This is a genomic window from Ruminococcus sp. zg-924 (genome assembly GCF_024433635.1).
In the GTDB taxonomy this organism is placed as follows: Bacteria; Bacillota; Clostridia; order Oscillospirales; family Acutalibacteraceae; genus UBA7067.
Window position 1 is genome coordinate 1 of record NZ_WNJZ01000019.1, and the last position, 44795, is coordinate 44795.

The window sequence follows — 44795 nt, forward strand, 5'->3', positions numbered from 1 at the left end:
TTACAATAGACTTGAACAATCTTATTGTATATCGATTGGTGATTTTTTTGTATAACTTTTTATGCACACCCGCATAGCGGGTGGTTGTTTGTTCAACGCACGGCGTTGAACTGGGTAAACCCATTAACACAGGGGTCAACACACAGGTTGACCCCTACGGCATTTTATCATAAATTCAGCAAAACAAAGCCATTAAAGATTCATCATTCAATAGAGATAATGAAATAGTACACAGGCTGGCCGCCGTTTACAAGCGTTACGTCAACGCCGCTGAATTTATTCTGCACCATATCAAAGCACCTTTCAGCCTGCTCTTGCGTTATGTCTGCGCCGTAAATCAGCGTAATAAAGCTTGTGTCCTTGTCAGCCATATTCTTTATCAAGCGGTAAGCCGCCTTAACGGGGTCCTCCCTGTCGGTAATGCAAAGCTTGCCGTTGTCAAGCGAGATAATCTCGCCCTCCTTAATTTTTGTGCTGCCAAACTCGCTGTTTCGTGCCGCAAATGTAACCTGACCTGTTGAAACACTTGAAGCGGCGTCAAGCATAAGCTGACGGTTGCTGTCTGTGTTCAATTCGGGGTCGTATGAGAGCATTGCGGAAATTCCCTGCGGAATTGTCCTTGTCGGCAACACTATAATCTTTCTGTCGGAAACAAGCGGTACAACCTGCTGTGCCGCCATAATAATATTCTTGTTGTTAGGCAGAACAAAAATCGTCTTTGCACCGGTAGCCATTACAGCCTCGTAAATCTGGTCGGTGCTTGGATTCATAGACTGACCCCCGCTTACAACCTGGGCACAGCCAAGGTCACGGAAAAGCTCTGCAATGCCGTCGCCTGCGGCAACTGCAACAAAGCCGACCTCTTCTTCAGGCTCGGCAGGAGCCAACGGAGCGTTTTGTGACACAGCACTTTTCTCAGCCGCCCTTACGTTCTTGTTCTGCTCCTTCATATTCTCAACCTTAACGGTTAAAAGTGAACCAAAGTCAAGTCCTGCCTGCAAAGCATTGCCGGGCTGTTCAGTGTGAACGTGAACCTTGATAATCTCCTCGTCGTCAACCACAACAACGCAATCGCCTATTGTTTCAAGATAGGCACGAAGCTCAAACGGCTCCTTTTTACACTTTTGACAACGGCCAACAATAAACTCTGTGCAGTAGGTGAAGTTGATTTCAGCGTCAAACTGAGCCGCCGCCTTCTTAAAGAAAATGTCGTCTTTAATATTCTCTGCAAGCGTCAAATCGTTTTCAACCGGAATAATAGTGCCGTCACGCAAAACAGAGAGGATACCCTCCATAATCATACACAAGCCCATTCCGCCTGCGTCTACAACGCCTGCCTTTTTCAAAACGGGCAAAAGCTCAGGGGTTCTGCCCAGCGACTTTATAGCGCCGTCATACATAACCTGCCAAGCGTCAAGCACAGTACATTCAGTGTTGCTGTCAACATAAGCCTTGCCTGCTTCAAAGGCTTCTCTTGCTACCGTAAGAATTGTTCCCTCTGTTGGTGTGGTAACTGCGCTGTAAGCGGCTTCAACCCCGTTGCCAAATGCGCTTACAACCTCCTTTGCGCCTGCTGTTTCAGCGTAATCAGGCAAACCCTTTGAAAAGCCCCTGAACAAAAGCGAGGTAATAACGCCGGAATTTCCTCTTGCACCTCTCAGCATTGCCGAGGCTGTCTTTTTAGCAACAGCCGAAACGCTGTCGCAATCAAGCTTTTCAAGCTCCGCCACAGCGGCGTTGATTGTCATAGACATATTAGTTCCTGTGTCGCCGTCCGGCACAGGGAATATATTGAGGTCGTCAACCCTTGCTTTATTTGATGTGATATTGTTTGCGCCGGAGATAACGGCGTTTTTCAAGATTGTACCGTTCATAGAAATCGTCCTTTCCGGTAAGCGTGATTATGCCCTGCCAAAATGTCGGTGCGTCGGGCAATTTTTAATCTGCGCTTACTCCTGCGGTTAATTTACGTCATATATAATTATTATAGCACAATCACCAAGTATATTTCAACCGTAACTTGCCCAAAGGGGAAATTTCATATTGCAAAGCAAATATTCCACCTGCGGTAAGGCAGATTTTGCTTTGATGCAAGCAAAATTTCACTGCAAGGTCATTTATTTGACAATAAAGCTTCGGAAAACGGTGCAGGCTCATCTTAGCTCTATACGCTCAACTGCGGTTGTTTTCTTTGTTTTTTCGTCAACGGTGAATATAACACAGTCAAGCTTGCTTTCACCATCTGCCCAATCAAACCGCTGGGGCAGCTTATCCTTAAGCTTTGCTATAATAATTTCCGGCTTTACGCCGAGAACAGAATTGTACGTGCCTGTCATTCCCACGTCGGTAATATAGCCTGTGCCACTCGGTAGAATCTGCTCGTCTGCTGTTTGAACGTGTGTGTGTGTACCAAAAATACAGCTCACCCTGCCGTCAAGATAATAGCCCATTGCCTTCTTTTCACCTGTGGCTTCGGCGTGAAAATCTACAACTATAATGTCAGCATACTCCTGCTGAGCCTTTTTAATCAAACGGTCAGCCGTTTTAAAAGGACACTCAAGCGGCTCCATATATGACACGCCCATAATATTTATAACTGCCACCCTTGTTCTGCCCAAATCTATAACAGTCATTCCTCTGCCCGGAGTGGTGGAATCAGGAAAATTTGCCGGACGGATAATGAACTCATTTTCATCGTAATAATCATACATTTCCTTGCGGCGAAAAGCGTGATTACCTGTTGTGATAACGTCAACGCCGCTTGTGAAGATGTGCTCGGCTCCTGACGGAGTTATGCCGTTTCCGTTTGCGCTGTTTTCGCCGTTTGCAATTACAACGTCAATTCCCTTAACTCGCTTAAGACCCGGCAGCTTTTCACGCAGAAAATCGCAGCCGTTCAGCCCTACAATGTCGCCGATAGCAAGTATATTCATATAGTCATCTCCTAAAACACATAAGGGGTTTCCCGAAAGAAACCCCTGTGTATTATAGTCTGTTAAATTTTAAAGATTATAATTAGTCCTTAATCTTTTTGCGAGCGATTACAACTACGCCTGCAGCTGCAAGGAGGATGAACATAAGCATTGCAACGCTTGTGCTGTCGCCTGTTGCAACCTTACCTGTTGAACTGCTGCCATTGTTGCTGCCGTTGTTGCCGCCGTTGTTGCCTGTTGTCGGCTTGTCAGTCGGCTTGTCTGTTGCCTTGTCTGTGCCGGATTCAGACTCAGTTTCTGTCTCAGACTCTGACTCAGTTTCTGTCTCAGACTCTGACTCAGTTTCTGTCTCAGTCTCAGTCTCTGTTTCTGTCTCAGTCTCAGTTTCTGTCTCAGTCTCAGTTTCTGTCTCAGTCTCAGTTTCTGTCTCAGTTTCTGTCTCAGTTTCTGTTTCTGTCTCAGTCTCTGTTTCTGTCTCTGTCTCTGTCTCAGTCTCTGTTTCTGTTTCTGTTTCTGTCTCTGTTTCTGTTTCTGTCTCTGTTTCTGTCTCTGTTTCTGTCTCTGTCTCAGTCTCGATTGTTGCCTCTACGTCTGCGCCCCACTCGCCTGTTACTTCATCATACCAGATTGTAACTGTTGAGTTGTCTTCCTCAACATAAACAACAGGGTTGTTGCCCATGCCGTCCGGAACCCACTTAGCGCCGTCTACTGTAATCTTGTATTCATAGCCGTTGATTGCTTCTGCTGCAACGCCTGTGTATACCTTCTCATAACGAGCTGTTTCCTCGTTGTATGTCATGATGTTGTTGTCATCTGTTGCATTCCAGCTTGAACCGCAAAGGTCCTCATTACCTGCAACTCTGTAAATGTGGTTTGTAATTTCAAATGCTGAGTTACTCTCCCACTTAACTTCGCCTGTTGCAGCGTTGAATGTTACCTTAACGTCATCCTGTGCGCTGATTGCACCGCTTACGTTGCCGTCTGCCGGATATGAAACACCATCTGACCAGTCAGGAAGTGTAGCTGATGTTACCTTGAACTCAAATGAGAACGGAGCAGTCTCAGATGCGCCTTCGCCAACCTGTGAGAATGTAATCTCATAAAGACCTGTCTCAGGGTTGAGTGTCATCTTGTTAACCTCTGCGCCCGGTACCCAATGCTCGCCGTTGCAAAGCTCCTGAACACCTGCAACATACCAGTCTGTGTCAACCGGAGTTGTCTCAGTCTCAGTCTCAGTCTCAGTCTCTGTCTCTGTTTCAGTTTCTGTTTCTGTCTCAGTTTCTGTTTCTGTCTCAGTCTCTGTTTCTGTTTCTGTCTCAGGGTCTGTCTCAGGGTCTGTTACGATTGTGCCGCCGTTAACCTTAACGTCAGCAGTCAAAACTGTTGTAGCTCTGAGGTCTCCCTCGTTAGCGTCATAGATTTCCATAATCTCTGAAACAATTGTAGCGTCGCCATCTGCAACAGCATCAAAAGTTAACTTTATAAGAACCTTTGCCTCAGAGAAATCATTGAATTCCTGAACGTTCATGTTGCTTGCCCAAAGCTCGTTAGGTGTATTTGGTGTGAAGTTGATAAGTGTGCTGCCTACTGTGAGGTTCGGCATAAGAGCTGACATCTTAGCGTTGAGAGTTTCTTCTGTCGGCTTAAGAAGCGGGCCGTAGTTTACACTGAACTGTACGCCTTCGTTAAGGGTTGGCTGCTGCATATAGAGTGTTAACTCAACCGTGTCGCCGGTTTTAACTGCAACTGTTTCAGTTGCGGTTGGGTTAGTTACGTCTGCTGCAGAAACGCCCATGCAACACATTGATACAACAAGCATCAATGACAGCACAATAGCAATGACTTTGCTGTGTTTCTTGAACATTGTTAAAAATCCTCCTCGTGATTTAAAAAAATTATACTTCTATCAAAGTTTGTCTGTGTGGTTGACCGATAAACTTTGACTTTGTAGCAAAATTATACATCATCGTAACTTTTTTTTCAATAGAATATTGAATAATCGTAAAAGTTTGTTACTTATATATATACTGAATATACGCAAATTAGCGTTTATGCACATAACTTTCGTTACATTGCTGTAATCTTTTTACCTGTTTTTGTCAATTAAATGTTACATTTTTGTCATCAATGTTCTTTTTTCTGCGCTTGACAAAAATAAACACAATAACACCCGCCGCAACAGCCAAAACCGCTGCGCAAACTATAACCCAAACAAACGGAAATTCACCGCCCGACTGTTCATATTGCGTGGAAGCAGCCTGCTCAATTTCATCAAGGCTTTTCGGCTTTACAACCTCGCTGTCCGGCTGACTTCCCTTTTTTATAGAAACCTTGGTTTTGTAGTCGGTCACTTCTTCAACGTCCATATTGTAAAGCTCTCTGACGGAAAAGGTTACGTTGGTTGCGTCTTTGGCACTGTCAAGAACTTTGAATTCGGCTGAAATAACCGTGCCGCCGTTTGAAAAGTCAAAGCCGTTTGCCGCATCAATTGCATTTAATCTGATTTCCCCCTGAATTTTTGGGTTCATCACAGCGTTTTTGAATACCGGCAGACTTATTTTGTCGCTGTTCAAACTGAGATCTTCGGGATTATAGTAGATTGAAATATCAATTCCGGAAAGCTTTTCCTTAACGTCGCTGATATCCAGCGTATAGGTGAACACATCGCCCACAGAAAGCTCAACGTCATTTACGGTACATTTCTTTCCCTCGGCGGCACTTGCCGACTGACAAAGCGACAAGGCGCACATCAAAGTGGCACAGCTTAGCATAACAGAAAGAAATGATTTTGAAACAGACTTAATTTTCAACGTAAACTCCTCCGAAAGAACAGAATATATAATATCATTTTTAGATTATATATCAAAAAGAATTAAAATTCAATTAAGAGTTTGTTAATTTTGTCGAGATTCATCATTTCAATCAAACCGCTCCGTCTGAAAGCGGCACTCACCTTTCTTTAATCGCCCCATACAGCTGTACCGTGCAATCCCTTATATTCTCTTTTATGCCGCTTGTAGCCTCAAGCTTATTGTCATTAGTATAGAGTATAACCTCAACATCACTGTTGCCGCTTAGATACTTTGAGATAACCTCTCTGCCGCCGACATAAAACGCTGTTGACAGTGCGTCGGCAACAGCGCCGTCCTCGCAGATAACAGTAACCGACTTAAACTCGCTTTCGGCAGGTCTGCCTGTTTTGGGGTCGATAATATGGTGGTACCTTTTGCCGTTTTCCTCAAAATATCTCTCGTAGCCTCCTGATGTCACAACGGCACACTCCCCTATGCTGATTTTGCACAGAGCATCTCCGCCGTCAGGGTTTTTGAGCGCAACAGTCCACCTTGAGCCGTCCGGCTTTAGTCCCACAGTCTGCACATTTCCGCCAATTGACAGCAAAGCCGACTGCACAGAACTTTTCTTAAGCAAATCTCTGCACATTTTTCCTGCATAGCCCTTGCCGATACCGCCAAGGTCAAGCTCTACCCCCTTTGGCGCTGTAAGTGAACAGCCGTCAATGCTCACGCTTGCAAAGCCGACCTTTTCAAGCGCACCGTTTATCTCGCTGTCAGCAGGCACTCTAAAGCTGTCGCCCGTAAAGCCCCACAGACGCAAAACAGGATAAATTGTAGGGTCAAAACAGCCTTGGGTGTCGCTGTAAACCGTCTGTGCTGTTTTAAGCACATTTGCAGTATCCTCGCTGACCGTTACGGTATTGCCGTTTGATGCGTTTATTTTTGAAATATCGCTTTGCTCCCTTGTTACAGACAAAATCGACTCCAGCCGGTTAAGCTCAGAGCTTACAAGGGCAGTTTCGTCCCCGCCGTAAAATGTGAGATCAACCACAGTGTTCATAGCGTAAAGCTGAGCCTTTACCTCGCCGCCGTTACAGCCTGTTAGAATTAAAATAAAGAATATTAACAAAAGCATAAAGCTTGCTTTAGCTTTCGTTGATTTCAGCTTATGCAATAAGCGTCCGGTTGGTGTTGCTTTTGATTTGATTTTGTATTTCATAAAAGCTCCTGCAAAATGATATTTTAAAAAAAGCAGAGCGCCTGCCCTGCCTGCGGAATCTGTTGACAAAATTACGGACATAATATATAATCCCCAATCCTTTGGGAGTGCCAACCGATTAAACTACCCTGTAATCAACAATATTATACAGGGTTTTGTGTTGTCGGTCAAGAAAGCCGTGCGCCTGACTGCGTTATTTGCTCAATTGCCGCTTGGGGTGCACAAAACCGTTCAAACACGAAAAAATGTTGCAAAATTGTCGGATATGGTTTAAACTACTTTATAAACCATAACAAAGGACTTGATATTATGAAAACCTGCGACTACTGCGCAAAACAGATAGACTACCACCACCAATACTGCTGTGACGAATGTGAAAAGGAAGCTCAGCTTTACTACACAAGGCAAAAGCGTTCTGAGCGTCCTGTTTCTATTGTTAATGTTATAGCGTTCTTCGGCGCAATTATCGGCGGCTTTTGCGCCGCAATATTTGACCCTCAAAAGGGTACGGCATTTTGCGCTGTTATGCTGACACTGCTCGGAATAACATATCTTATTTTCCCGTATGCGCCCGACGGTATTGTTAAAAAGCACAAGATACTCAAATCAATAAAGCTTATCCGCAGTATTGCTATTGGATTTTTAGCAATGGCGGCGGTTTTGTTTGTGCTGGCAATTTTTGTTTTCTGATTTTCAGATAAATTCTGTCTGTCCTGAATAATTCTCCTCCCTGCGGCGATAATAAGGTTAAATTCAAAATTTTGGGAGGAAGTTTTATGCTCGATAAGCTTTGCCTTATTCTGCTGATTATCGGCGGACTCAACTGGGGCGCAATCGGAATTTTCCAATTTGACCTTGTTGCGTGGATATGCGGCGGTCAAAGCGGAATAATAAGCCGAATTATTTACACAGCCGTTGCATTGGCGGCAATATGGTGTATATCTTTGCTGTTCCGTGACACAGAAGCGGCAGACAGCGGCGTAACCCACAGCAGAGTGCAGTAACAAAAAAGGGTGCGGTTCAGTGTGAGCCGCACTCTTTTTGCATATATTTATAAAAACATACCAATCAAAGCATCTTTACAAGGCGGTTGTTAACTGCCTCAAGAAAATCCTGTGTATTGAGCTTTTTCTTGTTTTCAAGGGTTGAAAGCAGGTAAAGGTCGCCTGTCATATCGCCCTCTTCAATTGTCTTAATTGTAGCCTTCTCAAGCTTATCGGCAAAGTCGCAAAGCTGTGGCGTATTGTCAAGCTCGCCTCTCTTGCGCAGTGCGCCTGTCCAAGCAAACAAAGTTGCAACGCTGTTTGTTGAGGTTTCCTCGCCCTTTAAGTGCTTGTAATAGTGCCTTTGCACTGTGCCGTGAGCCGCCTCGTACTCGTAAACGCCGTCAGGTGAAACAAGCACGCTTGTCATCATTGCAAGGCTTCCGAAAGCTGTTGCAACCATATCCGACATAACGTCGCCGTCATAGTTTTTGCAAGCCCAAATGTAACCGCCCTGTGAACGAACAACTCTTGCTACTGCGTCGTCAATGAGTGTATAGAAATACTCAATGCCTGCGTCTTCAAACTTCTCTTTGTACTCGCTTTCAAAAATCTCATTGAATATATCCTTAAAGCGGTGGTCATATTTCTTGCTGATTGTGTCCTTTGTGGCAAACCACACAGTCTGCTTTGTGTCAAGAGCATAGTTAAAGCAAGAGCGAGCAAAGCTGGCAATTGAACGGTCGATATTGTGCAGACCCTGAATAATTCCGTCTGTTTCAAAATCGTGTATGAGTGTTCTCTCCTGCGTTCCGTCCGGCTTTGTAACGCAAAGCTCAGCCTTACAGCCGCCCTTAACCACCATCTCTGTGTTCTTGTAAACATCGCCGTATGCGTGACGTGCAATGCAGATAGGCTTTGTCCATGTCGGAATAAACGGAGTGATGCCCTTAACAAGAATAGGGGTTCTGAAAACAGTACCGTCAAGAATAGCACGAATTGTGCCGTTTGGCGACTTCCACATCTCCTTAAGGTTGTACTCTGTCATTCTGTCGGCATTTGGTGTAATAGTGGCGCACTTAACGGCAACGCCGTATTTTTTTGTTGCCTCGGCACTGTCAAAGGTAACTTGGTCGTTTGTTTCGTTTCTGTGTTCAAGTCCAAGGTCATAATACTCGGTCTTGAGGTCAACATAAGGACAGATTAAAATGTCCTTTATCATCTTCCAGATGATTCTTGTCATCTCATCTCCGTCCATCTCAACGAGGGGAGTTTTCATTTGAATTTTATCTGCCATGGTAATCACTCCTTACGAATTTGCCTTTGTGTAGTTCAGCAAGCCGCCCTCAAGGATAATCTCCTTTGTTCTGTCGGTAAGCTCACATTTGGCAACAATCTGCTTGCCTGTTGTTTTGTTTGTAATAACAATGTCCTTGCCCGCCTTGACAGCCTCTTTAACGTCAGGCATTGAAAGAACGTCGCCCTGTGAAACAGCGTCGTAGTCGGCTTCGTTTTCAAAGGTGAGCGGAAGAATACCGGCGTTGATAAGGTTTGAACGGTGGATTCTTGCAAAGCTCTTAACAAGAACAGCCTTAACGCCAAGGTAAAGCGGAGCCAAAGCCGCATGCTCTCTTGACGAGCCTTGACCGTAGTTAGAGCCGCCCACAATAATGCTCTTTCCAAGCTCCTTAGCTCTTGCGGGGAAGTCCTTGTCGCAAACTGTAAAGCAGTGGTTTGAAATAGCGGGAATATTTGAACGCAACGGCAGAATCTTTGCGCCTGCCGGCATAATGTGGTCTGTTGTAATGTTGTCGCCAACCTTAAGCGCACAAGCCGCCTCAATGCTGTCTGCAAGCGGCTGAGTTGTCGGGAACGGCTTTATGTTTGGCCCTCTTAATACCTCAACGCTGTCCATCTCCTCAACAGGGGCAGGTGCGGCAACCATATTGTCATTAATCAGGAACTGCTCAGGCATTATTATTTCAACCTGCTCACCAAGAGTTGTCGGGTCGCAGAAAACGCCTGCCAAAGCCGACGCCGCCGCAGTTTCGGGAGATACAAGGTAAATCTGACCGTCTGCTGTGCCGGAGCGGCCCTCAAAGTTTCTGTTAAAGGTACGCAGTGAAATGCCCTTTGAATTAGGCGACTGACCCATACCAATGCACGGACCGCAGGCACATTCAAGGATTCTTGCGCCTGCTGCAATCAAGTCGCCCAAAGCGCCGTTGAGCGCAAGCATATTGTAAACCTGCTTTGAACCCGGAGCTATTGCAAGGCTTACGTTCTCGGCAATGGTTTTGCCCTTTAAGATAGACGCTACAATCATTAAATCTCTGTATGATGAGTTTGTGCAGGAACCAATGCAAATCTGGTCAACGGTCTTACCTGCAAGCTCGGAAATGCTCTTAATATTGTCCGGACTGTGCGGACAAGCCGCCATAGGAACAAGAGAAGACAGGTCAATGTCGATAACCTCGTCATATACTGCGTCCTCGTCGCTCTTTTGCTCGCTCCAGTCCTCTTCTCTGCCCTGAGCCTTGAGGAAAGCCTTTGTAATCTCGTCTGACGGGAAGATTGAGGTTGTTGCGCCAAGCTCTGCACCCATATTTGTAATAGTTGCACGCTCAGGAACGCTGAGGGTTTTAACGCCCTCGCCGCCGTACTCAATAATCTTGCCTACGCCGCCCTTAACGGACATAATCTTCAGCACCTCAAGAATAATATCCTTAGCGGATACCCAAGGGCGAAGCTTGCCTGTGAGGTTGATTCTTACCATTTTCGGCATAGAAATATAGTATGCGCCGCCGCCCATAGCAACAGCAACGTCAAGTCCGCCTGCACCCATTGCAAGCATACCAATGCCGCCGCCTGTTGGCGTGTGGCTGTCTGAACCGATAAGGGTTTTGCCCGGCTTGCCAAAACGCTCAAGGTGAACCTGGTGGCAGATGCCGTTTCCCGGGCGAGAAAAATATATGCCGTGCTTTTTTGCAACCGACTGAATAAATCTGTGGTCGTCGGCATTTTCAAAGCCTGTCTGAAGTGTGTTGTGGTCAATGTATGCAACGCTTTTTTCCGTCTTAACTCTCGGAACGCCCATAGCCTCAAATTCAAGATAAGCCATAGTTCCCGTTGCGTCCTGTGTGAGTGTCTGGTCAATTTTCAGTCCAACATCTGTGCCAACGGTCATATCGCCGCTTAGCAGATGAGCCTTAATAATTTTTTGTGCCAAAGTCAAGCCCAAAAAAATCTCCTCCTTACAACAGGTCAGACGCCTGTATATTTTGCCTTTATTATAGCCTATCAGCGCATAAAAGTCAACATAATGCAATATCATAATTTAACCTTGTCAAAATACCGTCAATTATCAGGTTTAATATTAGAAATAAGCTGAAATATTGCAGGATTTAAATAAGAATATTGCAATATTTTCTCTGTGCATCACAAAAAAGCCGCCCGACTTTCATCGGACGGTTATGTATTATCTTAAGCTTTGCCGCCTCGCCGTAAGCCGCACGCTCCTCAACCTTGCGCAGCTTTTTGTTACTACTTAAACTCATCAAACGCTTCTATCTGTTCAATGCTGTACGACGGCTTTCTCTGCCCGTATTCCTGCTTTCGTGACGGAGGAACTGCCCCGTTGTCATAATTTCCCCGCATAATTTTGTCAAGGTTGCACTTTTTAACTGCCCAAACAAGACTGCACAGCCATCTGCCGCTTCTGCCAGACAGAAAATCAGATTTCTCTATGCGGTCAAAAAGCTCTTTAAAATTAACTCCTCTGTTATACGCCTTGATTATATTGCTTCTTGCAGCGTCGGTAAGAGTGCTGTTAAGCTGTGGGCTTGTCTGCTCAAAAAGGCGCACAACGTCCTCGACAATTTGGCTGCAAGAGCGATATTGTGTGCTTTCCTCTTCTTTACTTTTCTTTTCTGTACTGTTCTTTACTTTACTTTGCGGATTTATGTCAACATTTTTCGACTTAATGTTATCATTTTTCCTGAAAATGTATACATTATCCGGCAGCTCTGATTTTGACAGCAAAAGATAACGCCCGTCTGCCGCAACCTCTTTGCGGCGTGACGCAGCGTCAAAATATCTGCGCTGAATTCCGTGTGACGTTAAAATTCTTCGGCGCATATACATATCTCTGTCAAAAATGCTTCTCTTAACAGCGGCGGCTACAACAGCAGAAATAAAGCCACGATTTTCGCCAATCTTATGCGAAAACAACAGCTCAATTTCCGGCAACCATTCGCAATAATAGCCCTGCTCGCCGTATATTTTCTGAAAAAGCTTAATGACTACTGCAAAGCCCTTAAGCCCAAACTCTGCCTCAATAAGTGCAAATTTATCGTCCAATGCAACATCAAGGGGAAAATAGTCGATACCGTCCTTCTGAAACCTCGCCATTTATTACCCCCTTTGTTGAACGCTTAATTCAACAAAAATATATATTCCTTAACGAATATTCTTTAATAAAAAAATGCACAGCGGCGACAAACACAGTTTTAATTATTCATCATTCATTTGTGATTACTCCGTAATTGCCATAAACGCCGCCATACCGCCTCTTTTGCCTGCGGTTGCTCTGTGCGACCACAAAAGCTCGCTGTTACAGCGTGTGCATACATCGCTCACCGTTATATTCTCCCTTAGCACTCCTGCCGACACAAGAATCTGTCTGTTTGTTTCAAGCAAGTCAATCATATACTTGCCGTTCTCCTTTGGGAAAATAAAACGGTCACGCTGTAAACCCTCTAAATCCTTGAAGTGCTTACAGCAGTCCTCGTCAACCTCATAACAGCACTTCGATATAGCCGGTCCTATTGCGCATTTTACATTGCACGGCTCACAGCCGTATTTTTCCGCCATAGTCTTTATAACCTCTGCGCCGATTCTTCCAACAGTACCTCTCCAGCCTGCGTGAGCAAGGGCGATTACTTTTTTCTTTGTATCAACAAAGAAAAGCGGCGTACAGTCGGCGTAGTAGGTTACAAGCGTTACGCCACGCTCGTTTGTCACAAGTGCGTCAACGCTGTGCATATCCCTGGGCTTGTAAATGCCAACGCCGCAGTCCTTTTTTGTAACACAGCGCACAAATGTTTTGTGGTCCTGCGCCGAGGCAACAAGGCTTTCATACTCAAAGCCTGCGCTTTTGCAGATTCGGCGGTAGTTTTCCTGCACGTTTTCGTCACAATCTCCTCTGCCAAAGCTTAAATTCATCGACTCAAATTCGCCCTTGCTCACACCGCCAAGCCTTGTTGAAAATGCGTGATTGACAAAGGGTATCTTCTCAAGAGCCTTATATGTGAGGTAAGCCGCACCGTCAGCGGCGTTTAAATTCATAACCGAGCTTTCAAATTTCAAAACTATCACTCCAATTTTATTTTTCGCTTTACATTATAAAATGAAAAATGATATAATACAAGCGGATATTTGTTTAAGGACTGATTATATGTTTAAAAAGCTGTTCGGAAACAGCATTGCGCCCGATTGCTCATACTGCGACAACTGCATTGACGGCGGCAACAGTGTGCTGATTTGCTCTAAAAAAAGGGAAATAGTTGACGGCAAATGCAAAGCTTTCAAGTATAACCCACTGCGCAGGGTGCCAAAGGCTGTGCCTCTTCTGCCTAAATTTGACCCCAAGGATTTTGAGCTTTAATTTAAATCAAGGTACACACTGCGGGCTTTCAGCGTGCTGATTGCCCGTTTTATGGTTTTCGATATGTTCGACTCGCTAACCCCAAAGCACTCGCCAAGCTCTCGCATTGTTTTTCCGTCAAAATAGTAGCCTGCAAGATACCGTTTCTGCTTGTCTGTAAGCTCCTGCTCAAACGCCTTTTTTAAAAAGCTTTTCATAATGCTGATTTTGCTTGAGTTGTCGCCGCCGCTGTTGTACTGACGAATGCTTGCAATGTTCAGCATAAAGTCGTCAAGCGTCAATCTTTTCGGCATAGTCACAACCTCCTCTGCTCTGTAAAAGCTTTGCTGTATGCACACAATCAAGATACATTGAGTACAAAACCGCAATCCTCTGTTTAAGCGCAAGCACACCGTTTGCGTCAACTTTAGAAGCTTTGATAAGCCGCTTTTTCAAGGCGCTTATTTTTTCCTGAAGCTTTGCCGCTTCCTCCCAATATTCATTTGCCCATTCAAAATAATTCATTATCATTCCTCCGATTGCCCTGCGCACGCTTTTTTCCGCAGAGCCGTTTCATATTAAGTACATACGCCGAACATTACGAACATATGTTCTATTTATATTATAGATGTGAATTTCATTCATTTCAATAGGCACAATGAATTTTTTAGGTTAAATTAGCAATATTCTGACTTGGTGTTCTATTTTAGAAACAGCGGCAAAAAAATTAACAATTTATGGTCTTGCATTTTTTCTGCAACGTGGTATTATCTAACTAATCAAAAGCAAAATTTAAATATAAAACCATACGGAGGTAAATATGAAAAAGCTAATTCTTTCACTGCTTATTGCCGCAATGGCAGTAACGGCGCTTACAGCCTGCTCAAGCAGCACACAAAGTGCCGGCGAGGGCAGCGCTGCCGAATCAGGCGGAAACGAAACAGAAGAATACGTTGAACCGCAGTACAACCAAACAGACAGCCAGCCCGACGAGGACACTGCAAACGAAAATGAAAATGAAACCGAGGATATCACCGATGAGGAAACAACCGACAGCGAAACCGAAGCAGAGCCTGCCGAGATAAACGAAGCCTTTGTCGGCTCTTGGTCGCCTTATGCCGCCTATGACGAATCTGGCGAAAAGGTATCGCTCAAGTCGATTTTCGGTGACAGCTTCAGCTTTGGCGGCACAATCACCTTTAACAGTGACGGCAGCTTTGAATCTAACCTGACAAATGAAGAAGGCAAGCAAAGCGGAAGCTTCACAACAGATGACGCCACACTGAGTCTTGTCTACTCAGACGGGCAAGAGGTAACTATGACCTTAACCGGCTACCCAAACAGTCCAACGCTTGAACAGCAGACAGAATCAGACGGAGTAAAGTGTACTGTTTATTACACGACATAATACAGCACAGTGAGCAAAAAGCGAATATTTCACCTGCCTGCGGCAACATCACGTTTCCGCAGGCAAATTTTATTGCTGTGTACTCATTAAACAAAGCAAAAAATCAGAGTATACCGAGTGCAAAAAAGGGGCAGTTTTCACTGCCCCTAACTCATTTTATATTAAGCTTATACTCAAGACCCCTGAACCGAGCTTTCAAATACGAACAAGGCAAGGTTCTTGCGCTGTTGATACCAGTCTGTTACAACTACAATTGACTGTCGGTCGTCTGTCCAGCCATACTCGAACAACTCGTCCTCAGGAACACGGTACTCCGCAAAGTCATACTTTAAATAAGTCATCGAGTTTGCAACCAACGCTGTAATCTCGTCCTTCTTGAGGTTTGTTGTAATCATAGGGCCAATCTTTGACACAATCTGAACAATCTGCCCTAAGTCAGCCTCTCTGAACTCATCAAGAATGGTTTCAAGAAGCTTTCTCTGTCTTGAGGTTCTCTCAAAATCGTTGCCGGGAATTACAACCTCAGGGTGTTCTTCGTCCTCGTAGCCTCTGTCACGTGCATACCACAAAGCCTGTCTGCCGTTTAAGTGGGTCACACCGGCAACCTCCGGAAGCTCGTGTCTTTCCTCTGTCTGTCCGTTCAGGTAGCTCTGCCAGTTAATGTATGCTATCTCCTCCGACGTAAGCTCAATGTCAACTCCGCCGAGAATATCAATAATATCCTTAAACGCATTGAAGTCAACAACAGCGTAGCGGTCTATCTTTATGCCAAAGTTTGTTTCAATGGTCTGAATTGACAGCGATGGTCCGCCAAGAGTATATGCGGCGTTGAGCTTGTCCTGACCGTGACCCGGAATAACAACGTACAAGTCCCTTAAGAATGACGTCATCTTAAGCTTTTTGTGGCGATTGTCAATGCTGAGCATAATCATTGTGTCGCTTCTGCCGTGTTCATCGCCGGAATACGGGTGATCCTCACCAAAAAGCATAATATTAAGAATCTGAGGGTCGTTTAAAAGCTCGTTGCTCGCAAGGTTTGTGTTCATTGACCCCGACGAAGTCACATTGCTTGCGTTATCGGTGCTTGTGTTTTCAACGTACTTGTAGTTTACCGAGGACAAAACATTGTAAAGATAAATAAGACCAACGCCGACCACCGCTGCGGCAAGACAGCCGACAAGTGCGATAATCTTTTTTGCGCCAAACGCTCTTTTAACGCCCTTAACTTTACTGCTTTTCTTCATATTATGCCCACCTTTTATTGAACGGTTTTCGTTAAATTAATATTATATTTGCTGAATATTCTATATGCGCTGCAGCCCGTATTCGCCAAAATTTATAAAATGCTTTGCGCTTACAATGAAATAATTTATTCTTCATTCTTCATTGCCGCACATCGGCGTATAGCCGCCACTTATTATACAACTACTATCATATTTTGTCAAAGAATTTATATTATTACAATCTCCACTCGAACACCGTCTTAAACGGGGTGTTCAGGTCGGTTGCAAACACCCTGTGTATGTCCTCAATTGACTTTACTGGCTCATCCTCGTGAATAATTGTGCCAAGTCTGCGGCGGATTCTCTGCGTTTTCATAAGCTGAGCCGCCTCTAAAAACTCCGCTCTGCCGCTGCGGCTGCTGCCGACAAGCGTAAGACCCTTTTCCAAAATATTCCTTGTGTCTATTGAAACATAGTTTTCGCTCACACCCAAAAGCCCTATCGTTCCCTGAGGTTTAATATGAGCAATAATGTCCCTTATTGCGTCATAACAGCCCTCGCCGCCAGCACACTCAAATGCGTGGTCAATGCAAAGTCCGGCAGGAACGGTATATGTAAGGTATGTTTCGGAAACAAACGAAAAGCGTGAAAGCTTTCTGGCATTTCTGCCGACAACAACAATTCTGCTTTTCGGCATTTTCGCCTTAACGGCGCAGGCTATCATAAAAGCCATACTTCCGTCGCCCCATATGCCTATTGTGTCACGGTGCTTATGAGCCGCCAAATCAAGCCGCTTTACAGCGTGAAGCGCAACGCTGAACAGCTCGCACATTGTGGCTGTCTGGTACGGAATGTCGGGTACAGCAACAAGCTGACGAGGGTGCATTGCAACAAACTCGCACATAAAGCCGTCATATCCGCTTGACAAAAACTTAGAACCATTACGGTAGTTTTCGTAAATGCCCTCGCACTCAGGTCCGGGAACATTCGGAATAAGCACAACACGGTCGCCTTGCTTAAATGTGCCGCTTTTGTCCTGCAAAACCTCGCCGCAGCACTCGTGAATAAGCGCCATAGGCAGCTTTTTTGACAGGGTTTTCAGGTCACGGTTGCCAAGGTAATACCGCTGATCTGCCTGACAAATAGACATATATTTGGGTCTGACAAGCACCTTGCCGTCAATATTAGTATCCTCATATTTAACCGATATGAACTGAGGGTTCACAAGCTGATATATATAGTTAATCACTTTCTTTTTCTCCTCCCACAAGCACCTGAGCAATCTTGTAGTCAGTAACCGTGGTGATTTTCATATTGGAAATTTCGCCGTCAACAAGCTTTACGGGGGTACCCCTCATAACGCAAATTTTGCAGGCGTCTGTTAAAATAGCCTTTTCGCTCGGCTTTAGCTTTGCATAATGCTCTTTTAAAAGCTTAATGTTAAAGCTCTGCGGGGTCTGCCCCTGATACATAATTTTTCTGTCGGGTATTTCAGAAACATCAACACCGTCGTGAGATTTTACAATGGTGTCCGTCGCAGGAACAACAGTGTCGCAGGCGCCAAAGTTGATGGCGGCGTTTATGTTGTCCTCAAGAACTCTGAGAGTAACAAAGGGTCTTACAGCGTCGTGAGTAACAATAATATCGTCGTCCTCAATTTTGCCAAAGTCCTTTTCAATCTCGTCAATAATGTTGAAGATAGTGTCGTTTCTGTTCTCGCCGCCGGGAGCAAGCCTTACACGCTCATCTTCAAGCTCATATTTTTCAAGCAAGTCTGCCATATGCGCCATCCAGCTTGGATGAATACCAAGGTAAACTGCGTCAAAGCGACTGCACGTCAGCATTTTTTCGAGGGTGTGGATTATGATTGGCTTTTTGTCAAGCGGCAAAAACTGCTTTGGCATAGAAGTAATGTGCATTCTTGTGCCGCTTCCGCCTGCTAATATTGCACCGTAAATCATATTTATTATACCTCCGTTTTTTTAATTTAGTTTTATTATTATATGAACCTATTATTAAAAACAAATAGTGTAAATTGATTAAATACAAACACAACAAGGTTTAAACCTGTCTTATGCTCAGCAACACGGCGTATCCAAATCCAGCATATATAAATCGTGGTGCGGAACTTGCTCGCTTTCGGGCGGCAATTTCATATAATCGCCAAACGCCATTTTCAGGTATGTATCGTACCCTACGGGTATCGGCATCATTTCACCCTCAAACTCCTTAAGCACTGCGCTTTCAAAAATCTGCTTGGGGTATTCAAGCGACATATACTTCGGGCCTGCACAAAGCTCTGTAATACTTTCGCAGTCCTTTATTTTATATTTCGACATTTTTCTCTCGGCAAGCCGCCAAATTTTTCTTCTCAGCTTGTCCCCTCGGAATATTCCCAGCAGCACCCTGCTTCCAAACGCTATTATACCGCCGTGCTTTTCGGGAACAACCTGTGCCAAAAACAGCGCATAAATCATAGCCCAAAGCTTCTGTGCTTTTCTTTTAAAGCCTTTTGGACAGCCGTCAAGCGGAAAAACGTCCATTACAAGCCCGTGCGGAACGTCAATATCAACCTGATTCAGCTTAACGCAGGTGGAATTTGTGTCTACTATTGTTGTAAAAATATTTCCTGTGAAAACCTCGTCATCTGTTTTAAGGCAGAGAAAGCGTGGGTTTTTCGAGTATTTTTTCCACAGCTTTGGCAGTCGCTCATAGTCGCTCCTCGGCATAAAAACGTCAATATCATCGTCCCAAGGAATAAAGCCGCCGTTTCTGAGTGCGCCTATACAGCACCCGCCGCAAAAGTAAAACATAAGCTTATGCTCGTCGCAGAACTCCTTAAAATATTTGAGCGTGTCAAGCTCCTTAAGCTGTAATCTCCTGATTGTTGCGCTGTCAAGCTTAACGGGCTGAACGCTTTTGTCAGTATTTTCCATAATGTACACCCTCTAAAAACCAAATTACTCAACACTCAATCCGGTTTCCTGCTTTCCAATTTCTTTTTAACTCTCTCAATTCCACGCTTGGACTTTCTCTTTGCGTCATATCGCCAAAACGGCATTTTCAAAAGTCCCAAAACACTTCCGACCCCGTAGGACAGATGAAGAATCGGAAAAATCAGCGGCAAAAGCAGAAAGTGCGGATATTTTGTTTCAGAGAAAAATGCGCCGACCGTTATCAGCAAATCGAACAGAGCATATACGCACAAAAGCGCAATTAACGGCATAGAAAAGCCGAGCAAAGCTATTATGCCCAACACTAAAATTGCAAGCAAAAGGCAAAGCGGCGCAAAATGAAAGATTGAAATGCACTTTGGGCAAACACCAAGAGTAAGCGCCACCCAAAAGCCGTTGCCAAACTTCTGCTTTATCATTTTGCTAAGACTGCTGCGTATATATTGGTAGGATTTTATCCTTGGGTCACAGCAAATTTTATACCCCGCCTGCCTTATGCGGTAGTGCATTTCATTGTCCTCTGTTCTGCCAAGCTGTTCGTTAAAGCCGCCGACATTGGCAAAAACCTCTGTGCGGTACGCCGCATGAAAAAGCGTGTCAACATATCTGCGTTCATCGCTTTCACGGCGGTAGCTTGCAAATGAGCTGCCAAACATTGAATCCTCCGCCGCAAGCAAAGTCATCTGCCAAGGCGTTTCACTTTCCGCCTTAGTCGGTCTTGCACCGCCGCACACATACTCGCCGCCCTCTATTACAGAGGCGTTCTGAGCCAGAAAGTCGGACGGAATAGTGCTGTGAGCGTCAAGGCGGATTATTACATCACCCGTTGTGTGGGTTATTGCCGTGTTCCAAGCAGCCGCCTGAAGCCTTTTGCGGCAGTTGACCACAACAACGCTGTGATACTGAGTGTTTTGCTCGGCAAAGCTCTCCATCAGCCTTCGTGTGCTGTCGGTAGAACGGCTGTTCACAAGCACAACCTGAGTTTGCGATTTAGGAAAGGTCTGCGCCTTTATATCTTCAAAAAGTCGGGCAAGTGCGCCCTCCTCGTTGTATGCAATTATACAAAGTGAAATTATCATAACAATTTCTCCGAGATATGTCTGTGGTGAAGTGCAGGTTTTTTAAAGCAAAATGACCGCCGCAATTACCGCCACAATTATTTATTATTCATTGCCGCACGTCGGCACACAGCCACTTTGCGCTGTCTGCAAACGATACCATCATATACGGCACTGTGAAAAGCGCAGGCAGGATAAAGAATGTAAGTACAATCCAAGGCATAAACGATACAAGAAGCGAGAAATACTTTTTCTTATTGCCCTTCATCAGCTTAACCGACAGCGCAACCGCATTTTTAGCCTGTTCTTCACTGCCGTCAGCCGTAACAAACAGATACTGCGCCAAAAAGTATTTTACACTCAGCGCAATAAAAGCAGCAATTCCAAGCGACATAAAAAGCACACCTATAAATGTAAAAGCCCAAGAAAACGAGGAAAACAGCTCAAGCTTCTGCAAGCATGCAACAAGCACACCGGGCAAAAACGCAATAACCAACCATAAAAGCTTGCGCAGAACAAGGCTTAAATTAAACCGCAGTGCGCAGGCATACCTGCCTTTTTCAAAGAAGAAAAACAAATCACGGCAGCTTACCTTCTTGCCGTTTGCGGCATTTGCCGCCATTTTGAAAAAGCCCGACAAAAGCGGCAGTGAAAGGGCGAATATAATAAGTATAGCCAATAATAATGCGCCGTAAACAGCAACGATTATCGGCTCGTTTATGTGATTTGAAATCTCCGCAGGCGACGCACTGTCCAAATCAAAGAAAACCACAACGGTTTCAAGTGCGTTTGCAATAGACAAGGGTATAAGCAAAACGAATAACGCCGCCGCAAAACACGCATAGCCGCCCTGCAAATATCCTCTCGCCTGCTTTTTAATAATAGAATTTGCCGTCATATCATCACCAATTTCAAGTAGGAATATTGTATTAATCAAGATTCAGCATATCATACATTGCCTGCAAGCAAATCTGAGCGTGCAGGAAAAATTTTTCCTCGTTAAGCGACTCGTCACGCTCGTGCATATTGCTGTAATCGTCCGGAAAAACAGGGCCAAACGCAACGCCCTTGCCGCCAAGCTCTCTTGCGTATGTGCCGCCGCCTGTTGAATAAAGCTTCGGCTCCTCTCCCATTACAGCCTTGTACGCACCCTTAAGCAGAGTAATCTGCTGTGACTCGTCGGTCAGGTGAAGCGGCTTGTGGTGACACAAAATTTTCACACTCAAGCCTTCCTTTTCAGCCGCCTTGCGTATTCTGTAAAAAATAGCCGAGCTATCCATTGTAACTGGGTAGCGAATGTCAATAGTCGCATTAGCCGAATTTTCAAGCACCGTAACCGTGCTAAGGCAAAGAGTAAGCGAGCCTGACGCACTGTCACGCATTTTAATGCCCAGCGAGTTTCCGTTTGTTTCGGTACTTACCGAGGAATCGAGAAAGCCAATAAGCTTTCCCAAACCACGATAGCCGAAGTTTGAGGTCAAAAGGTCTATAAGCTGTGCCGCCGCATTAACTCCCTTTTGCGGCTCGCAAGCGTGAGAAGCCTTGCCGGTTGCAATTATCATCATACCGTCAATCGTGTATTTAAACTCAAAGTCAACGTCCGTTTTAGCGTCTGCAAAGCGGTAAAGCTGATGCTCGTCAGACTCGGAGCAGTCAAGCAGAACATAAGCCTTGTCAGGCACAGCGTTTACAGCGTTTCCTGCACGAAACTCATTTAAAAATGTTCCGTCATTGTCGGGCGCAGAAATTTCAATCTGCATTATTCCCTTTTCGCTTGTGCAAATGCCGTAATCACAGTCCGGTGTAAAGCTTATGTCGGGCATAGGCTGAGCGCTAAAATACGCCTTAACGTCCTCCATTCCAACCTCTTCCCTTGTGCCGAAAATTGCCCTTAGGGTATTCTTTCCGACTATGCCCTCGTCCTTAAGCGCCTTTAAGCAGTACAGCGACACAATCGCCGCACCCTTATCGTCTGCAACGCCTCTGCCGTATAACCTGCCGTCACGTCTTGCAAGCTCAAACGCACTGCTGCTCCAGCCTGAGCCAGCCGGAACAACGTCAAGGTGAGTAAGCACACCGCACAGCTTTCCGCCGCTGCCGTACTGCACGTGACCCGCAATGTCATCAACATTTTCGGTTTCAAGCCCCATCTCCTGCGCCCTTTGCAGAACAAAATCAAGCGCACGCTTACATTCATCGGTAGATTGCGACGCCACCGATTCAATCGCCACAAGCTGTTTTAAATCGTTTAATATATCTTCCCTGTATTTGAGTATCTTTTCACCAAATGCCATAATCTTCATCTCCGGTTTAATATATTGAAAATGTTATTTGTTAAATAAAAATCTGTTTTATCCTGCTTAATGTTTGATATACGCTGTAAGTGTCAGATTAATGAATGTACGTTCCTTTTTTTCATTATTCATTTTACAACAAAGCTTCTTCTTGTCGGCTTTTTCTCCCACTTACCTCTGCCGAGCAGCATATACACTGCAAATGCCAAAACCGCCGCACCGCTTATAATCAAGCCAAGCTGCAAACCCGGAGTTTTGTAGGTAAACTCAATCTCGTTTACCTGCCCTGCTTTTACCCTTACAGCCATAAAGCCGACGCTTACCTTCTCAACGTCCACACTTTCGCCGTTTACGGTTGCGCTCCAGCCCTTTTCAAACGGCACAGAGAAGAACATCAGTTTATCGCTCTTTTCAGCCGTCAAATCGGCTGTTGCATTAAAGCCGCTGTTTGTATACTCAAAGCTTGTGCAGGTAAGCGACTGTCTTTCCTTGCAGTCGCCAAAATATTCTGCCCCTGTATAGCGGAAGCTTTCGCCGTCTGTCAAGGCTTTTCCTATAATGTCCGAGTATTTCACAATCTGCTCGTCGCTTAGCACCATTGCCTTTAAAAGCGCCAAATGCCTTTTGCTCTGTGCAATCTTATCAAAGTTCGTTTCGGAAATATATTCATCAAACGTAAATCCCATTGGGATATAATATTTATTCTCATAAACCGAGTATCCGTTCATTCTGCCGTAGTATTCATATCCCGGCATCTTCATTTTGCCGTCGGAATCCTCAAACGAGTTGCTGTCGTCAACATAGTCAAACAGCCAGTGAACCGACAAAAAGCTGCGCAGTCCGTAAACCGTAGTGTCCGGTCGGGAGCCTACGTCCCTTGTAACGCCCACCTTCGGATAAAACTCCATAACAGAGCCCGGCACAATGCTGTGGAATGCCTGAATTGTCGGAATTTGGTAAAACATCGGCACATTGTCCATACACTCATAAAAGTCCGACCTTGCAACGTCTGTGTCGGGCAGGTTTATTTCGTCCTGCTTATTAATTACGTGCGGTATAATATAACTGTGCGTATTATAGCTATGTGCCTTGCCAAGCGTAAGAAGGTACAGCGAGCTTGCAACGCTGACAACACAAACACAGGCGTAGCACACTTTTATAAACTTATTTCTGTCCTTCTTCCATATCTGCAAGATAACAAAGAGTATTGCAATGCAGATAAGTGATATTGCAACATACGCCCAGAACCTGTCAGGATATTCCATAAGTCCGTATTTTGTAACGTCCTGCTTTGTTTCGCTGTCACGCTCGGTATACGGCATAAAGCCGATTCCGACAGCTACTGCAAGCGTTATTACGGTTGACCATATCAGCGACCTCTTCCAGTTTATCTGAGTGCTGTCCAGAGCCTTTACGGTTGCAAGCACCATTATCAGCGTGAGCATATAGAACCAGCGGGCATAGTAAACTGCGTTAAACATTTGAAAAGCGCTGTTTAAAATAGGCACAAATGCAAACACAAGCAAAAGCACAATAAGCTTTTTTATCCAGCTTGTGTACTTCTTCGACTGCAAAAATGCGATAGTACCCGTCATACCAAACAGCGGCAGGTACAGCGAAATACTCGCCCACTTTGAACCCGAACCCGGCGTAAAGTTCGGACGAGCCGGAATATCCGGCAGAAAGAACATACTTGTAAATATATGCATATATCTTTGCACAGGCGAATACAGCAGAGCGTCCCAGCCTGCCGGTGCGTTTGAAACTCTCGGATTCTGCGTAACCGCCAGCACAGTAGGCACAAGCAAAACTGCCGTTGCCGCAAAGCCGATAACAACCTCAACTGCAAGGCGTACAAACACACGCAAATTAACCTTAAAGCCGCCTGTAATAACACGCAAGAACCAGTAAATTACAACAAAAACAACCTGACCTACAAAAAAGTAATAATTGAACAGACAGGCGCAAAACACAGCAAGTGCAACTATTCCTCGGCGGTTTGTTTCCATATACTCGTCAATAGCGGCAAGCAGAAACGGGAAAACAAGGATAGCCTCGTGGAAATGGTTAAAGAAAATATTATATATTGAAAACCCCGAAAACGCATATAGTATGCCGCCGATAACGGCATAGTGCTTGTTTCTTACATATCTGCGCAAATAAAGATAAGCGCCAAGGGAGGCAAGACTCATTTTCAGCATAAGAAGCGGAGCCATCATATACGGCACAGCCTCGCTTGGGAACAGCAGAGTAAGCCAGAAGAACGGACTGCCTAAATTATAAAACGTGTATGAGCCGATAATGTTAGCGCCCAAATCGGTGGTATTGCTCCAGCCGATATTACCGCTGAGGATAGAATCGTGAATCATCTGATAAAACGGAATCTGCTGTACGTTGAAGTCACCGTAATACAGAAACAAGCCGTAGTCATACACAAGGAACGGCAAAAACATAAAAAGCGCCATAGCCAACGGCATAAAAAACGCAAGAAGCTTAAACTTTCTGTCTTGTATGCGATACTGCGGTAATCTTGAAGCTTTCAAAATTCTGCCTCCTATAAATGAATTTTTGCCTACGGCAAAGTATAATCTGCCTTATATCAGGTGGAATATTTGTTTTGTAAATATAAAATCTGTCTTTTGGTCAATTTAACGTCGGGCTTTGCCCACGCCGCAATATTGCCGCCCGACGGCACAAGTCGGCATTATATAAATAACATTATACCACACAAAATCGTTTAATGCACTATTTTGAGAACATTTAACAAATAATTAATTGTTGAAAACCACCCTTCTTTTGGTGTAAAATGATATAATACGGATAAACAATGAATAAACACGGAGGAAAATATGAAAAACAACACCTTTTATGCTATGCTTTCACGAATGAAATACATAAACCGCTGGGGACTAATGAACTCGACCCGACAGGAAAACCTGAGCGAGCACAGCCTTGAAACGGCAATAATCGCCCACGCTCTTGCATTAATAGGCAACAAGCGGCTTGGAAAACACATTGACGCAGACCGAGTTGCGGTTATGGCAATATTCCACGATTGCAGTGAAATAATAACAGGCGATATGCCTACCCCCATAAAATACTACAACGCACAGATAAAGCTGGCATACAAGGAAATTGAGTCTGCCGCCGCAGACAAGCTGCTTAGCCGTCTGCCTGAGGATTTAAGGCAGGAGTATGAGCCTTTATTTGACGAGCAGGAAAATCAGCTTTTGCACCGCTATGTTAAGGCGGCAGACAAGCTGTCGGCTTTAATCAAGTGCATTGAGGAGCTGAAAATGGGCAACGAGGAATTCAAAACCGCCAAGCAGTCGATAACAAAAAGCATTGAAGCAATTGGTCTTGATGAAATAAAAATCTTTATGGAAGAGTTCCTTCCGGCTTATTCGCTGACCCTTGACGAACAGTAAGCTATCCGTCAATGCAATATACACAACAAAAACAACCGTCCAACTGCCCCAAGTTGAACGGTTATTTTTAACTTATAATCTTTTTCTAAAGTCGGGCTTATATAAATTATTCCCGCAAATTCATCAAAACATTTCAAAGCAGAGCATACCTCTGCTTTTTTTATTGCCAAAATGTGTTTATCCCGCTTTAATCACGCTTTAATCACGCTTTTTTCTCAGCATACTTCCTGCGGGAATGTTACAGCTTGTTACGGCTTTTAACCTCTGCATCGGGTGCGGTGCGCTGTCAACGCTTTCGCCGTATTCGTTGTACATTTTCTCAATCACAACGTCAAACGGTATTCCGCCGGGCGGCAAAACGTCGAGCGTGTCGCCTGTAAAAAAGCGGTTGCGCTGAATAATTTGTGCGTCTGTGCCGTTTGAGCTGTCGCAGGTTGCAACAAAGTCATAGTGGCGGATATATCCGCCGTTTTCGGTGTTCTGCCCAGGCTGACCGCCAAGATAAAAGCCCTGCGAATACTCACGGTGGCTTATTTTTTCAAGCTCCTGTCTTATACGCTGATGAACCCTGTAATCATCCTTACAGCCGCCGCTGTAAAAGCCGTCGACTGCATGGCGGTATGCGTTTGTAACAACAGCCGCATAATACGCAGATTTTGCTCTGCCCTCTATCTTAAGGCTTGAAACACCTGCCTTGTAAAGCTGAGGAATGTAGTCGATAAGGCACATATCCTTGGAATTATACAGGTATGTTCCGCCGTCTTTTTCCTCAACAGGAAAATACTGCCCCTGCCTGTTTTCCTCATAAAGATGATATTTCCAGCGGCACGGCTGGGCGCAGTCGCCCCGATTAGCGTCTCTGCCGGTCATATAAGCAGAGATAAGGCACCTGCCTGAGAACGAAACGCACATTGCGCCGTGAACAAAAACCTCAATTTCAAGCTCGCTTGGTATATGTGCTCTGATGTCGGCAATCTCGTCAAACGACATTTCCCTTGCAAGCACAACTCGGCTTGCGCCTAAATTATAAAATGCGTTTGCGGCGGCATAGTTTACTATTCCCGCCTGAGTTGAAATATGGCACTCAACAGCAGGAGCATATTTCTTTGCAAGCTCCAGCACTCCCAAATCGGCAATTATAAATGCGTCAACGCCAATGTGCTGACAAGCGCTGAGGAAATCGGGCAAACGTGCAAGCTCGCTGTTTCTTGGCAGAGTGTTGCAGGTAACATATATTTTACTTCCTCTTGTATGAGCATATTCAACCGCCCTTGCAAGCTCGTCTGCGTCAAAATTTTTCGATGCAGTTCTCATACCGAATTCGTGTCCGGCAAGGAAAACAGCGTCTGCGCCGAAGTCAACTGCCTTCATAAGACATTCCATATCTCCGGCAGGCGACAAGACCTCCATTTTGTTGTTATCCATTATATCCGCCCCTACTGTGTATCGTCAGCATCTCTGAGCCCTGCCTTAATTTCATTCTCAATTTGCTGGCTGTAAGTAACTGCATAGTAAGCAACAGCCGCCTCTGTGTCTGTTGCCGGCTTATGGCAGAAGAAGTAATATTCAGTCGAGTTCGGGTTGAGTGCAGCGGCAATTGCCTTTTCGCCGGGGTTGCATACAGGTCCCGGCGGCAGACCCGTAATCTCGTAGGTATCGTAGGAGCTTTTAAAGCTGTCCTTTATATCGTCGGGAACATCGTCCTTAGACAGATACGGGTAGAAAACCGTAACGTCAGACTTAAGCCTGTTCACATCGTAGTCGCCGTAAGGAGTCATACCGCCTGACGAATCTGTTGAAAGACGGTTATAGAATACTGAAGCAATGTTATACATATCGTGCTCGTCAGCCGCCTCAGCCTGAACAAGTGAAGCCACATTGATAACCTGGTCAATTGACATTCCCTTAAGCTCGGCGTACTGGGCAATAGTCATTTCCTCGCTGTAACCCGAATAACGCTTTGTTTCAACATAAATCTTCTTATTGAAGTTGTCGAGGAACTTCTCAACAACGTTGTCTACACTGTCATTTATAAAGAATGTGTAGGTATCGGGGAACAAATAACCCTCAAGCTTGTAATAACGCTCGTCGCTGTTTTGAATTGCGCCGATAAACTCGTAATCCTCATCAAATTTATCGCTTGAGCAAGCCTCCAAAAACTTCTCCATTGAGCATACGCCGTTTTCCTCCAACAGCTTTGCAATCTGGCGGGCGTTAAGACCCTCTGTAAAGCGAACAGAAATTGTTTTCTTCGGGCCTGAGTTATATATAAGGAAATTTAATATAGCCTCATAGTCCATATTAGTTTCCATCTGGTAGCTGCCCTCAAGGAACGGCTCGCCCGCTTTTGTAATGGAAGCGTACAGCTTGAAGAACAGCGGCTCCTTGATGACTCCGCTTTCAACAAGAATATCAGCTACCTCATCAAGCGTTGCATTTGCAGGAATGTCAACGCTCGCTGTCTGAATCGCTTGCGACGCCGCAGCAGAGCCTGCCGAGCCTTCTGCGTCTGTACTAACGGTTGTCGGGCCTGCTCCTCGGCTTATTCCGAGCATATCGTTAGTTCCTCTTATAAAGAACATACCCAAAAGCACAGCGACAAACACAACCATAACAAGCCAAACAAGCTTAAACATACAGCCGTTTCGCTTCGCCTTTTTCTTGCAGCGTTTTTTAACGCTCTTTTTGTACGCCTTAAGGCTTTCCTTGTCGGCAAGGTCCATATTTTTCTTTATCTGCTCGTCGCTGTAACTGCTTATAACAGCCTCGTCCGCTTCAAGCTCTTCATTTTCCCTTTTAGCCGTTGCAAGGGCGTCAAGCTCCTCCGGAGTAAGCTGCGACTCGTCAGACATTCCAAGCTTTGCCTGTGCCCTGCCTGCAAGACGCTCAATCTCCTGTGTTTGGCTTTCACGGTGCTCCTTCGGCGTGAAATTCTTTATAGCCGCATTCTGCTCGGCATAGGTTTCAAGCCTTGGCTCCTTTTCCTTTTTCACACTGTCAAGGTCAGGCTCAACATACACAGGCGCCTCAAAGCGATTTTTCTTTTTCCCCTGTAATTTCGCAGCATCGGCTTTGCTCGGCTTCTCGCTTTCAGACTTTTTTACCTTACGCTTTATATCGCCCAAAAGCTCGTCCACGCTCTCCTCCCTAACTTTTGAGGGTGGAGCGTCGTTAAAGCCGTAGTTGTCAATGTGCAGCTTAAAGCTCTGAACCTTCTTTTTTCTCGCCTCGGCAACAAGCTCCTCCGAGGTCAGCTCATTACCCTTATTTTCATCACTCATATAAACCTCCTGCCGCTGCGTTAAAATACGCAGCGTTAATCAGTATTATAAACAGCCTTATCTGTTATTATCATATCAACCCTGCGGTCGGTGGTGTACCGAGGCAGGCACTCAGTTAAAAATTCATCGGCGCACAAGCCGACTGTAACCCCGCCAAAGCGTGGCAGAAATCGGTCGTAATAGCCCTTGCCGTAACCCAAACGAAAGCCCGAATAATCAAACAGCAAGGCAGGAACAAGGCAAATGCCGCTTAAATCCTCAGCGGCGGCAAGGCCCTCTATCGGTTCTTTAATGCCATATGCTCCCGTTAATAAATCCTCTGCCGAATTTATGTAGTAAAAGTCAAGCTTATTTTCGCTTACGCATTTCGGAACTGCAACCGCCTTATTTTCACTCAGTGCGTGATTAATTATGCACTGAGTATCCACCTCGCTGCCCATTGAAACATAAGCAAAAATCTGCTTTGCGCTCTTGTATTGCGGCAGTGAGATAAGTCGCTCAAAAATTTTAGCGTCAATCTCTGCCTTTTCAAAAGCTGAAACAGCGCTGCGCCTTTGGCGGTGCAGCCGCCTTAGCCTTGACTTTTCTTCCTTAATATTGTTTATCTGCATTGCAGAGCTTCACGCACCTTGCGGCTTTTCTCCTCGCCTGCCAAAAGTGCGGCAACGGCAAGACCAAACTCAATAGCCGCACCTGCTCCCTTGCCTGTAACAATTTTGCCGTCAGTCACAGCAAGCTTGTCTTGGCAGACAACTGCACCCGTAAGCTCCTGTTCAAAGCCGGGAAAGCAGGTTGCTTTTTTGCCCTTAAGCACGCCCATATGACCTAAAATTGACGGTGCGGCACATATAGCGCAAACAGGCAAATCGTTGTCTACACAGTATTCAACGCACGCCTTTACAATTGGCGACTTTTCAAGGTTCAGCGTACCGGGCATACCGCCGGGCAGCACAACCGCCTCAAGTCCGTCTGTTGTAACCTGCGAATCTGCAATATCAGGCACAACCGTAATTTGGTGCGAGCCTGTTATACTGTCGCCGCCGACACCGACTGTCTTAACATCAACGCCACAGCGACGGAGTATGTCAACCGGAGCGAGAGCCTCGGTTTCTTCAAAGCCGTCTGCAAGAAAAACGTATACCATTATTATACCTCCTAATCAAAGCTTAGTCCGAGATAAGCGTTATATTCAAAATCAAGCGGAAATTTGTTATCATTAAGCGGCAAAACCATACCCATTTTTACGCTTCTGCCGTTAAGAATACCTGATGGACAGCGAACACTGAGCCTGCTGACTCCCAATTCATCTCCGAGAGAACACAGCAAGCTTTCGGCAAGCTCCTGCTTACACACAAGCTCGTTTACAAAAACGCCGTATGCGTCTGACGAATAGTACGCATAGCCGTATTCACAGCCAAGCACACCGCCGCCGTAGCAGGCGTTTACCTCGGCGCATGCCTTCAAATGCGATTCGTCCCAAAGCACACTGCCCCTTATACTCTTACATATATTAAACCTTAAACCCGACCATATGTCAAATGAATTTTTTGTTAAACGGCAGGTGTTAAAGTGTTTTTTTCTGTTTTGCTGTATATCGTAGTCAAAAACAGTCGAATGGTAGGCTTCACGGTAACCAAGCCGACTGTAAAATGAATAAAGCTCCTCGCTTGCAGGCTCTAAAACCGAGTAGCAGTCGCCCTGCTTTTCAGATTGAGCAACTGCAAAGCGTATTAGCTGCGTCATAACGCCCAGACCTCTGTACTCTTTCTTAGTAGACGCACCCATAAGGTAGTGAGCCTGAGCAGTGGCACTGTCAAGTGCAATTTCACACGGCAAAAGGTAGAGCGCCGCTATTATTTCGCCGTTAAACCTTGCCGCATATGCATATTTAATATTCAGCACAGCCTTGAACATTATATCCGTTGCCGACGTGCTTTCATTAAAACAGGCGGAATACAGCGACTTAAGCGACTGAACGTCGGCATAATCGGGTCTAAAGCACTCAGCCATTGCGCACACCCTCCCACTGCTCAAGCAGTATTGCAGGCTTGTACGACAGCTTTGCACGCCTTAAGCCCTCAATGCCCATATCTTCCTCACGGTTGATAAGCTCATAGTCAGTGAGGATTTTGGCGAAATAGCAGTTAACAGCAACATAAAGTCCCTCGTAGCCGTCAAGTGCCTTTTCAAAATGCGTTACAAACGCTCTGCGGCTTATCTGCTCGCCCATAGTCATTGCAACAGGCTTGCCGTCTATTCTGATAATTGCACCCTTGAAGTTAAGACGATCAAAATCGTCAAGAGCCAGCTCGATTGCACGCCTTTCAGCAATGGCACTGTCGCTGACGTCTGCGCTTTCATACCACCGGAGTGCAACGGCAAGTGCGTCTGCCTTGTTTGTGCTGTCAATCGGCTCAAAGGTATAGTTATATCCTGCTTCAAAGCGGTTTAAGTGGTTGCGCTTTGAGTGAAGCTTACGTCCGGCAAGGGTTGCAAGCTTTTCTGCTTCGTAAATGTACTCCGCATTGTCACGCTTTTGTTCAAAAGTGAAGCCGCCGATAAGCGAATTTATATATTCCGCCTGCTCACAGTTCAAGCCGACAAAGCAAAGCGGAAAGCCGTTTTCCTCGGCGTAGTCCTTAAGAGCAAGCAAAGGCTCCTTAACGTCGCCAACACCAAGGGGGAACGCAAAGCTTACGGAGCCGTTATTTTTAAAATATCCTCTTAGAATAAAATCTCCAAAGCGGCAGAGCTTTGTGCCGTAATAATGCGCCCAGATGTAGTTCACGCCAAACGGTGCGGAAAGCGTTATTTGCTCCTCACGCTCATTCACAAGCGAAAGAATACTGTTGTACCAATCTATATCGTCAATTCTTACAGTGCTGAATTCAAGCATAAATGCGTTAAAGCCCCGTTTCTGTGTTATTAATAAGTTTAAGAATAGGTTATAATTTTAAGGTTGCCGCTAAAATAATTTCACGGTTTGCTCCGTCCTTTTCCGCCAAATCCAAAACACCTTGTTATGGGTAGGCTTTGCTGCACTGCGAAAAAATATGTTATATTAAGCAAGGTGCAAAGCGGCGACAACCACAATTCTTCACTAATCGCAATTTATTATTCATTGCAAAACGGCGACATTCGCCAACCATTACATTATTTTTCCAAATTCAGGAAATATTCCCTCATCTGCTTCGGCTTGCCGCAGCTCATTTTTCCCTCCGGACATTTGCCGCTCATACAGGACGGACCTGCATTTTTAAACAGCGACGGAGCCGCCTGCTTGCAAAGCTTAAGCATCTGTACGGCAACCTGCCTGATTTCCCACTGTGCCCTGTTGCAGCAGCGGTGTGCAAAGAAATTCCACAGCGCACGTGTGTTCATTGTAACAACAATAGCGGTCGTGCAGGCGTTTGGCAGGATAAAGCGTGCGTCCTCATTCGCCTTTTTTATAATAGCACTGCAATCAGCCTTATCAACTGCCCTGTACTGTTCGATTATTTCATCATTAGTACCGCACAGTGAGGAATTGCGCTTTTTAATTTCCGTGGCGGCAAGTGCGTTTCTGATTTTAGTGTAGGCAGTTCGCTGCTGAGATATTATGCTTTGATACTCCTCCAATGCCTCCTCACAGTTCTCAATTGACGGCGGAGTTACAAAATCAAAGGAATTTCCGTCAACATATCTCTGCGACTGCTGGCTGTAAGAGGCTATGCGGTGGCGCACAAGCTGGTGCGAACAGGCTCTGGATATGCCCTCTATTGCAAAGGTAAAGCTTGCATGCTCCATTGGGCTTGCATGTCCGATTTCTGAAAGCATATTAACAAACGCTTCAGTTTTTTCAATCGTCAGCCCCTGCTGAATTTCGTCAACGCCAACAGGTGAATAGCACAGCTTTGCTGCTGCGGCAACAGTCTGCTCAGGGTTTGGTGTGTGGGCAATCAAATTAACCTTTATCGCCATAATAATCTCTCCAATCCTACATATTAAGCGGCGGCAAAAGTGCGCATGCCTAAACTTATTTCAAACTTCGGCGCACAAACACCGCCCAAACAAACATAATTTGCATACTTTCTAATTTTATCACATTATTCGCCCTTTTTCAAATGCAAATAACAGAAAAAGGGAAACCTGCGAACAACAGAAAATATATCCCTGCAAAGAACAGAAAATAGAATCCTGCAAATAACAGAAAATAGAACCCTGCATAATAACAGACAAATAAAATTCTGCAAATAACAGAAAAATAAAATTCTGCAATAACAGAAAATAGAACCCTGTGAATAACAGAAAAATATACCCCTGCAAATAATAGAAAAATATAATCCTGCAAATAACAGAAAAATGTAACCCTGCAAATAACAGAAAAATAGAATCCTGCAAATAACGGAAAATAGAATCCTGCAAACAACAGAAAAAAATTATCCCTGCAAATAACAAAAAAATAGAACCCGCCGCAAGCTCTCAGTCATACGGCACAAAAAACCGCCCCGGTATACCGAGGCGGTTAAGTACGCTAATTATTTAGCTGTTTGGTTTAAGAAAGATTAATCCTCAGATTAATTATTCAGCAACCTTTTTCTTAGCAGCTACAACAGCTACGCCAAGAGCAGCTACAAGAACGATAGCAAGAACTACGAACGGTGTTGAGTCACCTGTTGTAGTTGTACCGCTGCTTGTTGTTGAAGTCTTAGAAGTATTTGAGCGGTTGCTGCTTGTTGAGCCTGTGCTTGAGTTGTTGCCTGAGTTGTTGTTGTCGCCTGAATTGTTGTTGTCGCCTGAGTTGCTGCTGTTGTTGTCGCCTGAACCACTGTCAAGGCCAAGAAGCTGTCTTGCAACATCAATTTGGAGGGTCGGATCCTCTTCACTCATAGGAAGTGTCGGGAACTCTTCCATAGCCTCAAGCTCTGCATATACAGCCTCAGCTGTTGTGCCAGTTGCCTCAATAAGACCTGCAAGTACTTCCTCAGTTACAGAATCAGGGTTAACTGTGAGGTAGTTTTTGATGTAGTTAGCAACCATTGTTGCGCCGCTCTCTGTCGGGCAGAGTGTTTCACCAACGAGGTTACCGATTGATGTAATGCCGAGGTGAGGACCGTTCTTGCCGCTCTTCCAAGTTGTCTTGGCAGCAGTCTTGTTAGAGTCCATCGGGTTCTCGATCATTGTGTTTGTGTCTGTTATAGCTGTGTCGCCAATGTTGTCGTCAGTCATAACGAGGTCGAATGTCTGAGCGCCTGTGTCGATTGAGAAGATAACCTGATCATACGGGCCTGCCGGAATTTCATAAGACCATGTGTTGCCGTCGCCCTTAGTCATTTTCTCGCCCTTTGTCTGCCATGCATTAAGCTCAGCGCCTGCTGAACCGTAAACGTGGCAGTAAGCAATCTTTGCTACATCCCATGGGCACTCCCAGTAAACTGTACCGCCGCTGAATGATGGCTCTGCAGCAGAAGCTGTTGTAATTGCAACAGTTGCCATAGAAGCTACCATCAATACAGCAATAAGAACGCTAAGAATTTTCTTTGCCATTTTAAGTTTCCTCCTAAAATTTGTCAGAAATTATTTGAAGCCATGCTTCATTATGATAATTATACTCCTCAGTTTAAAAAACTGCAATAGATTTTTTTACAATTTTGTCTTTTTTATCTCTTACATAAAAAGGAGGTAAAAAAACTGTAAAAAATAACGCATTTTTCTTTATTCTTCAAATCCCGCCCCGATTTTTGGGGCGGGATTAAAGCTTTTAACAGCAATTATTGCTTATTCGGAATAATTATTCCTCGTCAGCCTTTCTCTTGCGAGAAACAAAAGCAACACCAAGACCTGCCATAAGAAGTACAGCTACAACTGAAAGAACAGTCATGCTCTCTGATGTTTTAACTGTGCCCTTGTTAGCATTGTTATTATTCTTGTTGTTATCACTGTTTGTAGATGTGCCCGGCTTGTTGCTGGTTGGCTTTTGAGTTTCTTCGTCTGTCGGAGTTTCAGGATTAGACGGCTTCTCAATAGGTGTGCCCTTAGGCGGAATGTATGTGTAGTCCATGTCGTAGTACGGGTTTGCAGCTTCCCCTGCCTCATTGAGGATAAGCTCGCCGTTCTCGTCTACAAGACCCTGGTTTGTCATTGCGCCTGTCTTAGGATCATAGAACTTCCAGTTAACTGTTGCAACTGTCTGTGTAATACCTGTAAGCGGGTTATCAAACTGAGTTTCACCAATTACATATGAAATGCATCCGCAAAGGTCTGTTTCGCCTGTCGGATAGTTGTCATTGTAAACAGGATCGTTCGAATATTCATCTGAGTTGTAGATATCGTCCGGAACTACGTCAGGTGAACCAACGAGGTTGTAGAATGCATCCTCAACGTTGATGTCCTGAGTCTGTCTTGCAGCGTTAGCCTTATTAACGTCAAAGTTTTCTTCGGTCGGAAGTCCGCCGTTGATACCGTTGTTCCAAATGATGAACGGAATGTTTGACTTGCAAACTGCATAGTAAACTGTGCCGTACTGAGCTTCAATTTCAGCTGTTGCTGCTGCAATCTCTTCCTCAGTTGCATCAGGATTCATTGTCTTGAAGTAGTCAATCTTGAAATCTGCAAGGCTCTTTGCAGGCTCGCCCGGCCAAGCACCGTTGCTTGCTTCGCCCTTATACCAGTAGAAGCCAATTTCAAAGCCTTCGTCCTTATAGTTAGTGTTCTCTGTAATCCACGCTTCCGGAGCCTGGAAGTAGTAAATTCTGTAATAGCCGTCCCAATCAGGATCCTCAGGGTCAACTTCTGCCTTCTGGTTGATAATCATACCGTCCGGCATAGGAATACCCTTGTATCTGCCATACTCGTCAACAGTAGAAGCCTCTGTTTCAGTCTCTGTTTCAGGGTCTGTCTGAGGATCTGTCTGAGGATCTGTCTGCGGGTCTGTTACAGGATCAGTTACAGGGTCTGTTACAGGGTCTGTTACAGGGTCTGTTACAGGGTCTGTTACAGGGTCTGTTACAGGGTCTGTTACAGGGTCTGTTACAGGGTCTGTTACAGGGTCTGTTACAGGGTCTGTTACAGGGTCTGTCTCTGTCTGAGTTTCAGTCTGAGTCTCTGTCTCTGTTTCTGTCTCTGTCTGAGTTTCTGTTTCTGTCTCTGTCTCTGTCTGAGTTTCAGTCTCTGTTTCTGTCTCAGTCTGTGTTGACTCTACGTCTGCGCCAAACTCGCCTGTTACTTCGTCATACCAAACTGTAACAGTTGAGTTGTCGTTTTCTACATAAACAACAGGGTTTGCGCCTACTCCGTCCGGAATCCACTTTGCGCCGTCAACTGTAATCTTGTATTCATAGCCGTTGACTGCTTCTGCTGCAACGCCTGTGTATACCTTCTCATAACGAGCTGTATCCTCGTTGTAAGTCATAATGTTGTTGTCATCTGTTGCATTCCAGCTTGATCCGCAAAGGTCCTCGTTACCTGCAACTCTGTAAGTGTGGTTTGTAATTTCAAATGCTGAGTTACTCTCCCACTTAACTTCGCCTGTTGCAGCGTTGAATGTTACCTTAACGTCATCCTGTGCACTGATTGCGCCGCCAACATTACCGTCTGCCGGATATGATACGCCGTCTGACCAGTCAGGAAGTGTAGCTGATGTTACCTTGAACTCGAATGAGAACGGGTTTGTCTCAGATGCACCTTCGCCAACCTGTGAGAATGTAATCTCATAAAGACCTGTCTCCGGGTTGAGTGTCATCTTGTTAACTTCTGCACCCGGTACCCAGTTCTCGCCGTTGCAAAGTGCCTGAACGCCTGCAACATACCAGTCTGTGTCAGCCGGAATTGTCTCAGTCTCAGTTTCTGTCTGAGTTTCAGTCTCAGTTTCTGTTTCTGTCTGAGTTTCTGTTACAGTCTCTGTCTGAGTTTCTGTTACAGTCTCTGTCTGAGTTTCTGTTTCTGTCTCAGTTTCTTCCTCACCGAGGGCAGCCTTTACCTTCTCAGCAAGCTGCTCGTCGATAGCGTACTGTGTCCACTTTTCAGTTTCAGCTGCTACTGCCTGCTCCCAAGCTTCGTGTGCTGCTGCATCGTCTTTACTCGGCTCTGGGTTAAGCTTGATGAAAGCAGTAACCTTGTTGCTAATAAAGTTATTAACAACCTGCTCAACTGTTTCAGAAGGAAGGAGTGAACCAGTTACCGGTGTACCGTCGGCATATGTCTGTGTTCCGTCAGGAACAACATTGCCAAGTGAAGAAAGAACAAGGTGCGGACCGCTCGGTGTACCGTCGCACTTAGCAACCGGACCCTTCTTTGATGAATCCATAGGATTCTCAAGCTGTACTGTTGTATCAATAGTAAAGGTCTTGCCAATGCACTCAGGATAAAGTGTTGTGTCATAAGTCTGGGCACTTCCGCCTCTCTTGGCTATTGAGAAAATAACCATATCCCACTGTGGCTGTGTGCCGTCTTCAAGAACGTCAGGAAGTGATGTAATCTCATAAGACCAAAGGCCATTGCCGAGACTGGTCATTTTTTCCTTAGCAACCTGCCAAGATGTGTTTTCCTGACCGCCGTTTACCCAAATATGAGCATAAACATTAACTTTTTTCGGATTGTCGCCGAATTCGTCAATCCAAGCCTGCGGAAGCTGGAGATTAATAGTTCCAACTGTATCAGCAGCGCTTGTTGTTATCATTCCGACGCAAGCCATTGAAATCAGCATTACTGCTACAAGCACAATGCTAACAATCTTTTTGCGCATTTTTTGTTTCCTCCTATTTTTTTGTAAGATAATTTCCGAAGCATGCACTACTTCAGCGTCATAATTATACTACATGAAGAACTAAACTTCAACTAAATTTAGAAATTTTGCAACAATAAAGTTACGAATTGTTTAATTGTCATAATATACATTACAATTTTGTCACAAGTTGCACAAATCATATTTTTTGTTAAGCAAATAACCAAACGTGCTTTATTCATTACGGGCTGCGCAAACAGCAACCTACGCTATGTTTTCAATTAAACGCCCGAATACATCCCGATATTTACGCTTTTTTGTCACCGGCAACAAAAAAAGGGGCGGAATAATCCGCCCCCAAATGCTTGAAATATTCAGCTAAGCTTAAATTACTTAACCTCAACCTCTGCGCCAACCTCAGCAAGCTTTGCCTTGATAGCCTCAGCGTCGTCCTTAGAAACAGCCTCTTTAACCGGCTTCGGAGCGTTGTCAACAAGCTCCTTAGCTTCCTTAAGGCCAAGACCTGTGATCTCACGAACAACCTTGATAACCTTAATCTTCTCAGCGCCAGCGCTCTTAAGAACAACGTCAAACTCTGTCTTCTCTTCTGCAGCAGCAGCAGCGCCTGCAACCGGAGCAGCAGCAACAGCAACCGGAGCAGCAGCAGAAACGCCGAACTCCTCTTCGAGTGCCTTTACAAGCTCGCTGAGCTCAAGAACTGTAAGATTCTTAACATCTTCAATTAACTGTGTAACCTTCTCTGACATAATAAGTACCTCCAAAATTTTAATAATACTTTTTTGATTTAATATTGTGGCTTAAGCGCCCTTCTTTTCTGCAATTGCGTTAAGAACGCAAGCAAGGCCTCTGATATTACCGTTAAGCACAGTAACGAAGCCGCTGATTGGTGCGTTGAGTCCTCCGAGAGCCTTTGCAACCAATACTTCCTTGCTTGGAAGCTTTGCAAGGTCCTTAATCTCATCAACGCTCAAAACTCCGCCGTCAACATAACCCGACTTTATCTCAAAAGCCTTGTTCTTCTCTGCGTACTCACAAAGAATCTTTGCTGCGGCAACATAATCCTCTTCACTTGTTGCAAGAGCGGTTGTACCCTCAAGCACCGGGTCAAGACCCTCAATGCCTGCGTCCTCAGCAGCTCTCTTAAGAAGAGTATTCTTAACTACCGTGTATTTAACCCCTGCCTCACGCAAATCCTTTCTTAGCTTTGTGTCATCAGCAACGGTAATACCCTTGTAGCTTACAAGAACGCCTGCTACTGAACCCTTAAGTCTTTCAGACAGCTCAGCAACGACAGCCTTCTTTTGTTCAAGAATTTTCTCACTTGGCAAATTTATTCACCTCCGCATTTGACATTGTGCATAAAACAAGCCCCCCTGACGTGCAGAGGGGCAGAATAATTTTAAATAAAATTTAAATAAAATTACACTGTGACCTCGGCAGGCAGGAAAATCCTTTATGCATTATGCACCTGCTGTCTTAGGAAAAGAACAGCTTTAATTATAATACCATACAGAGCAAGCTCTGTCAAGTATTTTTTAATCAGCCTTCAGCGCTCTGGCCGCCAACCTTGTTCGGGTTGAGGCGCACTGACGGACCCATTGTGCTTGTTACAGCAACAGATTTGATATACTGACCCTTTGCAGCAGCCGGCTTAGCCTTTACAATAGCGCCCAGAAGAGTGTCAAAGTTCTCCTGAAGCTTCTCTACGCCGAAGGAAGCCTTGCCTATTGGGCAGTGAATGATGTTTGTTTTGTCAAGACGGTACTCAATCTTACCTGCCTTAGCCTCTTTAACAGCCTTAGCAATGTCAGGTGTAACAGTACCTGCCTTCGGGTTTGGCATAAGACCACGAGGTCCAAGGATTTTACCAAGACGGCCAACAAGACCCATCATATCGGGTGTTGTAATGAGCACGTCAAAGTCCATCCAGTTCTCCTGCTGAATCTTCTGCGTCATATCCTCTGCGCCTACAAAGTCAGCTCCTGCCTCTTTTGCAAGCTTTTCGTTGTCGCCCTTGCAAATTGCAAGAACCTTAACGTTTTTACCTGTGCCGTTCGGAAGAACGATTGCACCTCTAACCTGCTGGTCAGCGTGACGGCTGTCAACGCCGAGCTTAACGTGAACTTCAACAGTCTCGTCAAACTTAGCCTTAGAGGTCTTAATGCAAAGGTCCATAGCCTCGGCAGTATCATAATATTTTGTCTTGTCAACAAGCTTTGCGCTGTCAACATATTTCTTTCCGTGTTTCATTGGTTTGTCCTCCCTGTTGAGTGGTAAAATCGGATTTAGTCCTCCCACCCGGGCTTAATCAATCGACAACTTCAATGCCCATGCTACGAGCTGTACCGGCAATCATACTGATTGCTGAATCTACGTTAGCGGCATTTAAGTCAGGCATTTTCTGCTCTGCAATCTTTTTGACCTGCTCACGGGTTATCTTTGAGACCTTTGTCTTGTTCGGCACGCCGGAACCTTTTTCAATTCCGCATGCTTTCTTGATGAGTACAGCTGCAGGCGGCGTCTTTGTAACGAATGTGAAAGAACGGTCTGCATAAACTGTGATTACAACCGGAATAATCAAGCCAGCATCATTTTTTGTGCGCTCGTTAAATTCCTTTGTGAACGCCATGATGTTTACGCCGTGCTGACCGAGAGCCGGACCAACCGGCGGCGCCGGTGTAGCTTTTCCTGCAGGTATTTGCAGCTTAATAAAGCCAACTACCTTTTGAGCCATTTTTTTGCACCTCCAAAATTCGTGGTAATTTGCGGAGCGGTGAATTATTTTACGCTCCTCCCACAAGGGGCATTGCCCCTCAATAATAACATTCGGCAAGCCGAGTGATTATTAACGAGTTATTCTACAAGTTCCGCCTGGTTAAGCTCCAATTCAACGGCGGTATCTCTGCCGAACATTGAAACAGTAACCCTGACGATGTTTTTGTCGATGTCAATTTCATCGACAATGCCCACAAAGTCCTCAAGAGGGCCGTCGGTAACTCTGACTGAGTCGCCAACCTTGTAGGCAAGCTCAACTTTCTGCGATTCAACACCCATTTTCTCGACCTCAGCGTCGGTGAGCGGAATCGGCTCTGATGACGGGCCAACAAAGCCCGTGCAACCACGTATGTTTCTTACAACATACCAAGTTTCGTCTGTATATACCATTTTGATAAATACATAACCGGGATAAATTTTGCGCTCAACCTCACGTGACCTTGAGTCCTCAATTTCAGTCACAATTTCAGTCGGCACCTTAACCTCTCTGATTAAATCCTGAAGACCTCTGTTTTCAACAGTTTTTTCAAGATTTGAAGCCACCTTGTTTTCATACCCGGAATAGGTATGAACAACATACCATTTTGCTTCATCAGGCATTGTTATTCACCCTCTCCGTGTCAATTAGGTTCCGCTTGTCTGCATAATAAGACCGAGCAGAGCGTAAAGTCCTCTGTCAAGTCCGAATATGAACAAACCGATTACAACAATCACAGCAATTACAATTCCCATATTCTTGAAAACTGACTTTGGTGTGGGCCATGTAATCTTTTTAATTTCGCCCTTGCAGTCACGGAGATATTTAACTATTCTTGAGAAAACATTCGGCTTTTTTGCTTTGCCGGCAGAAGCTTTTTTGTCTGTCTTTTTCTCGGCGTTTTTCTCAGCCATTTTAAACCCTCCGCTTACTTCGTTTCCTTATGAAGAGTATGTTTCTTGCAGAAGCGGCAGTACTTGTTCATTTCAAGTCTGTCCGGATCATTCTTCTTGTTCTTCATAGTGTTGTAGTTGCGCTGTTTACATTCAGTGCAAGCCATAGTAATTTTAACTCTCATTAACGGCACCTCCGATTTTCGGATTAATATTCTTCGCCGGAATACCGGCTTAAGCCTCCCTCAAAAAGGGCAAAAAAATAAACCCCTTTTTACGAGGTACACTTATTTTAACACATAATAAACTGATAGTCAATAGCTTTTTAACGCTTTTTCCATATTTTTTTCGGCAAGCTTCTGCTGCACGAAGCTTGCCTTTTCTTTTGCCTTTAATATACATATAAAAGAGGCTTGGAATTAAAATTAAACGCAAGGAAAACAAAATTTACGTTGTACCAATTATAAACTTTGCAAAGCCCTCCGGGTCAGATATTCTGTATTGTTTATCCCTGCAAAGCGGGATTTAAAAAATATATGTGTGCAAGCGGACGGTTTTCCGATTACTAATTTGGAAGATTTTTCAATTCTTTTTTCAAATCGTGCCTTACGCTCCAATGCCATAAATACTCTCCAAGGAACAAGGCTTTATGCACAGCGTCTTCAAAAATCAGTGCTTTTACCAAACGTTTTACGGAATAAATTCTTTTGCTTGCGTCTATGTGTTCCAATTGCAATTCATACGGCGTCATATTTTTAGGACGATGAACTGTGTTTCCGTTATATTTGTCCCATCTCCGGTGCAATAGACGCTCTTTGTTTTGCTCATAAGCCGGTGTGCCGGGAACAAAATACATACACTGTATTAAAACTCCCTGAATCTTGTTTTTAATAACAAAATCTGCCAATGCTTTTCCGCAGCCTTTTTTCTGATTATCTGAACCAAGAATAAACAGTCCCCTTACGCTCAGCCCGTGCTTTTGAATATTTCTGATAGAGTCCTCAATTTCATTTACCGTACTTTTTTTATGATAAGTTGAAAACGATTCATCATCAACAAATTCAATACCCATATCAAGCTCAAAAAAACCGGCTTTCTTGAGCAAATCTAAAATTTCATCATCAAAGCCAACTTCATAACGAATTTGAATATTAAATCTATATTTAATACCACTATCTATAATTGCATTAAGAACAGCTTTTGCCCATTGTCTGTCTGCAAAAAAATTATCATCGGTAATCCATAAATCTTTGAACAAGCGAAAATGCTTTTTATGAAAGAAATCAATCGAATATTTGATATCGTCAACAACATTTTGCGGAGTTCTGGTTCTGACTTTTCTTCCGAAATGTCTTACCAACGCACAATAATCGCAATTGTGCGGGCACCCCCTTGACGCGTGTACCTGCGGCCATATAGTCATATGCCCTGTCATTTTTTGATAATTATGAATTAAACTTCTGTCAGGAATTATATCAATATTAACAGGCGGGTTCGGTATGCCTGTGCTTGTAATTTTCCCTTGCTCAATCCACGCAACGCCTTTAAAATCAGGTTTTTTGTTATTTTTTATTGCATCAATCAGCGGAAGAATGGTTTCATCGCCTTCTCCGAGCATAACATAATCACAGTAGCGAACCGCTTCTTCATAATTCATTGAGGCGTGAAGACCGCCTAAAACAATTACAGCCCGACTGTTCTGTCTAAAATAATTTGCAAGCTCATATCCTCTGATAGCTGCATATGTAAAAAAGCCCATAAAAATGATATCCGCATCCAGCACATCAGACATATCTATTTTCGAGATTGACTCACTATACATATATGTATCGGAAATTTTTCTTTTAACTATTGTTGCAAGTGTATTTAAGCCGACGGACGGTGTTCTTATATATCTATCATACACTGCATAATTTATTATTGACTTTCGATATGGTCTGTTGCCCGGTTCAATAAATCTAATTTTCATATATTTACTGCCTCCAAAAATTCCAATTTTGAAACGATATGTTTTTAGCTGTCAGCTAAGCGTTTTTTATTCGTATAGCAGTTTATGAATTAGGAAACTAAAATTCCATTACCAGCCCAACTTTAAATTGTCTTACTATATCCCCCAACTCTTCTTTTAAAATTTTAAATGATTTTTTTCCGGTGCAATGTCCCGTATATAAATATTTGATGCCGGTATTCTTTATATCTTTTGCAAACTCCCTGACTTTGCTCTCAGGCTTATTAAATATATGGAATCCACCAATAAGTGCAAGCACCTTTTTTTGTGGATATGTTTTTGCTACCTCATTTATTATATTTGCCACTCCGCCATGAGAACAGCTATTAAAGATAACTAAGCCTTCCGGCGTATCAAAAACAAGACTCTGCTCGTGAGAAAAATTGTCAGGAACCCACCCATCCGTCGTCCTTTGATACATTCCTTCTCTTTTCCCTATATTTTCAAGTCCGGCAGTTTTATGTGGAATCAGGCTTATTCCATCACTGATTTCATAATCACCTGAGGTATATACAATTCTGTTCTTATATGTAGCAAGAACACCTTTTGGGATTCCTATATATTTATGAAATATCCACTTTCCTGCGTAACAATTCTCAGCACAACCGTCCTGCAAATAGAATAAAGCTTTATCATTTATCTCAAAAAAATCCCTCATCCCATTAGCATGGTCGTAGTGCGCATGGGACAATACAGCTAAGTCTATGTCTTTCAGCGAAATATTAAGTTTTCTCGCATTCTTTACAAACAGATTCGACGCTCCCGTATCTAAAAGTATCTTTTTCCCATTATATTCAATATAAATGCTCAATCCCCATTCACCGGGAATACCATCATTTTTTATATTATCAACAATTACCGTTGCTTTCATATTGCTTTAATCTCCTATGTCACTATTATTTTCCTTCGTGCTGAATTTCTCGGTTGTAACCGCTGTGTTCACCCTGCCCCAACATAAAATTACAAGCCCTTGTATATTTAAGTATACATCATAATTGTAAATATTCAAGTATTCTGACCGCCTGCGGAATTGTAATTGTCGGCTAAATCCTCCTCTGCTCATCAAAAGTTAAAATCAAAACCACCCGTCTAACGGGTGGTTTGCACAAGGGCTATAAGCCCAAGCTACCGGCCAGCGCCTAAAGACGCTGGCTTTCACTTTAGTTCAAGCCTATTGCCTTTGCCTCTTTCGCCGCCCCT

42 protein-coding genes, 1 pseudogene and 1 other annotated feature are annotated in these 44795 nt (G+C 44.5%); of the genes and pseudogenes, 6 read left to right on the top strand and 37 right to left on the bottom strand.

Translation table 11 applies throughout. The features are described 5' to 3' along the window. Positions 1-203: 203 nt before the first annotated feature. The 5 genes from GMA13_RS09190 to GMA13_RS09210 form a co-directional block, all read right to left on the bottom strand. Complete coding sequence (locus tag GMA13_RS09190) at positions 204-1874, bottom strand: DAK2 domain-containing protein (RefSeq protein ID WP_255883917.1); 1671 nt, start codon at positions 1872-1874, stop codon at positions 204-206. Positions 1875-2153: 279 nt separating this feature from the next. Continuing rightward, positions 2154-2933, bottom strand: a complete 780-nt coding sequence (locus tag GMA13_RS09195) for a TIGR00282 family metallophosphoesterase (protein ID WP_255883919.1) — start codon at positions 2931-2933, stop codon at positions 2154-2156. Positions 2934-3015: 82 nt separating this feature from the next. Continuing rightward, entirely contained in the window at positions 3016-4797 is a 1782-nt protein-coding gene (locus tag GMA13_RS09200) for a hypothetical protein (RefSeq protein ID WP_255911084.1), read from the bottom strand. Positions 4798-5032: 235 nt separating this feature from the next. Further along, entirely contained in the window at positions 5033-5743 is a 711-nt protein-coding gene (locus GMA13_RS09205; RefSeq protein ID WP_255883921.1) for a cohesin domain-containing protein, read from the bottom strand. Positions 5744-5882: 139 nt separating this feature from the next. After that, positions 5883-6947, bottom strand: a complete 1065-nt coding sequence (locus GMA13_RS09210; protein ID WP_255883923.1) for an FAD:protein FMN transferase — start codon at positions 6945-6947, stop codon at positions 5883-5885. Between the two features lie 309 nt (positions 6948-7256). Between GMA13_RS09210 and GMA13_RS09215 the strand changes: the two genes are divergently transcribed. Both GMA13_RS09215 and GMA13_RS09220 read left to right on the top strand, forming a co-directional pair. Continuing rightward, positions 7257-7637 carry an MFS transporter gene (locus tag GMA13_RS09215; protein ID WP_255883924.1) on the top strand — a complete coding sequence of 127 codons (381 nt, stop codon included), beginning with the start codon at positions 7257-7259 and terminating at the stop codon, positions 7635-7637. 86 nt (positions 7638-7723) lie between these two features. Further along, a complete protein-coding gene (locus GMA13_RS09220; RefSeq protein WP_255883926.1) occupies positions 7724-7951 on the top strand; it encodes a DUF378 domain-containing protein in 228 nt (75 codons plus the stop codon). Between the two features lie 64 nt (positions 7952-8015). Here the strand turns inward: GMA13_RS09220 and GMA13_RS09225 are convergent, their stop codons facing one another. From GMA13_RS09225 to pgeF, 5 genes are all read right to left on the bottom strand, one after another. Further along, complete coding sequence (locus GMA13_RS09225) at positions 8016-9227, bottom strand: NADP-dependent isocitrate dehydrogenase (RefSeq protein ID WP_255883927.1); 1212 nt, start codon at positions 9225-9227, stop codon at positions 8016-8018. A gap of 12 nt (positions 9228-9239) precedes the next feature. Beyond that, positions 9240-11171, bottom strand: coding sequence for an aconitate hydratase (locus tag GMA13_RS09230; RefSeq protein WP_255883928.1), 1932 nt, complete (start codon positions 11169-11171; stop codon positions 9240-9242). A gap of 163 nt (positions 11172-11334) precedes the next feature. Beyond that, on the bottom strand, positions 11335-11487 hold the full coding sequence (locus GMA13_RS09235) for a hypothetical protein (protein ID WP_255883930.1): 153 nt from the start codon (positions 11485-11487) through the stop codon (positions 11335-11337). Then, the gene (locus GMA13_RS09240) at positions 11474-12340 is read right to left on the bottom strand and encodes a DUF4373 domain-containing protein (RefSeq protein ID WP_255883932.1); all 867 of its coding nucleotides are present in this window, start codon (positions 12338-12340) and stop codon (positions 11474-11476) included. Before GMA13_RS09240 ends, GMA13_RS09235 begins: the two co-directional genes overlap by 14 nt. Before the next feature lie 123 nt (positions 12341-12463). Next, positions 12464-13306 carry a peptidoglycan editing factor PgeF gene (gene pgeF / locus GMA13_RS09245; protein ID WP_370687078.1) on the bottom strand — a complete coding sequence of 281 codons (843 nt, stop codon included), beginning with the start codon at positions 13304-13306 and terminating at the stop codon, positions 12464-12466. A 79-nt stretch (positions 13307-13385) separates the two neighbouring features. On the opposite strand from pgeF, the gene GMA13_RS09250 reads away from it, so the two are divergent. Continuing rightward, complete coding sequence (locus GMA13_RS09250; RefSeq protein ID WP_255883934.1) at positions 13386-13595, top strand: hypothetical protein; 210 nt, start codon at positions 13386-13388, stop codon at positions 13593-13595. Here GMA13_RS09250 and GMA13_RS09255 read toward each other — a convergent pair. Next, positions 13592-13888, bottom strand: a complete 297-nt coding sequence (locus GMA13_RS09255; protein WP_255883936.1) for a sigma-70 family RNA polymerase sigma factor — start codon at positions 13886-13888, stop codon at positions 13592-13594. The two genes, GMA13_RS09250 and GMA13_RS09255, sit on opposite strands and share 4 nt — an antisense overlap. Next, on the bottom strand, positions 13866-14099 hold the full coding sequence (locus tag GMA13_RS09260; RefSeq protein ID WP_255883937.1) for a hypothetical protein: 234 nt from the start codon (positions 14097-14099) through the stop codon (positions 13866-13868). The genes GMA13_RS09255 and GMA13_RS09260 overlap by 23 nt, the downstream gene beginning before the upstream one ends. A 295-nt stretch (positions 14100-14394) precedes the next feature. Between GMA13_RS09260 and GMA13_RS09265 the strand changes: the two genes are divergently transcribed. Next, positions 14395-14982, top strand: coding sequence for a hypothetical protein (locus tag GMA13_RS09265; RefSeq protein ID WP_255883939.1), 588 nt, complete (start codon positions 14395-14397; stop codon positions 14980-14982). 173 nt (positions 14983-15155) lie between these two features. On the opposite strand, the gene GMA13_RS09270 is transcribed toward GMA13_RS09265, so the two are convergent. The 8 genes from GMA13_RS09270 to GMA13_RS09305 form a co-directional block, all read right to left on the bottom strand. Then, a complete protein-coding gene (locus tag GMA13_RS09270; protein WP_255883941.1) occupies positions 15156-16226 on the bottom strand; it encodes an LCP family protein in 1071 nt (356 codons plus the stop codon). 214 nt (positions 16227-16440) lie between these two features. Beyond that, the gene (locus tag GMA13_RS09275) at positions 16441-17454 is read right to left on the bottom strand and encodes an alcohol dehydrogenase catalytic domain-containing protein (RefSeq protein WP_255883942.1); all 1014 of its coding nucleotides are present in this window, start codon (positions 17452-17454) and stop codon (positions 16441-16443) included. Then, positions 17447-18166, bottom strand: coding sequence for a 2-C-methyl-D-erythritol 4-phosphate cytidylyltransferase (locus tag GMA13_RS09280; protein WP_255883943.1), 720 nt, complete (start codon positions 18164-18166; stop codon positions 17447-17449). The genes GMA13_RS09275 and GMA13_RS09280 overlap by 8 nt, the downstream gene beginning before the upstream one ends. A gap of 117 nt (positions 18167-18283) precedes the next feature. Further along, positions 18284-19141: a phosphorylcholine transferase LicD gene (locus GMA13_RS09285; protein WP_255883944.1), complete on the bottom strand. Its 858-nt coding sequence runs from the start codon at positions 19139-19141 to the stop codon at positions 18284-18286. Positions 19142-19176: 35 nt separating this feature from the next. Next, on the bottom strand, positions 19177-20238 hold the full coding sequence (locus GMA13_RS09290) for a glycosyltransferase family 2 protein (protein ID WP_255883946.1): 1062 nt from the start codon (positions 20236-20238) through the stop codon (positions 19177-19179). 88 nt (positions 20239-20326) lie between these two features. Further along, positions 20327-21154 carry a DUF975 family protein gene (locus GMA13_RS09295; RefSeq protein ID WP_255883948.1) on the bottom strand — a complete coding sequence of 276 codons (828 nt, stop codon included), beginning with the start codon at positions 21152-21154 and terminating at the stop codon, positions 20327-20329. Then, entirely contained in the window at positions 21147-22511 is a 1365-nt protein-coding gene (locus tag GMA13_RS09300; protein WP_255883949.1) for a Sapep family Mn(2+)-dependent dipeptidase, read from the bottom strand. The genes GMA13_RS09295 and GMA13_RS09300 overlap by 8 nt, the downstream gene beginning before the upstream one ends. A gap of 128 nt (positions 22512-22639) precedes the next feature. Continuing rightward, positions 22640-25054, bottom strand: coding sequence for a YfhO family protein (locus GMA13_RS09305; protein ID WP_255911097.1), 2415 nt, complete (start codon positions 25052-25054; stop codon positions 22640-22642). 306 nt (positions 25055-25360) lie between these two features. Here GMA13_RS09305 and yfbR point away from each other — a divergent pair, with 306 nt between their 5' ends. Further along, entirely contained in the window at positions 25361-25939 is a 579-nt protein-coding gene (yfbR, locus tag GMA13_RS09310) for a 5'-deoxynucleotidase (RefSeq protein ID WP_255911101.1), read from the top strand. A 198-nt stretch (positions 25940-26137) separates the two neighbouring features. On the opposite strand, the gene GMA13_RS09315 is transcribed toward yfbR, so the two are convergent. The 8 genes from GMA13_RS09315 to GMA13_RS09350 form a co-directional block, all read right to left on the bottom strand. Then, complete coding sequence (locus GMA13_RS09315; protein ID WP_255911104.1) at positions 26138-27364, bottom strand: U32 family peptidase; 1227 nt, start codon at positions 27362-27364, stop codon at positions 26138-26140. An 11-nt stretch (positions 27365-27375) separates the two neighbouring features. Next, a complete protein-coding gene (mltG, locus tag GMA13_RS09320) occupies positions 27376-29220 on the bottom strand; it encodes an endolytic transglycosylase MltG (protein ID WP_255911107.1) in 1845 nt (614 codons plus the stop codon). A 35-nt stretch (positions 29221-29255) separates the two neighbouring features. After that, positions 29256-29831: a 5-formyltetrahydrofolate cyclo-ligase gene (locus GMA13_RS09325; RefSeq protein ID WP_255911110.1), complete on the bottom strand. Its 576-nt coding sequence runs from the start codon at positions 29829-29831 to the stop codon at positions 29256-29258. Continuing rightward, the gene (locus GMA13_RS09330) at positions 29822-30364 is read right to left on the bottom strand and encodes a DJ-1 family glyoxalase III (RefSeq protein WP_255911113.1); all 543 of its coding nucleotides are present in this window, start codon (positions 30362-30364) and stop codon (positions 29822-29824) included. The genes GMA13_RS09325 and GMA13_RS09330 overlap by 10 nt, the downstream gene beginning before the upstream one ends. A gap of 11 nt (positions 30365-30375) precedes the next feature. Then, a complete protein-coding gene (locus tag GMA13_RS09335; RefSeq protein ID WP_255883962.1) occupies positions 30376-31230 on the bottom strand; it encodes a GNAT family N-acetyltransferase in 855 nt (284 codons plus the stop codon). Next, positions 31223-32116 (bottom strand): DUF2156 domain-containing protein, encoded by an 894-nt coding sequence (locus tag GMA13_RS09340; RefSeq protein ID WP_255883964.1) that lies wholly within the window; start codon positions 32114-32116, stop codon positions 31223-31225. The genes GMA13_RS09335 and GMA13_RS09340 overlap by 8 nt, the downstream gene beginning before the upstream one ends. A 257-nt stretch (positions 32117-32373) precedes the next feature. Next, a complete protein-coding gene (gene thyX, locus GMA13_RS09345) occupies positions 32374-33180 on the bottom strand; it encodes an FAD-dependent thymidylate synthase (protein WP_255883966.1) in 807 nt (268 codons plus the stop codon). A gap of 600 nt (positions 33181-33780) precedes the next feature. Beyond that, positions 33781-34746, bottom strand: coding sequence for a hypothetical protein (locus GMA13_RS09350; protein WP_255883968.1), 966 nt, complete (start codon positions 34744-34746; stop codon positions 33781-33783). 1454 nt (positions 34747-36200) lie between these two features. On the opposite strand from GMA13_RS09350, the pseudogene GMA13_RS10645 reads away from it, so the two are divergent. Continuing rightward, positions 36201-36287 (top strand): annotated as a pseudogene (locus GMA13_RS10645) (hypothetical protein); the annotation flags it as partial. A 2023-nt stretch (positions 36288-38310) separates the two neighbouring features. Here GMA13_RS10645 and rplL read toward each other — a convergent pair. The 9 genes from rplL to GMA13_RS09400 form a co-directional block, all read right to left on the bottom strand. Beyond that, entirely contained in the window at positions 38311-38688 is a 378-nt protein-coding gene (rplL, locus tag GMA13_RS09360) for a 50S ribosomal protein L7/L12 (protein WP_255883970.1), read from the bottom strand. Between the two features lie 51 nt (positions 38689-38739). Beyond that, on the bottom strand, positions 38740-39270 hold the full coding sequence (rplJ, locus tag GMA13_RS09365) for a 50S ribosomal protein L10 (RefSeq protein ID WP_255883972.1): 531 nt from the start codon (positions 39268-39270) through the stop codon (positions 38740-38742). Positions 39271-39294: 24 nt separating this feature from the next. Beyond that, positions 39295-39441, bottom strand: a sequence feature (ribosomal protein L10 leader region). Between the two features lie 40 nt (positions 39442-39481). Then, positions 39482-40192, bottom strand: coding sequence for a 50S ribosomal protein L1 (rplA, locus tag GMA13_RS09370; protein ID WP_255883974.1), 711 nt, complete (start codon positions 40190-40192; stop codon positions 39482-39484). 58 nt (positions 40193-40250) lie between these two features. Continuing rightward, positions 40251-40676 carry a 50S ribosomal protein L11 gene (gene rplK, locus GMA13_RS09375; RefSeq protein WP_255883976.1) on the bottom strand — a complete coding sequence of 142 codons (426 nt, stop codon included), beginning with the start codon at positions 40674-40676 and terminating at the stop codon, positions 40251-40253. Positions 40677-40795: 119 nt separating this feature from the next. Further along, a complete protein-coding gene (gene nusG, locus GMA13_RS09380) occupies positions 40796-41317 on the bottom strand; it encodes a transcription termination/antitermination protein NusG (RefSeq protein WP_255883977.1) in 522 nt (173 codons plus the stop codon). Positions 41318-41341: 24 nt separating this feature from the next. After that, positions 41342-41608 carry a preprotein translocase subunit SecE gene (secE, locus tag GMA13_RS09385; protein ID WP_255883978.1) on the bottom strand — a complete coding sequence of 89 codons (267 nt, stop codon included), beginning with the start codon at positions 41606-41608 and terminating at the stop codon, positions 41342-41344. 14 nt (positions 41609-41622) lie between these two features. Continuing rightward, positions 41623-41772, bottom strand: a complete 150-nt coding sequence (gene rpmG / locus GMA13_RS09390; RefSeq protein ID WP_255883980.1) for a 50S ribosomal protein L33 — start codon at positions 41770-41772, stop codon at positions 41623-41625. A gap of 380 nt (positions 41773-42152) precedes the next feature. After that, positions 42153-43556 (bottom strand): radical SAM protein, encoded by a 1404-nt coding sequence (locus tag GMA13_RS09395; protein ID WP_255883982.1) that lies wholly within the window; start codon positions 43554-43556, stop codon positions 42153-42155. Positions 43557-43653: 97 nt separating this feature from the next. Beyond that, entirely contained in the window at positions 43654-44466 is an 813-nt protein-coding gene (locus GMA13_RS09400) for an MBL fold metallo-hydrolase (protein WP_255883983.1), read from the bottom strand. Positions 44467-44795: the final 329 nt, after the last annotated feature.

Bases quoted from the DNA above. Each gene is read 5' to 3' on its own strand.
- GMA13_RS09190 (WP_255883917.1), bottom strand. From the start codon at position 1,874: ATGAACGGTACAATCTTGAAAAACGCCGTTATCTCCGGCGCAAACAAT.
- GMA13_RS09195 (WP_255883919.1), bottom strand. From the start codon at position 2,933: ATGAATATACTTGCTATCGGCGACATTGTAGGGCTGAACGGCTGCGAT.
- GMA13_RS09200 (WP_255911084.1), bottom strand. From the start codon at position 4,797: ATGTTCAAGAAACACAGCAAAGTCATTGCTATTGTGCTGTCATTGATG.
- GMA13_RS09210 (WP_255883923.1), bottom strand. From the start codon at position 6,947: ATGAAATACAAAATCAAATCAAAAGCAACACCAACCGGACGCTTATTG.
- GMA13_RS09215 (WP_255883924.1), top strand. From the start codon at position 7,257: ATGAAAACCTGCGACTACTGCGCAAAACAGATAGACTACCACCACCAA.
- GMA13_RS09220 (WP_255883926.1), top strand. From the start codon at position 7,724: ATGCTCGATAAGCTTTGCCTTATTCTGCTGATTATCGGCGGACTCAAC.
- GMA13_RS09225 (WP_255883927.1), bottom strand. From the start codon at position 9,227: ATGGCAGATAAAATTCAAATGAAAACTCCCCTCGTTGAGATGGACGGA.
- GMA13_RS09235 (WP_255883930.1), bottom strand. From the start codon at position 11,487: ATGAGTTTAAGTAGTAACAAAAAGCTGCGCAAGGTTGAGGAGCGTGCG.
- GMA13_RS09240 (WP_255883932.1), bottom strand. From the start codon at position 12,340: ATGGCGAGGTTTCAGAAGGACGGTATCGACTATTTTCCCCTTGATGTT.
- GMA13_RS09250 (WP_255883934.1), top strand. From the start codon at position 13,386: ATGTTTAAAAAGCTGTTCGGAAACAGCATTGCGCCCGATTGCTCATAC.
- GMA13_RS09255 (WP_255883936.1), bottom strand. From the start codon at position 13,888: ATGCCGAAAAGATTGACGCTTGACGACTTTATGCTGAACATTGCAAGC.
- GMA13_RS09260 (WP_255883937.1), bottom strand. From the start codon at position 14,099: ATGAATTATTTTGAATGGGCAAATGAATATTGGGAGGAAGCGGCAAAG.
- GMA13_RS09265 (WP_255883939.1), top strand. From the start codon at position 14,395: ATGAAAAAGCTAATTCTTTCACTGCTTATTGCCGCAATGGCAGTAACG.
- GMA13_RS09270 (WP_255883941.1), bottom strand. From the start codon at position 16,226: ATGAAGAAAAGCAGTAAAGTTAAGGGCGTTAAAAGAGCGTTTGGCGCA.
- GMA13_RS09280 (WP_255883943.1), bottom strand. From the start codon at position 18,166: ATGATTTACGGTGCAATATTAGCAGGCGGAAGCGGCACAAGAATGCAC.
- GMA13_RS09285 (WP_255883944.1), bottom strand. From the start codon at position 19,141: ATGGAAAATACTGACAAAAGCGTTCAGCCCGTTAAGCTTGACAGCGCA.
- GMA13_RS09290 (WP_255883946.1), bottom strand. From the start codon at position 20,238: ATGATAATTTCACTTTGTATAATTGCATACAACGAGGAGGGCGCACTT.
- GMA13_RS09300 (WP_255883949.1), bottom strand. From the start codon at position 22,511: ATGGCATTTGGTGAAAAGATACTCAAATACAGGGAAGATATATTAAAC.
- yfbR (WP_255911101.1), top strand. From the start codon at position 25,361: ATGAAAAACAACACCTTTTATGCTATGCTTTCACGAATGAAATACATA.
- GMA13_RS09315 (WP_255911104.1), bottom strand. From the start codon at position 27,364: ATGGATAACAACAAAATGGAGGTCTTGTCGCCTGCCGGAGATATGGAA.
- mltG (WP_255911107.1), bottom strand. From the start codon at position 29,220: ATGAGTGATGAAAATAAGGGTAATGAGCTGACCTCGGAGGAGCTTGTT.
- GMA13_RS09325 (WP_255911110.1), bottom strand. From the start codon at position 29,831: ATGCAGATAAACAATATTAAGGAAGAAAAGTCAAGGCTAAGGCGGCTG.
- GMA13_RS09330 (WP_255911113.1), bottom strand. From the start codon at position 30,364: ATGGTATACGTTTTTCTTGCAGACGGCTTTGAAGAAACCGAGGCTCTC.
- GMA13_RS09335 (WP_255883962.1), bottom strand. From the start codon at position 31,230: ATGGCTGAGTGCTTTAGACCCGATTATGCCGACGTTCAGTCGCTTAAG.
- GMA13_RS09340 (WP_255883964.1), bottom strand. From the start codon at position 32,116: ATGCTTGAATTCAGCACTGTAAGAATTGACGATATAGATTGGTACAAC.
- thyX (WP_255883966.1), bottom strand. From the start codon at position 33,180: ATGGCGATAAAGGTTAATTTGATTGCCCACACACCAAACCCTGAGCAG.
- GMA13_RS09350 (WP_255883968.1), bottom strand. From the start codon at position 34,746: ATGGCAAAGAAAATTCTTAGCGTTCTTATTGCTGTATTGATGGTAGCT.
- rplL (WP_255883970.1), bottom strand. From the start codon at position 38,688: ATGTCAGAGAAGGTTACACAGTTAATTGAAGATGTTAAGAATCTTACA.
- rplA (WP_255883974.1), bottom strand. From the start codon at position 40,192: ATGAAACACGGAAAGAAATATGTTGACAGCGCAAAGCTTGTTGACAAG.
- rplK (WP_255883976.1), bottom strand. From the start codon at position 40,676: ATGGCTCAAAAGGTAGTTGGCTTTATTAAGCTGCAAATACCTGCAGGA.
- nusG (WP_255883977.1), bottom strand. From the start codon at position 41,317: ATGCCTGATGAAGCAAAATGGTATGTTGTTCATACCTATTCCGGGTAT.
- secE (WP_255883978.1), bottom strand. From the start codon at position 41,608: ATGGCTGAGAAAAACGCCGAGAAAAAGACAGACAAAAAAGCTTCTGCC.
- rpmG (WP_255883980.1), bottom strand. From the start codon at position 41,772: ATGAGAGTTAAAATTACTATGGCTTGCACTGAATGTAAACAGCGCAAC.
- GMA13_RS09395 (WP_255883982.1), bottom strand. From the start codon at position 43,556: ATGAAAATTAGATTTATTGAACCGGGCAACAGACCATATCGAAAGTCA.
- GMA13_RS09400 (WP_255883983.1), bottom strand. From the start codon at position 44,466: ATGAAAGCAACGGTAATTGTTGATAATATAAAAAATGATGGTATTCCC.